This is a genomic window from Ensifer sp. Root31 (assembly GCF_001424825.1).
Classification (GTDB): Bacteria; Pseudomonadota; Alphaproteobacteria; order Rhizobiales; family Rhizobiaceae; genus Ensifer; species Ensifer canadensis.
This window is the reverse complement of record NZ_LMCO01000066.1, coordinates 505,049-550,223: the sequence shown is the minus strand read 5'-3', so window position 1 is coordinate 550,223 and position 45,175 is coordinate 505,049. Positions and strand designations below refer to the sequence as shown.

43 protein-coding genes and 3 pseudogenes (1 of these 46 only partly in view) are annotated in these 45,175 nt (G+C 62.4%); 27 read left to right on the top strand and 19 right to left on the bottom strand.

The features are described 5' to 3' along the window. A pseudogene (gene mcpU / locus ASD00_RS36945) lies at positions 1–1,014 on the top strand (methyl-accepting chemotaxis protein McpU); the annotation flags it as partial. Positions 1,015–1,198: 184 nt separating this feature from the next. On the opposite strand, the gene ASD00_RS36940 reads toward mcpU, so the two are convergent. After that, entirely contained in the window at positions 1,199–2,449 is a 1,251-nt protein-coding gene (locus ASD00_RS36940) for a class I SAM-dependent RNA methyltransferase (RefSeq protein WP_025426144.1), read from the bottom strand. Further along, a complete protein-coding gene (locus ASD00_RS36935; protein WP_025426145.1) occupies positions 2,446–3,216 on the bottom strand; it encodes a TlyA family RNA methyltransferase in 771 nt (256 codons plus the stop codon). Before ASD00_RS36935 ends, ASD00_RS36940 begins: the two co-directional genes overlap by 4 nt. Positions 3,217–3,331: 115 nt before the next feature. Between ASD00_RS36935 and ASD00_RS36930 the strand changes: the two are divergent. Continuing rightward, a pseudogene (locus ASD00_RS36930) lies at positions 3,332–4,279 on the top strand (methyl-accepting chemotaxis protein); the annotation flags it as partial. Between the two features lie 2 nt (positions 4,280–4,281). On the opposite strand, the gene dxs reads toward ASD00_RS36930, so the two are convergent. From dxs to ASD00_RS36905, 5 genes and pseudogenes are all read right to left on the bottom strand, one after another. Further along, the gene (gene dxs, locus ASD00_RS36925) at positions 4,282–6,195 is read right to left on the bottom strand and encodes a 1-deoxy-D-xylulose-5-phosphate synthase (protein WP_038575941.1); all 1,914 of its coding nucleotides are present in this window, start codon (positions 6,193–6,195) and stop codon (positions 4,282–4,284) included. Between the two features lie 236 nt (positions 6,196–6,431). Then, positions 6,432–7,353, bottom strand: a pseudogene (locus ASD00_RS36920) (pirin family protein). Between the two features lie 110 nt (positions 7,354–7,463). Beyond that, positions 7,464–7,715, bottom strand: coding sequence for an exodeoxyribonuclease VII small subunit (locus ASD00_RS36915; RefSeq protein ID WP_025426149.1), 252 nt, complete (start codon positions 7,713–7,715; stop codon positions 7,464–7,466). A 2-nt stretch (positions 7,716–7,717) separates the two neighbouring features. Further along, complete coding sequence (locus tag ASD00_RS36910) at positions 7,718–8,647, bottom strand: histone deacetylase family protein (protein WP_025426150.1); 930 nt, start codon at positions 8,645–8,647, stop codon at positions 7,718–7,720. Positions 8,648–8,710: 63 nt separating this feature from the next. Then, on the bottom strand, positions 8,711–9,685 hold the full coding sequence (locus tag ASD00_RS36905) for a zinc-dependent alcohol dehydrogenase family protein (RefSeq protein WP_025426151.1): 975 nt from the start codon (positions 9,683–9,685) through the stop codon (positions 8,711–8,713). Positions 9,686–9,701: 16 nt separating this feature from the next. Here ASD00_RS36905 and ASD00_RS36900 point away from each other — a divergent pair, with 16 nt between their 5' ends. Next, positions 9,702–10,103 (top strand): thioesterase family protein, encoded by a 402-nt coding sequence (locus ASD00_RS36900; RefSeq protein ID WP_025426152.1) that lies wholly within the window; start codon positions 9,702–9,704, stop codon positions 10,101–10,103. Positions 10,104–10,115: 12 nt separating this feature from the next. Here ASD00_RS36900 and ASD00_RS36895 read toward each other — a convergent pair whose 3' ends face one another. Genes ASD00_RS36895 through ASD00_RS36875 form a run of 5 tightly spaced genes read right to left on the bottom strand, consistent with a single transcriptional unit; the run spans position 10,116 to position 14,673 of the window. Further along, a complete protein-coding gene (locus ASD00_RS36895; protein WP_025426153.1) occupies positions 10,116–11,303 on the bottom strand; it encodes a thiolase family protein in 1,188 nt (395 codons plus the stop codon). Continuing rightward, positions 11,287–12,789 (bottom strand): class I adenylate-forming enzyme family protein, encoded by a 1,503-nt coding sequence (locus tag ASD00_RS36890; RefSeq protein WP_025426154.1) that lies wholly within the window; start codon positions 12,787–12,789, stop codon positions 11,287–11,289. The genes ASD00_RS36895 and ASD00_RS36890 overlap by 17 nt, the downstream gene beginning before the upstream one ends. Before the next feature lie 4 nt (positions 12,790–12,793). Beyond that, the gene (locus ASD00_RS36885; RefSeq protein WP_025426155.1) at positions 12,794–13,357 is read right to left on the bottom strand and encodes a biotin transporter BioY; all 564 of its coding nucleotides are present in this window, start codon (positions 13,355–13,357) and stop codon (positions 12,794–12,796) included. A 36-nt stretch (positions 13,358–13,393) separates the two neighbouring features. Beyond that, positions 13,394–13,999 carry an energy-coupling factor transporter transmembrane protein EcfT gene (locus tag ASD00_RS36880; protein WP_025426156.1) on the bottom strand — a complete coding sequence of 202 codons (606 nt, stop codon included), beginning with the start codon at positions 13,997–13,999 and terminating at the stop codon, positions 13,394–13,396. Beyond that, positions 13,993–14,673, bottom strand: coding sequence for an ABC transporter ATP-binding protein (locus tag ASD00_RS36875; RefSeq protein WP_025426157.1), 681 nt, complete (start codon positions 14,671–14,673; stop codon positions 13,993–13,995). Before ASD00_RS36875 ends, ASD00_RS36880 begins: the two co-directional genes overlap by 7 nt. A 113-nt stretch (positions 14,674–14,786) precedes the next feature. Between ASD00_RS36875 and ASD00_RS36870 the strand changes: the two genes are divergently transcribed. After that, positions 14,787–15,986, top strand: coding sequence for a winged helix-turn-helix domain-containing protein (locus tag ASD00_RS36870; RefSeq protein ID WP_025426158.1), 1,200 nt, complete (start codon positions 14,787–14,789; stop codon positions 15,984–15,986). Positions 15,987–16,063: 77 nt separating this feature from the next. Next, the gene (gene tldD, locus ASD00_RS36865) at positions 16,064–17,479 is read left to right on the top strand and encodes a metalloprotease TldD (protein WP_057211534.1); all 1,416 of its coding nucleotides are present in this window, start codon (positions 16,064–16,066) and stop codon (positions 17,477–17,479) included. A gap of 14 nt (positions 17,480–17,493) precedes the next feature. On the opposite strand, the gene ASD00_RS36860 is transcribed toward tldD, so the two are convergent. Continuing rightward, positions 17,494–18,759, bottom strand: a complete 1,266-nt coding sequence (locus ASD00_RS36860) for a D-alanyl-D-alanine carboxypeptidase family protein (protein WP_025426160.1) — start codon at positions 18,757–18,759, stop codon at positions 17,494–17,496. Between the two features lie 324 nt (positions 18,760–19,083). Here ASD00_RS36860 and ASD00_RS36855 point away from each other — a divergent pair, with 324 nt between their 5' ends. After that, positions 19,084–20,133, top strand: a complete 1,050-nt coding sequence (locus tag ASD00_RS36855; protein ID WP_025426161.1) for a polysaccharide deacetylase family protein — start codon at positions 19,084–19,086, stop codon at positions 20,131–20,133. Positions 20,134–20,251: 118 nt separating this feature from the next. Here ASD00_RS36855 and pdxH read toward each other — a convergent pair whose 3' ends face one another. Continuing rightward, positions 20,252–20,872: a pyridoxamine 5'-phosphate oxidase gene (pdxH, locus tag ASD00_RS36850; RefSeq protein WP_025426162.1), complete on the bottom strand. Its 621-nt coding sequence runs from the start codon at positions 20,870–20,872 to the stop codon at positions 20,252–20,254. Positions 20,873–21,012: 140 nt separating this feature from the next. Between pdxH and ASD00_RS36845 the strand changes: the two genes are divergently transcribed. The 4 genes from ASD00_RS36845 to ASD00_RS36830 all read left to right on the top strand — a co-directional run bounded on the left by ASD00_RS36845 (position 21,013) and on the right by ASD00_RS36830 (position 24,394). Next, on the top strand, positions 21,013–21,465 hold the full coding sequence (locus tag ASD00_RS36845) for an RT0821/Lpp0805 family surface protein (protein WP_025426163.1): 453 nt from the start codon (positions 21,013–21,015) through the stop codon (positions 21,463–21,465). Positions 21,466–21,677: 212 nt separating this feature from the next. Then, positions 21,678–22,736 (top strand): DnaJ C-terminal domain-containing protein, encoded by a 1,059-nt coding sequence (locus tag ASD00_RS36840; protein WP_025426164.1) that lies wholly within the window; start codon positions 21,678–21,680, stop codon positions 22,734–22,736. A gap of 205 nt (positions 22,737–22,941) precedes the next feature. Further along, positions 22,942–23,760, top strand: coding sequence for an enoyl-ACP reductase FabI (fabI, locus tag ASD00_RS36835; RefSeq protein WP_025426165.1), 819 nt, complete (start codon positions 22,942–22,944; stop codon positions 23,758–23,760). A gap of 49 nt (positions 23,761–23,809) precedes the next feature. Then, the gene (locus tag ASD00_RS36830; RefSeq protein WP_025426166.1) at positions 23,810–24,394 is read left to right on the top strand and encodes a histidine phosphatase family protein; all 585 of its coding nucleotides are present in this window, start codon (positions 23,810–23,812) and stop codon (positions 24,392–24,394) included. Positions 24,395–24,551: 157 nt separating this feature from the next. Here ASD00_RS36830 and ASD00_RS36825 read toward each other — a convergent pair whose 3' ends face one another. Further along, positions 24,552–24,812 (bottom strand): DUF1344 domain-containing protein, encoded by a 261-nt coding sequence (locus ASD00_RS36825; RefSeq protein WP_025426167.1) that lies wholly within the window; start codon positions 24,810–24,812, stop codon positions 24,552–24,554. Between the two features lie 297 nt (positions 24,813–25,109). Here ASD00_RS36825 and ASD00_RS36820 point away from each other — a divergent pair, with 297 nt between their 5' ends. The 3 genes from ASD00_RS36820 to ribB all read left to right on the top strand — a co-directional run bounded on the left by ASD00_RS36820 (position 25,110) and on the right by ribB (position 30,826). Further along, positions 25,110–28,289 carry an EAL domain-containing protein gene (locus ASD00_RS36820; protein WP_057211514.1) on the top strand — a complete coding sequence of 1,060 codons (3,180 nt, stop codon included), beginning with the start codon at positions 25,110–25,112 and terminating at the stop codon, positions 28,287–28,289. A gap of 222 nt (positions 28,290–28,511) precedes the next feature. Then, entirely contained in the window at positions 28,512–29,612 is a 1,101-nt protein-coding gene (gene aroC / locus ASD00_RS36815) for a chorismate synthase (RefSeq protein ID WP_025426168.1), read from the top strand. A gap of 113 nt (positions 29,613–29,725) precedes the next feature. Further along, complete coding sequence (gene ribB, locus ASD00_RS36810) at positions 29,726–30,826, top strand: 3,4-dihydroxy-2-butanone-4-phosphate synthase (protein ID WP_025426169.1); 1,101 nt, start codon at positions 29,726–29,728, stop codon at positions 30,824–30,826. A 142-nt stretch (positions 30,827–30,968) separates the two neighbouring features. On the opposite strand, the gene ASD00_RS36805 is transcribed toward ribB, so the two are convergent. Then, a complete protein-coding gene (locus tag ASD00_RS36805) occupies positions 30,969–31,499 on the bottom strand; it encodes an invasion associated locus B family protein (protein ID WP_025426170.1) in 531 nt (176 codons plus the stop codon). Between the two features lie 355 nt (positions 31,500–31,854). Here ASD00_RS36805 and coxB point away from each other — a divergent pair, with 355 nt between their 5' ends. The 13 genes from coxB (at position 31,855) to rnhA (ending at position 41,917) form a co-directional block, all read left to right on the top strand. Further along, positions 31,855–32,739, top strand: coding sequence for a cytochrome c oxidase subunit II (gene coxB, locus ASD00_RS36800; RefSeq protein ID WP_025426171.1), 885 nt, complete (start codon positions 31,855–31,857; stop codon positions 32,737–32,739). A gap of 20 nt (positions 32,740–32,759) precedes the next feature. Beyond that, positions 32,760–34,448: a cytochrome c oxidase subunit I gene (gene ctaD / locus ASD00_RS36795; RefSeq protein WP_025426172.1), complete on the top strand. Its 1,689-nt coding sequence runs from the start codon at positions 32,760–32,762 to the stop codon at positions 34,446–34,448. Between the two features lie 98 nt (positions 34,449–34,546). After that, positions 34,547–35,503 (top strand): heme o synthase, encoded by a 957-nt coding sequence (locus tag ASD00_RS36790; RefSeq protein WP_025426173.1) that lies wholly within the window; start codon positions 34,547–34,549, stop codon positions 35,501–35,503. After that, on the top strand, positions 35,503–35,643 hold the full coding sequence (locus ASD00_RS41105; protein WP_025426174.1) for a hypothetical protein: 141 nt from the start codon (positions 35,503–35,505) through the stop codon (positions 35,641–35,643). The genes ASD00_RS36790 and ASD00_RS41105 overlap by 1 nt, the downstream gene beginning before the upstream one ends. Before the next feature lie 12 nt (positions 35,644–35,655). Beyond that, on the top strand, positions 35,656–36,255 hold the full coding sequence (locus ASD00_RS36780; RefSeq protein ID WP_025426175.1) for a cytochrome c oxidase assembly protein: 600 nt from the start codon (positions 35,656–35,658) through the stop codon (positions 36,253–36,255). 64 nt (positions 36,256–36,319) lie between these two features. Then, positions 36,320–37,198 (top strand): cytochrome c oxidase subunit 3, encoded by an 879-nt coding sequence (locus tag ASD00_RS36775; RefSeq protein ID WP_025426176.1) that lies wholly within the window; start codon positions 36,320–36,322, stop codon positions 37,196–37,198. Positions 37,199–37,297: 99 nt separating this feature from the next. Then, positions 37,298–37,792, top strand: coding sequence for a L,D-transpeptidase family protein (locus ASD00_RS36770; RefSeq protein ID WP_057211512.1), 495 nt, complete (start codon positions 37,298–37,300; stop codon positions 37,790–37,792). After that, the gene (locus ASD00_RS36765) at positions 37,789–38,172 is read left to right on the top strand and encodes a DUF983 domain-containing protein (protein WP_025426178.1); all 384 of its coding nucleotides are present in this window, start codon (positions 37,789–37,791) and stop codon (positions 38,170–38,172) included. The genes ASD00_RS36770 and ASD00_RS36765 overlap by 4 nt, the downstream gene beginning before the upstream one ends. A 52-nt stretch (positions 38,173–38,224) precedes the next feature. Continuing rightward, complete coding sequence (locus tag ASD00_RS36760) at positions 38,225–38,908, top strand: SURF1 family protein (RefSeq protein WP_239637574.1); 684 nt, start codon at positions 38,225–38,227, stop codon at positions 38,906–38,908. A 154-nt stretch (positions 38,909–39,062) separates the two neighbouring features. Beyond that, positions 39,063–39,428 (top strand): DUF1304 domain-containing protein, encoded by a 366-nt coding sequence (locus ASD00_RS36755; protein ID WP_025426180.1) that lies wholly within the window; start codon positions 39,063–39,065, stop codon positions 39,426–39,428. A gap of 3 nt (positions 39,429–39,431) precedes the next feature. After that, the gene (gene ispH / locus ASD00_RS36750; RefSeq protein ID WP_025426181.1) at positions 39,432–40,439 is read left to right on the top strand and encodes a 4-hydroxy-3-methylbut-2-enyl diphosphate reductase; all 1,008 of its coding nucleotides are present in this window, start codon (positions 39,432–39,434) and stop codon (positions 40,437–40,439) included. 36 nt (positions 40,440–40,475) lie between these two features. Next, a complete protein-coding gene (locus tag ASD00_RS36745) occupies positions 40,476–41,456 on the top strand; it encodes a homoserine kinase (RefSeq protein WP_025426182.1) in 981 nt (326 codons plus the stop codon). After that, positions 41,453–41,917, top strand: coding sequence for a ribonuclease HI (gene rnhA / locus ASD00_RS36740; RefSeq protein ID WP_025426183.1), 465 nt, complete (start codon positions 41,453–41,455; stop codon positions 41,915–41,917). Before ASD00_RS36745 ends, rnhA begins: the two co-directional genes overlap by 4 nt. A gap of 46 nt (positions 41,918–41,963) precedes the next feature. On the opposite strand, the gene ASD00_RS36735 is transcribed toward rnhA, so the two are convergent. Continuing rightward, on the bottom strand, positions 41,964–42,449 hold the full coding sequence (locus ASD00_RS36735) for a peroxiredoxin (RefSeq protein WP_025426184.1): 486 nt from the start codon (positions 42,447–42,449) through the stop codon (positions 41,964–41,966). A gap of 139 nt (positions 42,450–42,588) precedes the next feature. Next, positions 42,589–43,437 (bottom strand): protein-disulfide reductase DsbD domain-containing protein, encoded by an 849-nt coding sequence (locus tag ASD00_RS36730; protein ID WP_025426185.1) that lies wholly within the window; start codon positions 43,435–43,437, stop codon positions 42,589–42,591. Between the two features lie 169 nt (positions 43,438–43,606). On the opposite strand from ASD00_RS36730, the gene ASD00_RS36725 reads away from it, so the two are divergent. After that, positions 43,607–44,212, top strand: coding sequence for a YqgE/AlgH family protein (locus tag ASD00_RS36725; RefSeq protein ID WP_025426186.1), 606 nt, complete (start codon positions 43,607–43,609; stop codon positions 44,210–44,212). A 119-nt stretch (positions 44,213–44,331) separates the two neighbouring features. Here the strand turns inward: ASD00_RS36725 and ASD00_RS36720 are convergent, their stop codons facing one another. After that, a protein-coding gene (locus ASD00_RS36720) for an EAL domain-containing protein (protein WP_025426187.1) crosses the window boundary here: on the bottom strand, positions 44,332–45,175 show its 3' portion. 2,063 nt of this gene lie beyond the right edge of the window; the window shows 844 of its 2,907 coding nt (coding positions 2,064–2,907); the start codon falls outside the window, past its right edge — the gene reads right to left on this strand; the stop codon is at positions 44,332–44,334.

The following is a 45,175-nucleotide window of genomic DNA, read 5'->3' as shown; positions in this document are numbered from 1 at the left end:
CTCGAAGACGAGGCCGACGCCAACCGTTCACTGTCGGAGCGCGAGCGCCTGGAACGCCAGGCTCGCGATGCCCGTGATGCTGCCGAAGTGCAGCAGGCCGTCGATGGCCTGGCAAGCGGTCTCGGCCGCCTGGCCGACGGCGATCTCGCCTACCGCATCGACAATCCGTTTGCCGATCGTCTCGATCGTCTGCGCGCCGACTTCAACAACTCGGTCGCCAAGCTGCACGACACGCTCTGCGCCGTTGGTGCCAATGCCCGCGGCATCGACGCCGGTGCGACGGAAATCCGTTCGGCCGCCGACGATCTGGCCCGCCGCACCGAGCAGCAGGCAGCCTCGGTCGAAGAGACGGCAGCTGCGCTTGAAGAGATCACCACCACGGTCAAGGATTCTGCCCGCCGGGCGGAGGAAGTCGGCGTGCTGGTCGCCCGCACCCGGGCCGGTGCCGAAAAGTCCGGCGAGGTCGTTGCCAACGCCGTCGAGGCGATGCATGCGATCGAAAAATCGTCGGGCGAAATCTCCAACATCATCGGCGTCATCGACGACATCGCCTTCCAGACCAACCTGCTGGCGCTGAATGCCGGCGTCGAGGCGGCCCGTGCCGGTGATGCCGGCAAGGGCTTTGCCGTCGTTGCCCAGGAAGTGCGTGAACTGGCACAGCGTTCGGCCAATGCCGCCAAGGAGATCAAGGCGCTGATCACCACCTCGGGCAACCAGGTGCGCAGCGGCGTGACGCTGGTCGGCGACACCGGCAAGGCGCTGGAGACGATCGTTGCCGAAGTGCAGGAGATCAACAAGCATGTGAGCGCGATCGTCACGGCGACGCGCGAACAGTCGACCGGCCTTCAGGAGATCAACACGGCAGTCAACACCATGGACCAGGGCACGCAGCAGAACGCGGCAATGGTGGAAGAGCAGACGGCGGCAAGCCATGGCCTGGCTTCGGAAGCCGCTTCGCTCAATGCGCTTCTGGCCCAGTTCAACCTCGGCAATACCCAGAGCGCCTATGCGCCGNCAGACGGCGGCAAGCCATGGCCTGGCTTCGGAAGCCGCTTCGCTCAATGCGCTTCTGGCCCAGTTCAACCTCGGCAATACCCAGAGCGCCTATGCGCCGACACCAACGTCGCGTCGGCGGGCGGCATAGGTCGGGTGCATCGGTCTGAACGATGAGAAAGGGCCCGGACATCCGGGCCTTTTTCTATTTCTCGAGCGTTGCGACTGCCTCGACATGGGCCGACCAGAGGAACTGGTCGATCGGCGTGACCGACGTGATGCGGTAGCCGGCAGCAACGAGGATCGCGAGATCGCGGGCAAGCGTTGTCGGATTGCAGGAGACGGCGACGATCTTCTTGACGCCGGAGCGGGCGATTTCCTGACACTGCACGTCCGCGCCCGCGCGTGGCGGGTCGAAGACGATGGCATCGTAAACCTTCAGTTCCTGCGCCATGAGCGGGCGGCGGAAGAGATCGCGCTTCTCGATCGTCACCGGCTTCAGCCCTTGCGTGTTGCGGGCGGAGAAGTCGAGCGCCTTCAGCGCCTTGTCCTCGCCTTCGACCGCGTGCACGCGGGCCTTGCGGGCGATGCGCAGGGCGAATGTGCCGCTGCCGGCAAAGAGGTCCGCAACCCGCTTTGCCTTGCCGATATGATCGAGCACCAGTGCTGCCATCGCCTCTTCAGCGGCAAGCGTTGCCTGGGTGAAGCCGCCGGGCGGCGGCGAGACGGAGACGCCGCCGAATTCGATCACCGGCTTCGTCGGCTCGACGATGATCTCACCATTGAGGCTGACGCGGGCAATGCCGCGTTCTCCGAGAACCGTCTCGACGGTGCGCCGGCGCTCGCGATCGCCAAATCCCTTGATGCCGTCGACCGAAAGGTCGAGACCGGAAAGCGTTTCGAGAACGGTGATGCGGAACGGTTCGGCGTTGACGGCCATGGCCGCGCCGATCTTGCCGATGGTGGCGAGCCGCGAGACGATGCCCGGGCTCGTGACGGGACATTCCGAAATCGCCACGATGTGGTGGCTTTCCGCCTGGTTGAAGCCGAGGAGCAGGTCTTTTTCGGTCTTGCGCGCCGTGAACACGGCGCGGCGGCGCTCGCCGGGTTGGGCTGTTATCAGCGGCGCGACATCAGGCTTCAATCCCTTCGACTTCAAGGCGTTGATCACCAGGTCGCGCTTGAAGGTCTGGTAGAGGCCGTCGGCCGCGTGCTGCAACGTGCAGCCGCCGCAGGTGCCGTTCTGACCGTCCGGGCCGAAGTGGCGACAGTGCGGTTCGACCCGGTCAGGCGATGCTTCGCGCAGCGAGATCAGCGTGCCCTGAGACTTGTTGACCGCAAGGGCCGCGCTCTCGCCCGGCAGCGTGAAGGGCGCATAGACCGGACCAGCCTCGGTTTCGGCAATGCCGTCGCCCTGCGCGCCGAGACGGGCGATGGTCAGGGTCTGCGTGCTCATGGCTTTTTCCCGGCCAGCAGGAACTCGACGTTGCCGTCGCCGCCTGATATCGGCGAGGGGATCAGCCCGAGGCTCTGCCAGCCCATGTCTTCGACCAGCCAGCGCTCGAGTTCGGCGGCAACCGCCGGCGCGCTGTCGGGATCCTTCAGCAGTCCGGCCTTGCTGATCGCATCGCGACCGGCCTCGAATTGCGGCTTGACCAGCAGGATGCAGTGCGCACCGCGAAGCGCCATCTCGAGTGCCGGCGGCAAGGCGAGCTTCAGCGAAATGAAGGAGACGTCGGAAACGATGAAGGTCACTTCACGGTTGTCGATGTCGTCCTCGGTCATCGCCCGGGCGTTGAGGCCCTCGATGCTGGTGACGCGCGGATCGCCCGAGATCCGCGGATGGATCTGGCCATGACCGACATCGATGGCAACCACGTGATCGGCACCGCGCTTCAACAGCACCTCGGTGAAACCGCCGGTGGAGGCGCCGATATCGACGCAGCTTTCACCGGTCGGATCGAGCGCGAAATGATCGAGCGCTGCGGCAAGCTTCAGCGCTGCGCGCGAAACATAGTCCTGCGCCGGGTCATCGATGGTGATGGTCACGCTCTCGGCAAAGGCCAACGACGGCTTGGTGACCGTGCGGCCGTCGACCTTGACGGTGCCGCGCTGGATCGCGTCGCGGGCACGGGCACGGCTAGCCACCAGTCCTGTGTTGAGCAGCAGCTGGTCCAGGCGGACTCTGTTCTTGTGTTCTTCATTCTGGCGTTCTTCTGACATGTGTTTCTCATGGAGGGTTGGCGGCCTATTGGCAAGCCCCCTCGCTGCACGGCTGCTCGGCAGAGCGGGTAAGACGTGGTGATAAAACCCCCAAGGAGACAGGGAAGTAATCACATCACGCGAAATAAGCGAAAGTGCTGACGACCTGTCGCGGCGCACGGAGCAGCAGGCCGCATCGCTGGAACAGACCGCGGCGGCCCTCGACGAGATCACCGCCAACGTCACGAGCTCGACGCGGCGGGCCGAAAAGGCGCGCATCGTGGCCGGAGAGGCGAATTCAAGCGCTGCCAAATCCGGCGTCGTGGTGGCGAGTGCCGTGGAAGCGATGCGCCGGATCGAAAGCTCCTCCGGCCAGATCTCCAACATCATCGGCGTTATCGACGAGATCGCCTTTCAGACCAACCTCCTGGCGCTCAATGCCGGTGTCGAAGCGGCGCGGGCGGGCGAGGCCGGCAAAGGCTTTGCGGTCGTTGCCCAGGAGGTGCGCGAGCTGGCCCAGCGCTCGGCAAAGGCCGCCAAGGAGATCAAGGAGCTTATCCGCAATTCCAGCGTCGAGGTCGAAGGCGGGGTCAAGCTGGTGCGCGATACCGGCGAGGCGCTGAAGGCGATTGGCGGCCATGTGGCCACCATCAACCAGCACATGGACGCGATCGCCATCTCGGCGCGCGAACAGTCGGTGGGGCTCAGCGAAGTCAACACCGCCGTCAACCAGATGGACCAGGTGACGCAGAAGAACGCGGCGATGGTCGAAGAGGCCAATGCCGCCAGCGCCCAGCTCGCCAGCGAGGCCGGCCGTCTGCGCGAGCTCATCGCCCGCTTCACGCTGCCGGGCCGCACGAACAGCATGACCGCCCCAAGCGATCTGCGCACCATGGCACCACTATGGCGGCGCCATCTGCACCGATACGCTCGGCGAGTGCCGCCCGCCCCGTGTCTTACGGCAATGCGGCGGTGGCGCAGGACGATTGGCAGGAATTCTGATCGTCGCCACGACACACAAGAAAGCAAAAGCCCCGGTTCATCGCCGGGGCTTTGGTGTTTCGGACTGCCTTCGATCGCGTAGCCTTAGCCGGCAGCGCCGATGCCGATATCCTGCTTCTGGCCGAGTGCCTTGAACACCGTAGAAACGATGCCGGCGCGGTCGAGGCCGGCCAAGGCATACATCGCTTCGGGCTTTGCCTGCTCCATCCAGATGTCAGGCATCACCATCGGGCGCACCTTCAGGCCACCGTCGAGCAGGCCGTCTTCTGCGAGGAACTGCAGCACGTGGCTGGCAAAACCGCCGACTGCGCCTTCCTCGATGGTCACAAGCACTTCGTGATGGCGGGCAAGCTGGCGGATGAGGTCGTGGTCGAGTGGCTTGGCAAAGCGCGCGTCGGCAACCGTCGTCGAAAGACCCGCCGCGTCGAGATCTTCGGCGGCCAACAAACAGTCGGCAAGGCGCGTGCCGAAGGAAAGCAGCGCCACCTTGGAGCCTTGCTTGACCACGCGGCCCTTGCCGATTTCAAGGATCTGGCCGCGCTCCGGCATTTCGACGCCCACGCCTTCGCCGCGCGGATAGCGGAACGAGATCGGGCCGGCATCATAGGCGACAGCGGTCCGCACCATGTGCTTCAGCTCTGCCTCGTCGGCGGCTGCCATGACGACGAAGCCGGGCAGGGTCGCGAGATAGGTCGTGTCGAAGGAGCCGGCATGGGTAGGCCCGTCGGCGCCGACGAAACCGGCGCGGTCGATCGGAAAACGCACAGGCAGGCCCTGGATCGCCACGTCGTGGACCACCTGGTCGTAGCCGCGCTGCAGGAAGGTGGAATAAAGTGCGGCAAACGGCTTGTAGCCTTCAGATGCCAGACCGGCCGCAAAGGTCACCGCGTGCTGTTCGGCGATTCCGACGTCGAAGCAGCGCTTGGGGTGGGCGAGGGCGAACTTGTCGAGCCCGGTGCCGGATGGCATGGCGGCGGTGACCGCAACGATCTTGTCGTCGAAACCGGCTTCCTGCGTCAGGGCTTCGGCGAAGACCGAGGTGTAGGCGGGCGCGTTCGGCTTTGCCTTGGCCTGCGCGCCGGTGATGACGTCGAACTTGTTGACGCCGTGATACTTGTCGGCAGCGGCTTCGGCGGGCGGATAGCCCTTGCCCTTCTGCGTCACCACATGGATCAGCACCGGCCCCTTGGCGTTGTCGCGAACGTTGCGCAGTACCGGCAGCAGGTGCTCGAACGAGTGACCGTCGATCGGGCCGATATGATAGAAGCCCATTTCCTCGAACAGCGTGCCGCCGGTGACGTAGCCGCGGGCATGCTCGACCGCGCGGGTGATCGCCCGGTCGACCGTCTTGCCGAGATAGGCCGTCAGTTTCTTGCCGACTTCGCGGATGCCCATGTAGGTGCGGCCGGAAGCGAGGCGCGCCAGATAGGCGCTCATCGCGCCGGTCGGTGGCGCGATCGACATGTCGTTGTCGTTGAGGATGACGATCAGGCGGGCATCGAGCGCGCCCGCATTGTTGAGCGCTTCATAGGCCATGCCGGCCGAAAGCGCACCGTCGCCGATGATGGCGATGACATTGCGGTTCTTGCCGTCGAGGTCGGCGGCGACAGCCATGCCGAGGCCGGCGGAAATCGACGTCGAGGAGTGCGCGGCACCGAAGGGGTCGTATTCGCTTTCGGCGCGACGGGTGAAGCCGGACAGGCCGCCTTCCTGGCGCAAGGTGCGGATGCGATCGCGACGGCCGGTCAGAATCTTGTGCGGGTAGCACTGATGGCCGACGTCGAAGATCAGCCGGTCATGCGGCGTGTTGAATATCTTGTGGATGGCGATCGTCAGCTCGACGACGCCGAGGCCCGCGCCGAGATGGCCACCGGTACGCGAGACCGCATCGATCATCTCTGCACGAACTTCGCCGGCAAGCTGCGGCAGATCCTTGTCGTCGATCTTCTTCAGATCGTCGGGAAAGGTCACCTTGTCGAGCAAGGGGGTTGCCGGCATCGGGTTCGTTGGCAGTTGTGTCACGCTGCATGCCTCATGCGCACCGCACGGATCGGGTGCGCGATAGTTGGTGGTACCGTTAAAGCGGCTCTTTAGACGCAATTGTTGCTGAATGCAAAATTAGGCTTTCCTGCGTCGTTGTCCTAGACACTACCGTATGATTCCCTGAATCGAAATCGATTTAAGGAAGCATGCGGCAACTGGAAGCGGCAAGCGGTCGCGGTTGTTCGATGCCCTCAACCGGTGGGAAGGGGCACGAATTCCTCCTCGTCGCCGGGCACGATGTCGAAGCGGCCGGTGCGCCATTCTTCCTTGGCCTTCTCGATGCGGTCCTTTGACGATGACACGAAATTCCACCAGATGTGGCGGGCCGAGCCGAGTGCTGCGCCGCCGAACAGCATGACATGACAGCCGAGCGGACCGGCGGTGACGGTGATTTCGTCGCCAGGCCGGAAGACCAGCAGCTGATTGTCGGCGAAGTGGTCGCCGGCGATGATCGCTTCGCCTGAGAGGATATAGATCGCACGCTCTTCCCAATTGGCGGCAAACGGCGCGCTTTTGCCGGGCGCGATGTTGGTCGACATAGATCGTGTCGGTAAAGACCGAGACCGGCGACTTCTGCCCTTCGAAGCTGCCGATCACCACCCGGGCATCTATGCCGCCGTCATTGAGCTGCGGCAGCATGTGCCGTTCGGTATGGTCGAAGATCGGGTCGATCTCTTCCTTGTGGTCGGGGAGCGCCAGCCAGGTCTGCAACCCGGAAACCGAGCGTTCATGCCCGCGCTGGTTTTCCGGTGAACGCTCGGAGTGAACGATGCCGCGGCCGGCGGTCATCAGGTTCACGTCGCCGGGGCGGATGACCATTTCGGTGCCGAGGCTGTCGCGATGCTTGATTTCGCCGTCGAACAGATAGGTCACGGTCGAAAGGCCGATATGCGGATGCGGCCGAACATCGATCGCCTCGCCGGCACGCAACAGCGCCGGTCCCATCCGGTCGAAGAAGATGAACGGCCCGACAAGCCGCCGCTTCGCTGTCGGTAGTGCGCGGCGAACCTGCAATCCGCCGATGTCGCTGGTGCGCGGGATGATCAGGTGTTCGATGGCGTCGCAGGCGGGCTTGTCGCCGGCGAGCGGGTCGGGGCCTGGAAAGAAGGACATGGTGCACGCTCCCGTTGTTCGTATGGTCTGAGCCTAGCGCCTAACGCACGTTGCGGGTAGGCGCTAGGCGAAGACGCAGCGTTTCCGGACGTTGACCAATCCCCCGTCGTTTACTCCGCGTCGAGCGGTTCCACGCCCTGCGGCTTGCCGGCACGGTCGAGCCTGATTTTTTCGATCCGGTCTTCGGCAGCCTTCAACAGCGCCTCGCAGTGCTTCTTCAGCGCTTCGCCGCGCTCATAGATCTCGATCGACTTGTCGAGCGCGACGTCGCCGCGTTCCAGTGCCGAGACGATGCGCTCCAGCTCTTCGACGGCTTGCTCGAAGGAGAGGGCCGAAACGTCCGGTTGCGTGGTGGTGGTCATGGTTACCCTCTCATCAATCTCAAAATATGCATGCCGGCCGACTCGGCCAGTCCCTGCAGGTCATAGCCGCCCTCGAGCAGGCTGACCATGCGGTTGCCGGCGCTGCGGTCGGCGATCTCGTGCAGGCGGCCCGTCGCCCAGTCGAAGTCCTCGGCGACAAGGTTGATCTGCGCCAGCGGATCGCGGTAGTGGGCATCGAAGCCGGCCGAGATCAGGATGAAATCCGGCCGGAAGTTCGTCAGCGCCGACAGCACACGAGAGCGGAACGCCTCGCGAAAATGCTCGCTGCCGGCATTGGGCGAGAGCGGCGCGTTGACGATGTTGCCTTTCACGCCGGTTTCGTCCTTGGCCCCGGTGCCGGGATAAAGCGGCATCTGATGAGTGGAGCAGAAAAGCACCGACGGATCGTCCCAGAAGATGTCCTGAGTGCCGTTGCCGTGGTGCACGTCCCAGTCGACGATCGCCACGCGCTCTGCCCCATGCGCCACCTGTGCGTGGCGGGCGGCAATCGCGACGGTGTTGAAGAAGCAGAAGCCCATGGCCTTGTTCTTCTCGGCGTGGTGGCCGGGCGGACGCGCCGCGACGAAAGCGTTGTCGGCCTTGCCCGTGAAAACTGCATCGACCGCCTCAACCGCACCGCCGATGCCGGTCAATGCCGCCTCGAGGCTGAACGGGCTGGCATAGGTGTCAGCTTCCAGATTGGCGATGCCCTCTTCGGGGATGGCGCGCTTGACGGTGCGCAGATGCTCCTCCGGATGGGCGAGCAGCACCAGGTCTTCGCTCGCCTTCGTCGCCTTTATGCGCTTGAGGTCGGCGAAATTCGGGTGCTCGAGCGCAAGGTTCAGCGCTTTCAGCCGGTCCGGCCTTTCAGGGTGACCTTCCGGAACCTCGTGTTCCAGGAAGATCGGATTTTCATAGAGCAGCGTGGTCATGCGCCGAAACTAGTGCTCCAACCTGCCAACGTCCATGGCGCGCCCAAGCGAAAGCACTGATTTTCAACAGCGCGTATCAAGCAGCAGCTTGCCGTCGCGGCGAGGATCCGCCTGATGCGCCAAGGCCTCATCCAGGCAACTGAGCGGGTAGGTTTGCGCAATCCGGCTTGAGAAAAGCCCGGTGCGCAGACCGGCAAAACTCTGCGCAAAAGCCGCTTCGATCGCTGGCCGACCGGCGGCGTGCACCCAGGTTCTCAGCCACAGAAAGGAGAAGCGTACATCCGGCCGAGCCTGGATTGCCGGTATCGGCACGGGCACACCGCTAAGCGCGCCATACTGGATGAATGCGGCGCCGAGCTGGAGCGTCTGGCCGATGAGCTCGCCGGCAAACGGGCCGCCGACCGCGTCGACAATGGCGTCGAAGGCAAGGCCCGAAGGGATATGCCCTTTATCGGCGATGACGATTTTGCCGGGTGTGTCGGACGCAAGCCGCTCGGCGCTGCGTTGGCTGCGCACGATCCCTATCGGTTTTGCGCCTTCGCCCGACATGAGCTTCAGCAGCATGCCGCCGATGGCCGAACCCGCTGCGGTCACGCCGATTCTCTGGCCGTTCACCGATCCGAAATGGGACTTGAGCGCTTCGATGAGCCGGATCGTCGTCAGCGGGTTGACGTAGCTGGTGGCCGCCTGGCGGTCGTCGATATCGTCAGGCACGGCAAAGCACCATTCGGCCGGCCGTACCAGATATTGCTGCCAAAGGCCGCTTGCGCCGATCGGGATCACGCGATCGCCGGGCTTCAAGGTCGTAACGCCAGCGCCGATGCGGCTGACGGTGCCGACGCCCTCGAAGCCGGGCACGAAGGGCAGGGTCGTCCGGGCACTATAGGCGCCGGTGACGGGAATGAGGTCGGAGGGATTGATGGCCGACAGGGAGAGCGCGATCTCGACCCCGCCGTGCCCCGGCGGGATTCGCTCGGCATCGACGAGCGCAATCACTTGTCGCGGATCGCCGAACTGGCTAACGAGGGTGGAGCGCATTCTAAGAGGACCTCGCATGGACGGCAGGGAGCGGGAAAACGTCACGGAAATCCGCATTCCGTTTCGCGATATAGACATGCATGGCCACATGCACAATGCCGCCTACTATGCCCATGCCGAAGCGGCACTTTCCCAACTCTGGCGGCACCGGCCGTCGGTCGTCCATGAGCCTGCCTATCTCGTTCGCCGCTCGGCCTGTGTCTTCCATCGCGGCCTGCGCTATGACGAGCCGGCGCGCTTCATCGTTACTGTCGCCAAGATCGGCGGAAGCTCGGTGAGCTTTGCCGTGCGCGTCGAGGCGGCCGGCCAGCTTGCGGCAGAACTCGAGATTGTCTGGGTTGCCGTCGATCGCGAACGGCACACGCCGCTGCCGGTGCCGGCCGCAACGCGCGAATGGCTCGGCAGCTACATTCTCTGAACCATCACGAACCTATTCGGTAGGCCGCAGGCTGCGGAACAGCGCGACGCCGCCCATGCCGCCGCCGATGCCCATCATCGCCAGTGCCTGCGTTTCGCGCGGGACTGCCAGCATCTGCGTGAACAGCCGCACCACGAGGATCGCGCCGGATGCGCCATAGGGATGGCCGAGGGCGATGGCACCGCCGTCGAGATTGACCCGTTCCGGCGAAATATCGAGTTGATCTAGGCTGCCGAGCACCTGCGAGGCGAAGGCCTCGTTGAATTCGATGAAATCAATCGCATCGACATCAAGCGCCGGATTGCGCGCTTTCAGTTTTTCCATCGCCGGCACCGGGCCGAGCCCGAGCAGATCGGGATGCACACCGGCGGTCGTCGCATCGATGAATTCGAGCGCAAAGGAAAGCCCCAGGCGTCGCGCTTCGGCAAGGCTGGTCACCAGAACCATCGCTGCGCCGTCGTTGATCGGGCAGGCATTTCCGGCGGTCACCGTGCCGTCCTGGACGAAGACGGGTTTCAGCCGCTGCAGGGTTTCGAGCGATGCATTGGCGCGCGGGCATTCGTCGGCCTCGACGATCCCCGCAGTCGTTTCGATCGGTACGATCTCGCGCGTAAACCGGCCCGCGCCCTGGGCGGCGACGGCGCGTCGCTGGCTTTCGAGCGCAAACGCATCCTGTCTTTCGCGGGAAATGCTGCAGGCTGTGGCGACGTTTTCGGCGGCAACGCCCATGTCAGGGTCACCGATCTCGTCCGGTGCCATGCGCGAACGCTTGATCGGTTGAGGCTCTTCGCCAGGGGTCGTCGGCGGCCTCAGGCGAATATGGGCGCGACTGGCGCTTTCGGTGCCGCCGGCAAGGTAGAAGCGACCGGCGCCCGACTGGATGAGACGGGCGGCAAGGGTGATGGCCTCGAGCCCGGCGCCGCACTGCCGGTCAATGGTCAGGCCGGGTGTCGATACCGGAAGTCCGGCCTCAAGTGCCGCCAGCCGTCCAAGGTTGCCGGCGCAGTTGGCGGCATTGCCGAGGATGACGTCATCGAGCGCCTCCGCCGCCAGGCCGACATCGGCGAGGATGCGGGTGATCAACGGCGCAGCGAGCCGTGCCGGCTCGACCTCCGCGAGCACGCCGCGCACGCGCCCAACAGGCGTACGCAGGGCCGCCACGATCACCGGTGTGCGCGATGGGTCAGACGAAGGGCTCAAGGGCGTCATGTCCGTCCACAATCCATTGCTTGAGAGTCCCGGCGGCCACCTTACCAGATTGCGTCATCGGTAAGGTATGGCAAAGCCAGATCCGTCGTGGATGTTTATAGCGCGGCAGATGGCTGTCGAGATGACGGTCGAGCGCCGCTCGGTCGATTGTTGCACCATTCGGCTCGATGACGGCGACGAGTTCGCTGCCGAGATCGGGATGGTCCAGTCCGAGAACGAACGCCGCATGCACATCGGCATGCCCGACAAGCGTCGCCTCGACCTCCTGCGGATAGATGTTGTTGCCGCCGGAAAGCACCATGCCGCCGGAGCGCCCGACGAGATGCAGCGTGCCGTCGGCACTAAGGAATCCGAGGTCGCCGACGGTTGCGAGCCTGCCGACACGCCTGAGGCCCGCACCATCTCCGGTGCCGATATAGCCGCTCGAAATCAGGTCGCTGTTGACGAAGATCGTGCCGGCTTCGCCTGACGGTAGCGGCTTTTCGCTCTCGTCGAGCACGATTAGGCCGACACCGGGAAAGGCGCGTCCGACGGCGGTCGCCGATGCTGTGTCGCCGGGACCGGCAACGCTGATGAAGCCGAGTTCGGATGCTCCGTAATACTCGACGATGTCAGCTTGCGAAAACGGTGTCGCAGCGGCTGCGCGATCGGCGGGTGTCAGCTTGGCGCCGGCAACGGTGATCTTCTGCACCGACGCCAATGCCGCATGGGAAGGCGATGCGCAGAGCCGCCTCAGCATCGTCGGTACCAGCACGAGCCGTCTGACATCCTGCGAGGCGATGGTCTCGGACGCACGCGCCGCATCGAAATGCGCCATGCCGACGAATTCGGCGCCGGCAACAAGCGTTTCGGCGAACGCATAGAGCGTCAGCCCATGGGCGAGCGGGCCGGGGGCGAAGGTGCGCGTGTCGCTGTTAATGCCAAAAAAATCCTGGCCCATCTTCAGGCTGCGCCGCCAGGACCCGCGATCGCGCACGATCGCTTTCGGCATGCCCGTGGTACCGGAAGTGAAGACGACGAGAAACGGCTCGTCATCGGCGCCGATGGCGATCGGCGTCATGTCTTCGTCTGAACCGGCGGCGAAAAGCAGGCTTTGACCGGAAGCGGTCGCATCGAGCCGCAGCCCCTCGCCGTCGGCGCGAACCGTGATGTCGGGGCGCAATTGCTCACGCATTGCCGCCCGCGTTGTCTCCGGCAGATGTGGGTCGATCAAAACAACGCAATGCCCGCCTGATGTTGCGGCGACGAATGCGGCAGCGAAAAGGGGATGGTTGCCGATCTCCAGTGCGATCAGCTTTGTGGTGGCGGGCAGGACGTTTTTATTCCCGGTGTCTGCCGTCAATCTCCCGAACGCGGAAACGAGCTGGCCGGCGCAAAGCGCAAGCTCCCGGAATGTGAAAACCCGGCCTTCCATGCGGAAGGCCGGGACTTGCGGGATTTGTTCCGCGTGGCGCGCAATGGCGGCGGCAAACGGCATCGGTTCAGGCGCGAACCGGCAGCAGCGGATAGCCGGCGAAGACGGCGCGTGCGGCAAGCGTCGCGATGGCGGCCTTCAGCAGGTCGCCGGGAAGGAATGCGAGCGAACCGGTGGCAACCGCGAGCAGCGGCGTGCCGGTGACGGCCGATACCCAGGGCATGCCGATCGCATAGAGCACGACGATGCCGCCGATTACCGAGGCGAGGAAGAAGCCGACGAACTGGTGCAGTTCAGCCTGGCCTTCCCGGACGAAGCGCTGCGCGATCAGGCCGGTGACGAAGGTGGCAACGACCCAGCCGAGAATGAAGCCGCCAGACGGGCCGGCAAAGACGGCGAGACCGCCACGACCGCCTGATAGCACCGGCAGACCAATGGCGACGAGCAGAATGAAGAGCAGGAAGGCGAAAGCGCCGCGCTTGGCGCCGAGAATGCAGCCGGCGAGCATCACGCCCATGGACTGCGCGGTGATCGGCACGGGAATGAAGCCGAGCGTGATCGGCGGAATGAGGCCGAGCACGACGACGATCGCGGCAAAGAGGGCGATAAGGACGAGATCTCTGGTGTTCATGCTGTTCCGGTTCCTTGCTTATTAGGATGCGCGAATTTATTGACGGCGAAAACCACGCGCGTCAATCGCCGCGGCGATCGTATCCGCATCTTTGAGCGTCAGGATGATCAGTGGTCCGATGATCGTCAACGGTCGCACCGGCAGCCCACGCGCCCGGTGTGCTTCGCGAATGGCCTGATAGCGCGTGAAAATGTCTGGCACAAAGCGCAGGACGAGCCCAAGCGCCAGGCTGACATCGGCAGCGCGCACCCAGCCCAGGCGTTCGAAGGGCGTCAGCAGCACCGTGATCTCGTCCATGAAGCCGCCGATCGTCGTCGTTGCGGTCACGGCAGCGGCGAAAAGCACCAGGGCCATCAGGCGCAGGGTCAAGACGGCGACTTCGTTCAAGGGGAGAAGGAAGAGGTTCACGGCCGCGAGAAAGAAGATCGTGAAGAAGACGAAGCCGACGCGTTTCAGCGCTTCGCGCCAGGAAAGGCCGACCGAGAGATAGAGCCCGCCGGAAATCACAAAGGCGATCAGCTGCACGACGAGCGAGCTGGTGAGGAAAAGCAGGATGCTGAGCGCCACCAGTGCCAAAAGCTTCGCACGCACCGGCAGCCGGTGCAGCCAGCTGTTGCCCTCGATGTGCAGGCTCGTCAGCATCCGGCGATCTCGTGGTAGTGGCGGATCGTTTCCTGCGGCGCGCCATCGGCGGCAAGCCGTCCTTCGTGGAAGAGCAGCAGGCGCTCGACATTTTCGACCAGCGGCAGGTCGTGGGTGATGACCAGCGTGTCTTCGTCAAGTGTCGCGATCGTGTCGGCGACGCGCCGCCGGTTGCGTAGGTCGAGCTGGTTGGTCGGCTCGTCGAGGATCAGGATTTTGGGATCGGTGACGACGACGCTGGCCATGGCGATCAGCTGGGTCTCGCCGCCGGAGAGTTCGTGAACCCGGCGCCGCGCCAGGTGCTCGACGCCGAAGCGCGACAGCACCGCTTGCGTCCGCTTGTCGATTTCCTCGCCTTTGAGGCCGCGGTTCTTCAGGCCGAAGCCGATGTCATCGGCAACGACGGGCATGATCAGCTGGTGCTGCGGATTCTGGAAGATGAAGCCGGCTTCGGAAAGCACGGCGCGCTCGTCCTTGACCGTATCGAGGCCATTGACGGTGACGCTGCCGGCAGAAGGTTTGACTAGACCGTTGATCAGCCGCGCGAAGGTTGTCTTACCGGAGCCATTGAGGCCGATAATGCCGACACGCCTTTCGGTGATCGTCAGCGTCAGCGGCTGCAGCGCCACCCGTTCGCCGAAGCGGACCGAGCAATCGGTAAAGCGGATGTCCATCCCGTCCCTCGCGGTTTGCGGTTGCTCTATAGGCCAAGTCGGCGGACAAGGGCAATGCGCTTTGCGCCAAGGTTCCGTTTGAAATATGGGAATAAAAGCCTACTCTTTCTCCCATGACGATTCGGCTCTCCAATAGCGATGCCCGGCGCATCTTCCTCGCAAAGCAGGGCCTTTCCGGCGCGCCGCACCGCGCGCTCGGCAAGGATGGCCTACTGAAGCTGATCCATGACATCGGCTTCGTTCAGGTTGACAGCATCGCGACGGTGGAACGCGCCCATCATCAGATCCTGTTCTCGCGCAACCAGACCTATCGCCGCGAACATTTGACATCGCTGCTTGAAGACGACCGCGAACTGTTCGAGCACTGGACCCATGACGCTTCGATCATCCCCAGCAGCTTCTACCGCTACTGGAAGCACCGCTTCAAATGGGAAGGCGAGACCATCGTCGACCGTTGGAGCAAGTGGCGCGGCGAGGGATTTGAAAAAGGCTGCGACGAAACCTACGAGCGCATCGCCAAGGGCGGTCCCGTGCTTGCCCGCGACCTCAAGGAGGCCGAACACGAGTCCGGCGGCTGGTGGAACTGGCATCCGTCGAAGACTGCGCTTGAGGTGCTGTGGCGCACCGGCAAGCTGGCGATCGCCAGGCGCGAGAATTTCCAGAAGGTCTACGACCTGACAGAGCGGGTGATCCCGCCGCACCACCAGGATGGCGAGGTGGAGCATCACGAGTTCATAGACTGGGCCTGCCGCAGCGCCCTTGAACGCTTGGGCTTTGCCACCCACGGCGAAATCGCCGCGTTCTGGGATCTGGTCTCTCCGGACGAAGCGAAGGCCTGGGTGGCGGAACATCGCGACGAACTGATCGACGTGTCGATCGAGCCGATCGACGGCGGCAAGCCACGGTCGTCCTATGCGCTTGCGGGTTTTCCTGACGAGCTTGGCGATATTCCCGACCCGCCGGGCCGCGTGCGCGTGCTGAGCCCGTTCGATCCGTTGCTGCGCGACCGCAATCGCACCGAGCGGCTGTTCGGCTTCTTCTATCGCATCGAGATCTTCGTGCCTGAGCCGAAGCGGGAATACGGCTACTATGTCTTCCCGCTGATCGAAGGCGATCGCCTGATCGGCCGCATCGACATGAAGGCCGACCGCAAGCGCGGCAGTCTCGATGTGCGCCGGCTCTGGCTGGAGCGTGGCGTCAAGCCGTCCTCTGGGCGCATGGAGCGCATAGATGCAGAACTCGAACGCGTCGCCCGCTTCGCCGGGGTCGAGCGCATCGAACGCCTCGATGGCTGGAACGCTTCGCTCTCCTGATCGATATTTTTCTTGGCTTGAACCGCTCGCCTTCCTAAATGGAGGCCATCGAACTTATGACGCGGGAGCGCACGACTATGAACACCGATCTGATGAGCCTCTTCGATGCCGACGAGGCAGCGATCCGCAAGGTTCTGTCGGAGACGCTTGCCGGCGCCGACGATGGTGAGCTGTTTCTCGAACATGCCCAGGCCGAAGTGCTCTCCTTCGACAACGGCCGGCTGAAGGGCGGCAGCTTCAACACCGACCAGGGTTTTGGTCTGCGTGCGGTCGCCGGCGAATCGGTCGGCTATGCCCATGCCGGTGAGCTGTCGCTGGCAGCACTTCGCCGTGCCGCCGATGCAGTCGGCCAGGTGACGCGCGGTTATGCCGGCTCCTATGCCGCAGCGCCGCAACGCACCAACACGAAGCTCTATGGCGACGAAAACCCGATCGGCGAGCCGAGCTTTGAGGCGAAGGTCGCGCTTCTGCAGGAAATCGACGCCTATCTGCGTGCACGCGATCCCAAGGTCAGGCAGGTGACGGCCTCGATCGCCGCAAGCTGGCAGCTGGTCGATATCCTGCGCGCCGATGGCCACCGGGTTCAGGACATCAGGCCGATGACGCGCATCAACATCTCCGTGGTTGCCGGCGATGGCGACCGTCAGGAAAGCGGCTCCTACGGCATCGGCGGACGCCGCGGCTTCGGCGACTTCATCACCGAGGAGAACTGGAAGAAGGGTGCCGACGAGGCACTACGCCAGGCGCTCGTCAATCTCGACGCGATCGATGCGCCGGCCGGTACCCTGGACGTGGTGTTGGCCTCGGGTTGGCCGGGTGTGATGCTGCACGAAGCCGTCGGCCACGGCCTTGAAGGCGACTTCAACCGCAAGAAGACCTCCGCTTTTGCCGGCCTGCTCGGCGAGCAGGTTGCTGCCAAGGGTGTGACAGTCGTCGATGACGGTACGATCGAGGCCCGGCGTGGCTCGATCTCGATCGATGATGAGGGCACGCCATCGGGCTACAACGTGTTGATCGAGGACGGCAAGCTCGTTGGCTACATGCAGGACCGGCAGAACGCCCGGCTGATGGGCATGCAGCCGACCGGCAACGGCCGGCGCCAGGGTTATGCCCATGTGCCGATGCCGCGCATGACCAACACCTACATGCTGTCCGGCGACCGGACGCCCGAGGAAATCATCGCCTCGGTGAAGAAGGGCATCTATGCCGTCTCCTTCGGTGGTGGCCAGGTGGACATCACCTCCGGCAAGTTCGTCTTCGGCTGCACCGAGGCCTACATGATCGAGAACGGCAAGATCGGCGCGCCGGTCAAGGGCGCGATGCTGATCGGCAATGGCCCCGACGCGATGAAGCGCGTGACGATGGTTGGCAACGACACCAAGCTCGACACCGGCATCGGCAACTGCGGCAAGGCCGGGCAATGGTTGCCGGTCGGCGTCGGCCAGCCGCATCTGCGCATGGACCAGATCACCGTCGGCGGCACGCAGGCCTAAGGCCGATGGCTCCCTTAGCCTCGCGAGGGCAGCAGCACGCAGTCGTAGGAGCGCTTCTTCAGCGCGCTGCAGGCGGAAGCGGCAGCATCACGGCTGCTGAAGCCGACGAAGCGGGCGCGATAGATGGTGCCGGCGCCTTCGCCCACCGCTTCCGTATAGGGAGACGCCTCCGCCAGCATGTCGCCTCCGGCTGCTTGCGCCTGTGCCAGAAGCGCGCGGGCCGCTTCAGCCGAAGGTGCCGCCGAGATCTGGATCTGCCAGCGGCCGGCGGCTGGAACGACAGCGGCGTTTTCCTCTTCGACCATGGCCGTCGGCCGTTCGGCCGGCACGACCGTCGTGGATGACGCGGCGATCAATGCCGCAACGCTGTCGCCCTTGGCACGATGGGCTGCCGTGAAGGGCAGCGGCACGTCCGACATCGTGGCGGCAGATGCGACCTCGACCTCAGCTGCAGCAGCACTCCGCGTCTTGGCAGCGGCCACCAACTGGCGGCCATTGGAGGCTTTGCCGACATGGCGGTTGAGCAATGCCGCCATCTTGTCGTCGCGGCTGCGCGCCGTGCGCCCGCCCATCACCACGCCGATGACGCGGCGGTTGCCGTCCCTGACGGCACTGACGAGATTGAAGCCGGAGGCATTGGTGTAGCCGGTCTTGATGCCGTCCATGCCGTCATAGCGGTACATCAGGTTGTTATGGCCGCGAATCTTGCGACCGCGAAACGTGAAGCTCGGCGTGGCAAACAGCCGGTATTCCCTGGGGTAATCGCGTATCAGCGCCACCGCGAGCGTCGACATATCGCGTGCGGTGGTCACCTGCCTGCTTGCGGGCAGGCCGGATGCGTTGATGAAGACGGTGCGGCTCATGCCCAGTTGGCGCGCCTTGGCCGTCATTTTCCTGGCGAAGTTCTGCTCCGAACCGCCGAGCCTTTCGCTCATCGCGGCGGCTGCGTCGTTCGCCGAGCGGACGATCATGGCATAGACTGCTTCGCGCACGGTGATCGTGCTACCCGGCTTCAGGCCCAGTTTCATCGGCGGCTGGGCCGCCGCCGCCCTCGATACCTTGATCTTGCTGTCCCAGTTCATGTCGCCGCGCCGGAGCGCCTCGAAGGTGAGGTACAGCGTCATCATCTTGGTGAGCGATGCCGGGTGGTTCAGCGTGTCCGCATTCTCCGACGACAGGACTTTGCCCGTGCGCGCATCGAGCACCAACGAAGCGCTGCCGGCAAACGCCGTCGCAGACCCCAGAGCGAGAGCGCACATCGCCAAAAGGAGGCGGCGGATAGCTTTCATGTCAGTCCCCATCGAAATGCGCCGTCGGACAGGCGCGCTGTGCCTTTTTGTGACAAGGCCGTGTCTTTGCTGCAACTTTGAGGCAGAATGCGATTTCTTCCTGCGACTTTCGTCGGGGTGGTAAACCAGAAATTAACGCCGACGTCCTTCAGCAAGGTTTAACGCTCCCGCCATTAACCTCCATGGTGGTGCACCAGGTCTGGCGCGCCAGGGACACTGTAACGCTTGAAACCCTCCAGACGATCTTCTCCGTAAATCGACCGAGGCGCAAGGAGTTCTGCAGTGATCGATACAGGCTGATTTGAATGGACTGATATGGCGGGTGGGATCACGGCAAGCATCAGGACGAGGGCGCGGCGCGCGGCAATCGCCGGTGGGCTTGAGTTGGCGCACGGTCTAAGCCGCGCTGGCCTGATGCCTGATGCCCGTCGGCGCGGCGCTATTTTCACCCTGCATCACGTCCGCCCGCGGGTTGCCCGGGCCTTTGATCCGAACGCCCATCTCGAAATCACCCCGGAGTTTCTCGATAGGGCCATCACCCGGCTGAAGCGGGACGGCTATCGCTTCATTGCGCTCGACGATTTGCCGACGGCGCTTGCCGACGAGGGTGCAGCGCCCTTCGCCTGCTTCACCCTCGACGACGGGTATCGCAACAATCTCGACCATGCCCAGCCGGTCTTTACGCGGCACGGCGTGCCGTTCACCGTTTTCGTGACCGGCGGGTTCGTCGACCGCACCCATACGCTCTGGTGGGAAACGCTGGCCGATCTGCTCTCGGCAACCACGCAGTTCCGGTTTGATTTCGGTAGCGGCGTGGAGGTACTCAAGGCTGAAAGTAGCGCCGACAAGCACGCGATATTTGGCCGTATGGCCGCCTACATCCACAGTCGCGAGGAAATTGTTTCGGTTGCCGAGCTCGACGCGGCGGCGCTGGAACATGGGATCGATGCGTTGGCTATCACCAAAACGCTGACGCTCGACGAAGCCGGTCTCCGTCTCCTGATTGAAAACCCGCTCGCCAGCCTCGGGGCGCACACCATAAGCCACCGCGCCGTCGCGCGGCTCGGTGATGAACAGGCAAGCCAGGAGATCGAGGCATCCGCCGCCCGCGTCGAAGCCATTGTCGGCCAAAGGCCGCGCAGCTTTGCCTATCCCTATGGGGATCGCCCGGCTGTCTCGCCGCGCGATCAAAGGCTTGCAGCCGATCTCGGCTTTACGGTTGCGGTCACCACCATGCCGGGCACGGTCGCGGCGGCGACGCCGCTAGACGCCTTGCCGCGCATTTCACTTAACGGCCATTTCCAGCGTGCCCGTTACGTTTCGGCGCTCGCCTCGGGCATTCCATTTCGGCTCGGTCGAAGCTAGAATCTTTCCGCTTTAGACGAAACGGAAGCGCTCAAGCTTCTCACTTTTGCGCATTTCCGGGCGGAAAACCGCTGCACACTTTTCCTGGAAATGCTCCAGCCGCCGCCTACCGCGTCCATCATGGGTACATCCGCACCTTTTCCCAGCCACCTTCCGGTGTCTCGCGACGGAACTCCAGGCGGTCGTGCAGTCGGAATGGCCGGTCGTGCCAGAACTCGATCGAGGTCGGGCGGATGCGAAAGCCGGACCAGTATTCCGGACGGGGGATTTCGCCAAGCGCATGGCGGGCCGTGTATTCGGCAACCGCTTTTTCCAACGCGAAGCGGCTTTCGAGCGGACGGGACTGTTTCGAAGCCCAGGCGCCGATGCGGCTGCCGCGCGGTCGCGACTTGAAATATTCGTCCGCCTCGGCCTCCGAGACGATTTCGACAGGCCCGCGCAGCCGTACCTGGCGCCGGAGCGATTTCCAGTGGAAACACATGGCGGCCTTGCGGGCGCCGAGAATTTCGCGGCCCTTCTGGCTTTCGAAATTGGTGTAGAAGACGAAGCCGCGCTCGTCGAAATCCTTGAGCAGAACCATGCGCACATTCGGCAACCCGTCGGGGTCGACGGTCGCCAGCGCCACGGCATTCGGGTCGTTGATCTCGCTGCCTTCCGCGTCTTTCAGCCATGTGCCGAAAAGGGAAAAGGGCTCATTTGCTTCCGTGAAGTCACCGCTTGTTAACTCATTCACCGCCATATTGCCTTCTAACGCCGTGATGTCTGGCGCGGAAACGCTTCGGGATGAGCCCGAGCGGTGTTTCCGCATCGAAAATGTCAGAGCCTGCTTGTTGACTTCCTCGGGAAACGTGCGGCTCTTGCGAGTCTGACAGGATTGCCGTGCAAGACATAGCAAAGTGGATCGATGGCAAGAAGGGGTATTCCTTCTCGGTGATGCGTGGCGCGGCAATTTGCCTGCCCGTGCTCATTATGTCCGGTTGCATGGGAGCCGGCCTCGACATGTTCGGCAGTGGTGTCGATCGCACCGTTTCAACCGGTACCGTTCCCGTTGCCAAAACCTCCGACGGCCTTTCCGATGCGGTCCTGATTCGCAACGCCGTGACCTCAGCCGAACTCGGGCAGGGGTCGCTCAACCCTATTCCCTGGGCAAACGCCACGTCCGGCAGCGCCGGCGTCATCAGCAGCATTCAGGAAGACAACGCCAGCGGCATGCTTTGCCGTCGTTTCACCACGACCCGCCATTCCTATGAGGGCATTGCCAAGTTCGACGGCAGCACCTGCAAGCTCAGCGATGGCGAGTGGTATCTCACCAGCTTCGGTCCGCGCTCCTGAAATCCTGCGTTAACCACGTTTCGGCAAACCGCGGCAGGAACGGTTCGATCGTCGTTTTGACCTGCTCCGTCGTCGCCCCGGCTAACCGATATTTAGCAAGTTCTGCCCATCCTCGCCGCTGAACGGGACGTGCCACAGCACTTGATCCCCGGTTTGAGGCATAAGGCGGGCATCCGGGAGAGGCCGCCGATCAGAGAAGATGGTAGCAAGCCATGCGTGATCCCTATGCAATTCTCGGCGTCCGGCGCACCGCCGGTCAGGACGAAATCAAGGCGGCGTGGCGCTCGGTCGCCAAGGCCATCCATCCCGACCACAATCAGGACGACCCGACTGCCGCCGAGCGCTTTGCCGAAGCAGGCAAGGCCTACGAGCTGCTGCGCGACCCGAAGCTGAGAAGCCGCTACGACTATGCCCGGCGCGAAGCCGAGCTGCGCCGCATGGAGGCGATGAAGGCGAAGATGCGCGGCCCCGAGCCGGAGGAGCAGCCGGTCGATGCGGAAACCGCCGAAGAGGCGGTCTCGCGGATCTTCGGCACAGAGAGCCGTACCAGCGCCGCCAGGCCCGCGCCGAAGCCGGCAGCGGCCAAAGCACCCGAAAGGCCAGCCGCTGCCCCCGAGCCGAAACCCGAGCCTGTCACTGAGCCGAAGCAGGAGGCGGTCGCCAAGACGGAGCCGCCGCTGATGCAGCGTGCCGCAGCACCCGCCGCCGAGCTGGTGGCCGCCATCGTCAGACGCATTCGCGGCCGGGCGGCCAAACCCGCCGACAAGGTTCCAGATCTCGCTGTCGATCTGACCGTCACCATCCAGGACTTGATCGATCGTCAACGCCTGTCCTTGGAATTGCCCGACGGTGAAACCTTCAAGGTCCAGATACCGCCGGGTGCCGTCGACGGACAGACGATCCGCCTGGCGGAGCAGGGCTATCGCGTCACCCGCATGACACGCGGCGACGTCGTCGTCACCCTGCGCGTCGACCAGAGCGGCGATTTCCGAACCAGTGGACTCGATCTGTTCACGACACTGTCCGTCGATCTGCAGAGCGCCGTGCTGGGCTGCGAGCATGTCATCGCTACGCCGATCGGTGAGGCGACCGTTGTCGTTCCGGCCTGGTCCGGGTCGGACAAGGTCATTCGCGTCGACGGCTTCGGGCTGCCGGGTGCCTATGGCGCGCGCGGCGATCTGCTGGTCGAGTTGCGGCTCATTTTGCGCGACACGCCTGATGACAAGGTCACCGACCTCATGAAATCGCTGCGCGACGGCTTTTATTTGTGACGGTTTGCTGACACACTGAACCAATATTACGGGGACTAACAGTTCCTGATCCCGGCCGCGCTTGAACCACCGGAGCGGCTATGCCATAGGCAATTCTCGACAATTTGCCGCACGCGCGCTGACAGCGCAGATCTGGCGTTTTTGAATTTTGTGAAGTCTGGCGTCGGCCATCGTCGATGCCGGCAGATAGTATTGGGGACAATGCATGGCTCAGGCATCGGGTTTGATGAAGGGCAAGCGTGGCGTCATCATGGGCGTCGCGAACAACCGTTCGATTGCATGGGGGATCGCGAAGTCCATCCATGGCCAGGGCGGCGAAGTTGCTCTGACCTATCAGGGTGATGCACTGAAGAAGCGCGTCGAGCCGCTCTTGGCGGAAATCGACGGTTTCATGGCCGGCCACTGCGATGTCAGCGACGAAGCCACCATCGACGAGGTTTTCTCGACGCTTGAAAAGCACTGGGGCAAGATCGACTTCGTCGTTCACGCGATCGGTTTCTCCGACAAGGACGAACTGACCGGGCGCTACGTCGACACGTCGCCGGAAAACTTCGCCAAGACGATGCAGATCTCGGTCTATTCCTTCACCTCGGTCGCCCGGCGCGCTGAAAAGCTGATGACGGACGGCGGCTCGATGCTGACGCTGACGTACTACGGCGCCGAAAAGGTCATGCCGAACTACAACGTCATGGGTGTCGCCAAGGCCGCGCTCGAAGCGAGCGTCAAATACCTGGCGGTCGACCTTGGCCCGAAGAACATCCGCGTCAATGCGATCTCTGCCGGCCCGATCAAGACACTGGCCGCCTCCGGTATCGGCGACTTCCGCTACATCCTGAAGTGGAACGAGTACAACGCACCGCTGCGTCGCACCGTCACCATCGAGGAAGTCGGCGATGTCGGCCTCTACATGCTGTCCGACCTGTCGCGCTCGGTCACGGGTGAGGTTCACCACGCCGACAGCGGCTACCATGTCGTCGGCATGAAGGCGGTAGACGCTCCGGATATCTCCGTCATCAAGGATTGATCGGCGCCGCCGACCGGCCCGAACAGCCTCCTGCCCGGAGCGAAATGTTGTGCTGATCTATGTGATCCGTCACGGACAAACGGACTGGAATGCGGAAAGCCGCCTCCAGGGGCAGAAGGACATCCCTCTCAACGATACCGGCCGCCAGCAGGCGACCGGAAACGGGCTTGCGCTTGGTGCCATCCTCGGCGCCGACGCCGCGCAGTTCGACTTCGTCGCGAGCCCCCTCGGTCGCACCCGCGAAACGATGGAGCGCCTTCGCCGGGCCATGGGTCTTGATCCCACCGCTTACCGCACCGACGACCGGCTGAAGGAAGTCTCCTTCGGCGATTGGGAAGGTTTTACGCTACCGGAGCTGAAACGGTCCGTGCCGGAGCGCATCGCCGAGCGACGCAAAGTGAAATGGGATTTCATCCCGCCCGGCAATGATGCCGAAAGCTACGAGATCCTGTCCTGGCGGATTGCCGCATGGCTCAAGGACGTGAGCAAGCCGACGGTCTGCGTCAGCCATGGCGGCGTCATCCGTGCGCTGTTCAAGCTTTTTGGTGAGATGGACGAAGATGAGGCGGCTTCTGCTGCCATCCCGCAGGATCGTCTGTTGCGGATTGCCGGAAATTCCATCGGCTGGATCTGAGGCTTCCGTCCTGAACGGACCGGTAGAAATGCTCTACCTTTTTGTTTCCACGCATTTCCTGACGGAAAACCGCTTCGCACCTTTCCTGGAAAGCTCTGACGAAGCCGGGTCAGCACACCCGCCCCTCAAGGGGCGGGACTTGGGTTCTTAAATAGTCTTACTGAACGATTTCCAGATCGTTGATCACGCGCTTGCCGTCGACCTCAGTGTAGAACACGAGAACTTTGACGCCGGCGGTGAGACCTTCAAAATTGAATTCTTCAGGCGCCTGATAGCTTTTGCCGTCGTCGAGCTGAAGGCTGAGGCGATCGGTATCGACCCCGGTAATAACGGCCTCTACATCGGCACTTTCGGCAACGGCCGACAAAGGCGCAAGCAAGCCGGCGGTAGCCATGAGCGCGGCAATGACAAAACGCATCTTTCTTGCCCTTTTCAATGTATCTGCGATTATTCTTGTCATCACCCTTTGATCCCCGATTGTGGCAAAAATTGCCTTGCACCGTAGCTTTTGACAGGCTTTCCCTCCATTTCGGGGATGCCCGGCCGGTTGATGGAGACTGAACGCCAAACGTGCAGTTTTCAAGCATTCCGCCGGCTGAGCCGGCGGTGCATCAGCACTGTATCCCCATGAATTGTAGGGTTTTCCAAAGAAATGTGACGAAAGCCAATCTTAAGACTCGATCGCTACCTTCGGTTGGGGATCGAGGGGAATAGAGTGAAGATTGTTGACGTTCTGCGCCAACGCATTCGGGCGGCAGCCAGATTTGCGAAACCGTCGCTGATACCGGCCGCCATCGCGGGCATCGTCGTCTTTAGCGGCGGCCATGTCTATGAGCGCCAAAACCGCGAAAACGCCCGCAGTGATCTCAGGATCGACGTCGAGAATGAACTGAACCTCATTGCCAATCGCCTCCAGTCGGAGGTCAATACCAATATTGCGGCCCTCAACGGTTTCGCCAACAGCATTGGTGTCCATCCCGAGATGACCGCCGATGATTTCACCATCATGTCGACCAAATTGCTGCTGCAGAATCCGCAAATGGTGCGTGCGTCGGCGGCCCCGGGCGGCGTTGTTCGCATCGCCTTTCCGCGCGAAAGCCAGCAATGGTTCGTCGGCACCGACTTCAACAAATTCGGGGCGACTCGCCGCGCCGTTGAGCGCGCATCGTCCACGGTAAAACCGGTCATGATCGGGCCGATCCGTTTGCCGAGCGGGCGCAACGGCTTTGAACTCTTCCTGCCGGTCTTCGCCAAGATCCAGGGGCGCATGGAGCGATGGGGCTACGTTGAAGCAATCCTCGATGAAAGGGCTCTCTACCGATCCGCCCGCCTGCTTGAGGAAGGTGTCGAAACGCCGGAATTCACCGGCGACCACCGTCATGTCGACGTGCATCTCGCAATCCGCGACGTGTCGGAACCGGAGCGTATCCAGGATGCCTTCTTCGGTGACGACAGTGTGTTTCGAATGGCACCGGCCAAACGCCAGCTCACTCTGCCTGGTGGTGTCTGGGAGTTGGCGGCGACACCGATCGGCGGCTGGGAAAAGTTGCCCCAAAACAGCAGGGACCTGCGCTTGGCGATCGCGGCGGCGGTCGCCGTCGTTGTCATTCCTATTCTGCTGGCCGGCGGGCTGGTCAACGAGCGCCAGCGCAACATCGCCAAGCTCCGGGCGCGCGAAGGCGAGGTGATGACGCTTTCGCATCGTCTCAACCTGGCGCTCGAAGCTTCCAAGATCGGCATATGGGAGATCGACCAGGCCACGCAGGAGCGCTCCTGGGACGATCGCATGTTCCATCTGCATGGGCTTACGGTCCATGATGACGAGCCGACCTACGATGAATGGCGCTCGACCGTGCACCCGGATGATGTCGGTATCGCCGCCAACGCGCTCTTCCGCAGCCTTGATGAGGGCCTGGAGTACCGCTGGCAGTATCGGGTCGTGCTGGCCGACGACAGCATACGCCATATCCGCAATGTCGGCTCCGGCCATCAGGGGGTTGATGGCCGGTCCAAGATCACCGGCATCAGCTGGGATGTCACCGATGACGTGCTCAAGAATGAAAGGCTTGGGGCTGCCAAGGCCCAGGTTGACCAGCAGAACCTGGAGCTCGAGCAGGCCCTCATGGGGCTTTACGAGCGCGAGCAGGATCTGGAAAAGCTGTCGCGTCGGCTCGATCTGGCGCTCGACAGCTATCGCTGCGGCATGTGGGAAGCGGATCTCGACAGCAACGTCACCTATTGGGACGAGCGCATGCACCAGCTCTACGGGTTGGTCTACACCGACGGCGCAACGAACGAAGCGACATGGCTCAACGCGCTGCATCCCGACGATCGCGGATCCGCGCTATCGGCGGTCAACACGGCGATCGGCGCGCGCGAAACCTATGTACACCAGGCCCGCGTGGTGCTGACGGAGGGCGCTGTCCGCCACATTCGTTCGGTCGGCAAATTGCATGTCTCGCCGGAGGGGCGCAGGAAACTGGTCGGCATCGCGCTTGATGTGACCGACGACGTGGTGATGACCGAGCAATTGCGCGCCGCCAAGGCGATGGCCGACGCCAAGAATGCCGAGCTCGAACAGGCACGCATCCGCATCGAGCACAATTCGCTGCACGATCCGCTGACGGGCCTGGGCAATCGCCGGATGCTGGACAAGGCGCTTGAGCGTCTGACCGGCCAGAACACCGATGCGCTCCAGAGCATTGCCATCCTTCACATCGACCTCGACCGTTTCAAGCAGATCAACGACACGCTCGGCCATGCGGCCGGCGATGCGATGCTGGTTCATGCGTCGGAGATCCTGCGTTCCAACATGGCGCCGGGTGACATGGTGGCGCGCATCGGGGGCGACGAATTCGTCGTCGTCGTCACCGGCGCGCCGGGCGCTGCCGAACTTGCGGCGCTCTGCGATCGGATCATCGCGGAAATGCGCCAGCCCGTCGATTACAACGGATTTCCCTGTCGCTTCGGCGTCAGCATCGGCGTCGCCGTGGCCCGCCAGGCGCATGCCGACGCACGCAAGCTGCTGGTCAATGCCGACATGGCGCTCTACCGGGCGAAGGAAAACGGCCGCAACCGCTATCAGTTCTTTACCCAGATGCTCCAGGCTGAAGTCGTCACCGCCAAGCGCGTCGCCGATGAAATCCTCGAAGGCATCGAGCGCGACGAGTTCGTGCCCTGGTACCAGCCGCAGTTCGACGCCTCGACATTGGCACTCTCCGGTGTGGAAGCGCTCATCCGCTGGCGCCATCCGCGCCAGGGCATTCTGACGCCGGACAAGTTCCTGGCGATCGCCGATGAACTGAACGTCACCGCGGCGCTTGACCGCCTCGTCCTGGAGAAATCGCTGGCCGACCAGATGCGATGGGTGGCTGCCGGTCTGCGGGTGCCGAAGATCTCCGTCAATGTCTCGGCCAAGCGCCTGCAGGACGAGCGGCTACTCGCCTCGCTCGAAGGCTTGAGCATCGTGCCGGGGCAGATTTCCTTCGAGCTGGTGGAGTCGATCTTCCTCGATGAAAGCGACGACATCGTCACCGCCAATATCGAGGGTATCAAGAAGCTCGGTATCGACATCGAGATCGACGATTTCGGCACGGGCCATACGTCTATCGTCAGCCTGCTCAAGATCAAGCCGAAGCGGTTGAAGATCGACCGGCAGCTCGTGGTCCCGGTTCTCGGCGCCCGCACCGAACAGGCGTTGATCCGGTCGATCATCGATATCGCTCGCTCGCTCGGCATCGAGACGGTGGCAGAAGGGGTCGAGACCATGGCACATGCCGAGATGCTCGGCATTCTCGGCTGCGATCTGCTGCAGGGCTATGCCTTCTCGAAGCCGCTGAGCGCAGAGAACTTCTTGGCATTTGCGACAGATCGGGGGTTGAGACTCGCTTCCTGAGGCGCTTGCAAATTCCCGATATATGTCCCGCAAAAATATGCCGCGGTTTCGCGCGACACGCCCAGGAACAAGAGAACTGAAGCGCAACGGGTTGATCTGAAAGATCGCGACGTGCCTAAGCGGTGGTCGGAAAGACTTCCCCCTGTCCCGGCTTTGCACTAAGAGAGGGGCGCCCGTACATGAAACATGTACGTCCGTTGCTTCTCAGAGTTCGGTTGCCTTATGTCGCACAATACCTTCGGTCACCTCTTCCGCGTCACCACCTGGGGCGAAAGCCACGGCCCGGCGCTTGGCTGTGTGGTGGACGGCTGCCCCCCCGGCATTCGTTTCACGCTCGGCGAACTTCAGGCCTGGCTCGACAAGCGCAAACCCGGCCAGTCACGCTTCGTCACGCAGCGCCGTGAGGACGATCTCGTCAAGGTTCTCTCCGGTGTGATGCTGGATGAGGACGGTGAGACGATGATTTCCACCGGCACACCGATCTCGATGCTGATCGAAAACACCGACCAGCGTTCGAAGGATTATTCGGAGATCTCCAAGCGTTATCGCCCGGGGCATGCCGACTACACCTACGACGTCAAATACGGTATTCGCGATTACCGCGGTGGCGGCCGTTCGTCGGCGCGCGAAACGGCGGCGCGCGTTGCTGCCGGCGGCATCGCCCGCAAGGTGGTGCCGGGGCTGGTCGTGCGCGCTGCACTCGTCCAGATCGGCAAGCACAAGATCGACCGCGCCAACTGGGATTGGGCCGAGGTCAACAACAATCCGTTCTTTGCGCCGGACCCGGCGATCGTGCCCGTCTGGGAGGCATATCTGGATGGCATCCGCAAGTCCGGCTCGTCCATCGGCGCCGTCGTCGAAGTGGTGGCCGAGGGCGTGCCGGCCGGCATCGGTGCGCCGATCTACGCCAAGCTCGACCAGGACATCGCTGCAAACCTGATGTCGATCAACGCCGTCAAGGGTGTCGAGATCGGCAACGGCTTTGGCGCCGCCGAAATTACCGGCGAGGAAAATGCCGACGAGATGCGCATCGGCGAAGACGGCAAGCCGGTCTTCCTGTCCAACAATGCCGGCGGCATCCTTGGCGGCATTTCGACCGGCCAGCCGGTCATCGCCCGCTTTGCGATCAAGCCGACTTCTTCTATCCTCACCGAGCGTCGTTCGATCGACAGTGACGGTAACGAGGTGGATGTGCGCACCAAGGGACGTCATGACCCCTGTGTCGGCATCCGCGCCGTGCCGATCGGCGAGGCAATGGTTGCCTGCACGATTGCGGATCACTACCTGCGTGACCGCGGCCAGACCGGCCGGCTTACTGCATAACTCCTTAAATCGGGATCGATTTAAGGGCAAAATTATGCAGCAACTCAAAGTGTTACGGCGACCCTTGCGCTCCTAGACAGGCGCGCCGCTGTAAGTAATTCGGGAAGAACAAGATGTCCTATGACCAGAAGCGTGTCGTTGATGCCATCCGTGCCTTCGAAGCCGGCGAGATTGTCGTCGTCACCGACGATGGCGGCCGTGAGAACGAAGGCGACCTGATCGTCGCCGCGGTCCATTGCACGCCGGAGAAAATGGCCTTCATCGTGCGCCACACCTCGGGCATCGTCTGCACGCCGATGCCGCGCGAAGAGGCAAAGCGCCTCAATCTCAATGCCATGGTGGCAGAGAACGACTCGGCGCACACCACCGCCTTTACCGTCTCGGTCGACTTCAAACACGGCACGACAACCGGCATCTCCGCTGACGATCGCACGCTGACGGTGCGCAACCTTGCCAACCCCAATGTCGGCCCGACCGATTTTGTGCGGCCGGGCCACATCTTCCCGCTGGTTGCCCGCGAAGGCGGCGTTCTGATGCGCTCGGGCCACACGGAGGCGGCCGTCGATCTCTGCAAGCTCGCAAGCCTGCCGCCGATCGGCGTCATCTGCGAACTGGTCAATGACGACGGTACCGTCACGCGCGGCCCGCAGGTCAGCGCGTTTGCCGAAAAGCACGGTTTGAAGCAGGTTTCCGTCGCCGACCTGATCGCCTACCGTCAGCGCAAGGAAACGCTGATCGAGCAGGGCGGTTCGTTCGACATCGAGACACCCTACGGCATGGCCAAGGGACATTCCTACTCGCTCCCCTGGGATCCGATGCAACACCTCGCCGTCGTCTTCGGCGACATCCGCGACGGCGTCGACATTCCGGTTCGCCTGCACCTTGAAAATGTCGGTGCCGACGTTTTCGGCAAGGACTGCCAGATCGACCGGATCATGAAGCGCATGGCCGAAGAGGGCAGGGGCGTCATCGTCTATCTGCGCGAAGGCTCGGTCGGCGTCGGCGTGTCGCAGACCGCCCGCAAGGGCAAGCATGAACGCGAAGCCCATGACGAGGCGCAGGCTCGTGAAAGCGAGTGGCTGGAGATCGGCCTCGGCGCACAGATTCTGAAGGATCTCGGCATCAGCTCCATCCGGCTCATCGCCTCACGCGAGCGCCACTATGTCGGCCTCGAAGGCTTCGGCATCAAGATCGCCGCGACAGACATCATCTGACGCTGAGCGATTGCACGTCTGCACACCTCGCAAGCCCGGACGAACATCCGGGCTTTTGCTTTTTTTGCGCGGTTCTTGGTGTTCGAAACGAAAAAGCCGCGCACGAGGCGCGGCTTTGAAAATCGGTCTGTGGCGAGTGCCATCACGGCAGGGCGTCGTAGCCTTCGCCGAAGCCTTTGAGGTCGACCGGAATGCCAATGCCTTCTTCCGGCGACTGGAAGACGATGAAGGTTGCCGTCGCGCCGGAACGGAAGGTCTTCAACAGTTCGTCTTCGAGCACGACCTCGGCATAGCAGCCGTCGGAGAAGCAGCGCACGAAATAGGCGCGGCCGATATCCTTGCCGTCGACGTTGAGGCCAAGGCCGTTCGGCAACAGCACGCCGAGCGGCGCCAGAACGCGCAGGATCTTCGCCTTGCGGTCGGCGGTCTTCAGCACGACGACCGAGAGGCCGACTTCCGGCCGGTCCTCGGCGATGACGTTCTGCATCAGGGCGCATTGGTCGGTTGACGCACCTGCCGGCTGATCGCAGACGATCGACCATGCGCCATGGTTGGACTTGACCGTTCCGGGCGCGCCAGCGGGTTGTTGGGCAGCACTCGCCGTAGGAAGGGCGAGGACGGCAAATCCGAGAGCGGCAAGAGCCGACAGTCGGGAGAAAAGGGGCAGGCCCATGTAAACCTCAAAACGTCGAATCATCAGGGCTATTCTTGAAGCGCGCGGGAGAAAATGAAAAGCCCTGTGGGGTACATTCCAGCGCCATATGGCGGAAATTGGGCTCGCGGAGCGCCATTGTCGCGCTGATGTGGCGTGATAGCGCCGTCAGTGGCGCAGACCGGGACATATAAGTCGATTCGCTGGGGGTTCCGAGGGGTGCCTGTGAGAAAAGTCGCATTTGTGCAAAAATGCCGCATGGGGTTGATTGCACAGATGTTGCGGCGTTGGGCAAACTGTGGTTTGAAGCGCTGCAGTATCGCAGGGATTCTGCGTTCCGGTTTGATCCTGATCAAGCGCATTGGGGAGACATATTGTGAAAAATAAGGCTTATGCAGTTATGGCAGCGCTTGCCTGTCTGCTTTTTGCTTCGAGCGCCTTCGCTGACAAGCCTGTCGATTGGCAGACGAACTTTCAGACGGCTGCGACGGGCATTATGGAAGAGATCACGTGGTTTGAGCACTATACCCTGTGGTTCATCATTCCGATCACTCTTTTTGTCCTCCTGCTGCTGATTGTCGTGGTGGTCAAATTCCGTGAGAGCGTCAACCCGGTTCCCTCCAAGACCAGCCACAACACCGCTATCGAAGTTGTCTGGACCGTTGGTCCGGTCATCATCCTGCTATTCCTGGCGATCCCGTCCTTCCAGCTTCTGACCGCGCAGCTGACGCCGCCGCAGAATCCGGACCTGACGGTCAAGGCGACGGGCAACCAGTGGTACTGGTCCTATGAATATGAAGTCGGCGAAAGCCCGCTCTCCTTCGACAGTCTGCTGATGAAGGAAGAAGATCGTGCGGGTCTCGGCAAGGAAGACAAGGCCGAATACCCGCGTCTGCTCGCCGTCGACAACGAAGTCGTCGTTCCGGTCGGCAAGACCGTTCGTGTGCTCGTCACGGCTGCCGACGTCATCCACGCTTTCGCAATGCCTGCCTTCGGCGTTAAGATCGATGCCGTTCCCGGCCGCCTGAACGAAACCTGGTTCAAGGCTGACCGCGAAGGCCTCTATTACGGCCAGTGTTCCGAGCTCTGCGGCAAGGACCACGCCTATATGCCGATCGCCATCCGCGTTGTTTCGCAGGAAAAATACGACGCCTGGCTCGCTGCCGCCGCAACCAATATCGGCGATGCGAACAAGGCGCTCATGGCGTCCATCGACGGCGCGGCCAAGGCCGTTGACGTCGCTGCCAACGCCGCACAGTAATCGGAAGGGGAGCTCGACCCATGGCTGGAACAGCCGCTCATCACGACCAACGCCATGATCACTCCGATCATGGTCACGCAGACCACGCGCACAAGCCGTTGACCTTCTTTCAGCGCTGGTTTCTGTCAACCAACCACAAGGACATCGGCACGCTCTACCTGATCTTCGCGATCATCGCGGGCATCATCGGCGGCACGCTGTCGGTGTTCATGCGCGCCGAGCTGCAGGAACCGGGCATCCAGATCTTCCACGGTCTGGCGCAGATGGTTTACGGCTTCGAGGGCGATGCTGCCATCGACGGCGGCAAGCACATGTTCAACGTGTTCACGACCGCGCACGCGCTCATCATGATCTTCTTCATGGTCATGCCGGCGCTGATCGGGGGCTTCGCCAACTGGATGGTTCCGATCATGATCGGCGCGCCGGACATGGCGTTCCCGCGCATGAACAACATCTCCTTCTGGCTGATCATTCCGGCCTTTCTGCTGGTTCTGCTTTCGATGTTCGTCGAAGGTCCGGCAGGCGCCTATGGTGCGGGGGGCGGATGGACGATCTATCCACCATTCTCGACATCAGGCATGCCCGGGCCGGCGATGGATCTTGTGATCCTTGGCCTGCACATCGCCGGTGCCTCGTCGATCCTCGGCGCGATCAACTTCATCACCACGATCCTGAACATGCGCGCTCCGGGCATGACGCTGCACAAGATGCCGCTGTTTGCCTGGTCGGTTCTGATCACCGCCTTCCTGCTTCTGCTCTCGCTGCCGGTTCTGGCAGGTGGCATCACCATGCTGCTGACCGACCGCAACTTCGGCACGGCCTTCTTCGCGCCTGAAGGCGGCGGCGACCCGATCCTGTTCCAGCACCTGTTCTGGTTCTTCGGTCACCCGGAAGTGTACATCCTGATCCTGCCGGGCTTCGGCATCGTCAGCCACATCGTTTCCACCTTCTCGCGTAAGCCGATCTTCGGCTACCTCGGCATGGCCTACGCCATGGTCGCGATCGGCGCCGTCGGCTTCATCGTGTGGGCGCACCACATGTACACCGTCGGCATGTCGCTCGACACGCAGCGTTACTTCGTCTTCGCGACGATGGTTATCGCTGTTCCGACCGGCGTGAAGATCTTCTCGTGGATCGCGACGATGTGGGGTGGTTCGATCCGCTTCACGACCCCGATGGTCTGGGCGATCGGCTTCATCTTCCTGTTCACCGTCGGTGGTGTCACGGGCGTTCAGCTCGCCAACGCCGGTCTCGACCGTTCGCTGCACGACACCTACTACGTGGTTGCTCACTTCCACTACGTTCTGTCGCTCGGCGCCGTGTTCGCGATCTTCGCTGCCTGGTACTACTGGTTCCCGAAGATGACCGGCTACATGTACTCCGAGTTCCTCGGCAAGCTGCACTTCTGGGTCATGTTCATCGGTGTGAACTTGATCTTCTTCCCGCAGCACTTCCTGGGTCTCGCCGGCATGCCGCGCCGCTACATCGACTATCCGGATGCCTATGCCGGCTGGAACATGGTGTCGTCCTACGGCTCGTACATCGCAGCCGTCGGCGTGCTGATCTTCCTCTTCTGTGTCGCTGAAGCCTTCGCAAAGAAGCGCGTCGCTGGCGACAATCCGTGGGGCGAGGGTGCGAACACGCTGGAATGGCAGCTGTCTTCGCCGCCGCCGTTCCACCAGTGGGAACAACTCCCGCGCATCAAGTGATGGGAAAGAAACAGAAGCCGCCGATCCCGGCGGCTTCACCCCGCCGGAGAACCGGCAAAAGACGGCCCGTATGGGCAAAAGACGATCAAGGACGAGACATGACGGTCATCGACAATCACGAAGCAGTTGGCAGGGGTGGTGCACCGCGCCTGTCCGAGGCCTCTGCACGCGATTATTTCGAGCTTCTGAAACCCCGCGTCATGTCGCTCGTTGTGTTCACTGCGCTTGCAGGCCTCGTGCTTGCACCCGGACATATCAATCCCTTCATTGGTTTCATCGCCATCCTGTGCATCGCTGTTGGCGCCGGCGCCTCAGGCGCGCTCAATATGTGGTATGACGCCGACATCGACGCGGTCATGACCCGCACGGCCAAGCGCCCGATCCCTGCAGGCAAGATCCTGCCCGAGGAAGCCCTCGCCTTCGGCCTGACGCTCTCCGCCTTTTCCGTGATCATCCTCGGGCTCGCCGTCAATTGGCTCGCAGCCGGGTTGCTCGCCTTCACCATCTTCTTCTACGCCGTCATCTATACGATGTGGCTCAAGCGCTCGACGCCGCAGAACATCGTCATCGGCGGTGCTGCCGGTGCCTTCCCGCCGATGATCGGCTGGGCGTGCGTGACCGGCGGCGTATCGGTGGAAAGCATCGTCCTGTTCCTCATCACCTTCCTGTGGACGCCAGCGCATTTCTGGGCGCTGGCGCTGTTCAAGATGGGCGACTACGGCGCCGTCGGCGTGCCGATGCTGCCCAACGTCTGCGGCCAGGCAACCACCAAGAAGCAGATCGTCATCTATGCAGTCCTGACGGCCCTGATCGGCATCTGTCCCACCTTGCTCGGTTTTGCGAGCATCGGGTATGGCGCGGTTGCAGCGGCACTAGGCCTGGGCTTCGTTTGGTATTCGATCGGCGTGCTGCGCATGCCTGAGGCGGATGAGCGCATGCTGCCCGCCAAGAAGCTTTTCGCCTTCTCGATCATGTATCTGTTCGTGATCTTCTCCGCCCTGATGGCGGATCACCTGATCGTCAATATCTGGCTGAATGCCGGGAGTGTTGCCTGATGGAAACCGTCAAGCTGAACGAAGCCCAGAAGAAGTCCCGCCGCGGCCGCAACATTGCGCTCGGTATCGTGCTGGCTGGCCTGGTCGTCCTCTTTTACGTCGTCACGCTGATCAAGTTCGGCAACGGCATGGTCAACTGAGGGAAGCGCGATATGACGACCTCTCAGGACCCTCAGCAGAAGCAGCGCTCCAACGGCGCTATCGTCGGTACTTGCATTGCCTTCGTCGTCGGCATGACCGGCATGGCCTATGCGGCCGTGCCGCTCTATGACATGTTCTGCCGCGTCACCGGCTATAACGGCACGACGCAGCGCGTCGAGCAGGCATCGGATGTCATTCTCGACGAAAAGGTCAAGGTGACCTTCGACGCCAATACCTCCGGCGGCCTGCCGTGGGAGTTCAGGCCGGTTCAACGCGACATCGATGTGCGGATCGGCGAGACGGTACAGGTGATGTACCGCGCCAAGAACCTTTCGTCGAAGCCGACGACCGGGCAGGCGACGTTCAACGTCACGCCGATGCAGGCCGGTGCCTATTTCAACAAGGTTCAATGCTTCTGCTTTACCGAGACAACACTGCAGCCGGGAGAGGAGATGGAGATGCCGGTGGTATTCTTCGTCGATCCGGACATGGTCAAGGCGGTAGAGACCAAGGACATCAAGACACTGACACTTTCCTACACCTTCTACCCACGCGAGCCGTCGAAGCCGGTCGCACAGGTGAAGACGGGCGAAACTGAGAACAAACTTTGACTGGAGGCCCGTTTCGGCTATGCCGAAAGGGCGACAAGAGAAAGACCTATCGGGGATTACTGACATGGCCGATGCACATCAGAAGAATCACGACTACCACATCATCGACCCGAGCCCCTGGCCGTTGCTTGCCTCGATCGGCGCATTCGTCATGGCGTTCGGCGGTGTCGGCTACATGCGCTATCTCTCGGGCGGCTCCTTCAAGCTGTTCGGCGCTGACCTTGCCAATCCGTGGGTCTTCTTCATCGGCCTCACAGTCGTTCTCTACACCATGTACGGCTGGTGGTCGGACACGGTGAAGGAAGCGCACGAGGGTCACCACACCCGCGTCGTCTCGCTGCACCTGCGCTACGGCATGATCATGTTCATCGCTTCGGAAGTGATGTTCTTCGTCGCCTGGTTCTGGGCCTACTTCGACGCCAGCCTGTTCCCGGGCGAAGCCATTCAGGCAACCCGCGCCGCCTTCACCGGTGGTGTCTGGCCGCCGAAGGGCATCGAGGTTCTCGACCCCTGGCATCTGCCGCTCTACAACACCGTCATCCTGCTGCTTTCCGGCACGACGGTCACCTGGGCGCACCACGCACTGCTCCACAACGACCGCAAGGGCCTCGTCTACGGCCTGTCGCTGACGGTCGTGCTCGGCGTGCTGTTTTCCTACGTCCAGGCCTACGAATACGCTCACGCTCCGTTCGCCTTCAAGGACTCGATCTACGGCGCGACCTTCTTCATGGCGACCGGCTTCCACGGCTTCCACGTTCTCGTTGGTACGATCTTCCTGCTCGTCTGCCTGCTGCGCGCGCTGCGTGGCGACTTCACGCCGAAGCAGCACTTCGGCTTCGAAGCGGCGGCCTGGTACTGGCACTTCGTTGACGTCGTCTGGCTGTTCCTCTTCTTCTCCATCTACATCTGGGGTGGTTGGGGCGCGCCGGTCGCTCACATGTAAGAAGATTTGAGCGCAAGCTCTTCTCGATAAGGCGGCTGCGACCATGCAGCCGCCTTATTTTTTGTTTGCATTACGGCGGAATCGATGGGGCGAGCCGACATGAATATTCGCGTGGCTGCGGTGACGACGGCCTGGCTTCTGGCAGGATGCTTTTCAGCCTCTGCCGGCGATCCGGCCGACCGCGTGGTGGTGCACAAGGAGAAGCGCATCCTGCAGCTCTACCGGGGTGGAGAGATGCTGCGCCAGTATTCGGTCGCTCTTGGCGGCAATCCCATCGGTCACAAGGAACGCGAAGGTGACCGGCGAACGCCGGAAGGCCTCTATGTCCTCGATTGGCGCAACGACAAGAGCGGCTATCACCTGTCGATGCACGTCTCCTATCCGAGACCCGAGGATATCAAGGCAGCGGCAGCTAAGGGCGTCGACCCCGGTGGCATGATCATGATCCACGGCCAGCGCAATTATTTCGGCTGGCTGGCGTTTATGACGCAGATGTTCGATTGGACGGACGGCTGCATTGCGGTTACGAATGCCGAAATGGATGAAATCTGGGACCTGGTTCCCAACAACACCCCGATCGAGATCAATCCGTGAGTGACGACAAAGCCCTCTATCCGCCGGTCGACCCGGTCATGGCAGGTATCAAAGGCCATTGCCCGCGATGCGGCCAGGGAAAGCTGTTCGATGGGTTCCTGACGGTAAAGCCCGCCTGCGCCAGCTGCGATCTCGACTATCGTTTCGCCGATTCCGGCGATGGTCCTGTCGTCTTCGTCATCCTGATTGTCGGCTTCATCGTCGTCGGTGCGGCACTGTGGATGGAGGTAAACCTCAATCCACCGCTCTGGCTGCATTTCCTGCTCTGGATACCGCTGGCGATCGTGCTCAGCCTCGGCCTGACGCGCATGCTGAAGGGCATCCTTATCAACCTGCAGTATCGCAACAACGCGCGGCCCGGCGAGATCGACCGTGGCTGAGATCGAGACCAGGAAGAAGGGCAGCCTTGTTGCGCGCCTCGGCGCATTCGCCGTGCTCGCTATCGTCTTCGCCATCCTCATTTCGCTCGGCACCTGGCAGATGCAGCGGCTGCACTGGAAAGAGGGCCTGCTTCAAGCGATCGCTGAACGGCGGTCGGCGCCGCCGGTGACGCTTGCCGAGGTCGAAAAGATTTCAGCCGAAGGCGGCGATATCGATTATCGCACCGTCAATGTTTCCGGCACCTTCGACCACAGCAAGGAGCGGCACTTCTTCGCGACCTACAACGGTCGCACCGGCTACTATGTCTTTACGCCGCTGAATATCGAGGACGGCCGTGCCTTGTTCGTCAACCGCGGTTTCGTTCCCTTCGAACTGAAGGATTCGTCGACCCGTCTCGCGGGCGAGCTTCCGGCGTCCGTGGCCATCCATGGCCTCGCAAGGCCGAAGCTCGCCGAAAAGCCGTCGTCGCTGGTCCCGGACAATGACCTCGCCAAGAATATCTTTTACTGGAAGGACCTCGACACGATGGCATCTTCGGTCGGGCTTCCCGCCGAGAAGGTCGTACCGTTCTTCGTCGACGCCGATGCTACGCCCAATCCGGGTGGGCTTCCGATCGGCGGCGTTACCCAGTTCGACCTGCCGAACAGCCATCTGCAATACGCGCTGACCTGGTACGGTCTTGCCGGAGCCCTGGTCGTCGTCAGCGGCGTTTTTCTGATGCGGCGCAAGCCATAGGCGGGCCTCTACAGCGCCGCGCGTCTTATTATCGCAAAGGTCGCTGTAGCACTTTGATTTGCTGCATGTTTTTATCCTTAAATCGAATAGGACTTAAGGAAACAGGCTGTAGCGCCGTGCTATCCCTGACCGACGCAGTTGGGGGACATGTGGAATGGGTTTGATATCGACGATCCTGATCGCGCTGACGGCGCTGTTGCATCTCGGTTTTCTCGTGCTGGAGATGTTTCTGTGGACGAGGCCTGAGGGACGTTCGGTGTTCCGCATGACGGTGGAGCAGGCGGAAGCGACCCGGGTGCTCGCCGCCAACCAGGGGCTTTACAACGGCTTTCTCGCAGCTGGTCTTTTCTGGTCTCTTCTGCAGCCGGAGGCGTCATTTGCCTTCGAGTTGAAGGTGTTCTTCCTTGTGTGCGTGATCGTTGCCGCTATATATGGCGCGTGGTCCGTCAAGCCGCGCATCCTGTTGATCCAGGGCGGCCCGGCGATTGCAGCCCTTGTTTTCGTTCTACTGGCATCCTGATCCATGGCATCATCCGCGGCAAAATCCCCGATCACCATTCGCCTTTGCGGGCCGCGCGGTTTCTGCGCCGGCGTCGACCGGGCGATCCAGATCGTCGTCCTGGCGCTGAAGGAATTCGGCGCGCCGGTCTATGTTCGCCACGAGATCGTGCATAATCGTTATGTGGTCGAAGGGCTGGAAGCCAAGGGTGCCATTTTCGTCGAGGAACTCGACGAGATCCCGCCGGAGCATCGCAAGCAGCCGGTGGTGTTTTCCGCCCATGGCGTGCCGAAATCGGTGCCTGCGGATGCCGATACACGCAATCTCTTCTATCTCGACGCCACATGTCCGCTGGTCTCTAAGGTGCACAAGCAGGCGATGCGCCACAACCGGCTGGGCCGCCACGTGGTGCTGATCGGCCATGCCGGTCACCCCGAAGTCATCGGCACCATGGGGCAACTGCCGGAAGGCGCGGTATCGCTCGTCGAGACGATCGAGGATGCGGACGTCTATATGCCGCCGGATCCGGAAAATCTCGGTTTTGTTACCCAGACCACACTCTCCGTCGACGACACTGCCGGGGTCATCAAGCGGCTGCATGAGCGCTTCCCCAATCTGACTGCGCCGGCTGCGGACTCGATCTGCTATGCCACCACCAACCGCCAGGAAGCGGTCAAGCAGGCGGCACCCGGCTGCGATCTGTTCCTGGTTGTCGGTGCGCCGAACTCGTCGAACTCCAAGCGCCTGGTCGAAGTGGCGCTGAAAGCCGGCGCGAAAAAGTCCGTTCTCGTGCAGCGGGCAGCGGAAATCGACTGGGATTCGATCGGCGAAATCTCGACCGTCGGCCTGTCTGCCGGCGCATCGGCGCCTGAGGTCATCGTCAACGAGATCATCGAGGCGTTCCGCGAGCGCTACGACGCCGTCGTTGAACTTGCCGACACCGTCGAGGAAAATGAGAACTTCCTCGTCAACCGCGAGATCCGGCACGTGCCGCTGACCGCCGCCGACATGGCCTTCGTCAACGGCGAATAACCCGCATATCTTGCCCGCATTTGAAAGTGAACGACCGTGGCAGTTTACACCGATATCACGGAAGACGACCTGAGCGCCTTTCTCGAGGCCTATGACGTCGGCCAGCTGACGTCCTACAAGGGCATCGCCGAGGGGGTCGAAAACTCCAACTTCCTGCTGCACACGACAAAGGGCGCCTATATCCTCACGCTCTACGAGAAGCGGGTGAACGCAGGTGACCTGCCGTTCTTCCTGGGGCTGATGCATCATCTGGCCGATCGCGGGCTTTCCTGTCCGCTGCCCCTGCCGCGCTCCGACGGCGAACTGCTGGGCGAATTGTCCGGCCGTCCGGCCGCCATGATTTCGTTCCTCGAAGGCATGTGGCTTCGCAAGCCGGAGGCCAAGCATTGCCGCGAGGTCGGCAGGGCGTTGGCTGAGATGCATGTCGCTAGCCAGGGCTTCGACCTGAGGCGCACCAATGCGCTTTCGGTCGGCGGTTGGCGGCCGCTATGGGTCAATTCCGAGGCGCGCGCCGACGAGGTGCAGACCGGCCTTAAGGACGAGATTTCCGCCGAGCTTGCGCATCTCGAGAGCCATTGGCCGAAATCGCTGCCGGATGGTGTCATCCATGCCGATCTGTTCCCCGACAATGTCTTCTTCCTCGGCGACCAGCTTTCCGGCCTGATCGACTTCTATTTCGCCTGCAACGATTATCTCGCCTACGATGTGGCGGTCTGCCTCAACTCGTGGTGCTTCGAAAAGAACGGCTCCTACAATATCACCAAGGGCATGGCGCTGCTTTCGGGTTATGAGAGCGTGCGCAAGCTGACGGCGGATGAGGTCGAAGCCCTGCCGCTGCTCTGCCGCGGTTCGGCACTGCGCTTCTTCCTGACGCGCCTCTACGACTGGCTGATGACGCCGGCCGGCGCCTTGGTGGTGAAGAAGGATCCGCTCGAATATTTGACGAAGATCCGGTTCCACCGGGCGATCGTTTCCAGCGCCGAATACGGCCTCCGGATCGAAGAGACCTCTGCATGAAACACGTTGATATTTTTACGGACGGCGCCTGCTCGGGCAACCCCGGGCCGGGCGGCTGGGGCGCGGTGCTGCGCTACGGCGAGGTGGAAAAGGATATGTGCGGGGGCGAGGCGGAAACGACCAACAACCGCATGGAGCTTCTGGCGGCGATCTCGGCGCTGGATGCGCTGAAGAACGCCTGCGAGGTCGACCTGCATACCGACAGCAAATATGTGATGGACGGCATCTCCAAGTGGATCCACGGCTGGAAGAAAAACGGCTGGAAGACCGCGGACAAGAAGCCGGTGAAGAACGGCGAACTCTGGCAGGCGCTGGACGAGGCCAACCGCCGCCATAAAGTCACCTGGCACTGGGTTAAGGGCCATGCCGGCCATCCGGAAAACGAGCGCGCCGACGAACTCGCCCGCAAGGGCATGGAGCCCTACAAGAAGGGGCGCCGTCCGGATCCTCTCGCAAAATGAAAAACGGGCCGCATGGCCCGTTTTTCATTCGCAGTGACGTCTAAGCCTAGAGCTGCTCCAGCATCGCGGCGGCGCCCGATACGGTCGCCTGGCCCGGGCTTTCCTCAAGATTGAGCGTCTTCACCACGCCGTCTTCGACAAGCATCGAATAACGCTTGGAGCGGACGCCGAGCGTGCCGGCGGACAGATCGATATCCATGCCGAGTGCCTTGGTGAACGCGGCATTCCAGTCCGAGAGAAAGTGGATCTTGCCCATGCCGCCCGACGATGTCGCCCAGGCACCCATGACATGCAGGTCGTTGACGGCAACCACGGCGATATCATCGATACCGCGCGACAGGATCGCGTCACGGTTTTCGAGATAGCCGGGCAGATGGTTGAGCGAGCAGGTGGGGGTAAAGGCGCCCGGCACGGCAAAGAGCACGACGCGCTTGCCCTTGAAAAGCTGTTCGGTCGTCACTTCCACCGGACCATCGGCGGTCTTTTCCTTGAAGGTAGCAGCGGGCAGCTTGTCTCCGACGGCAATGGTCACGGCATTCTCCTTGCGTTGCGCGCATGGCCAGACCGGCGTTCCGGCAGGGCGTTGTCGCGGCTTGAGTTGTGCGTCCGGGTGTCTCCGGCGATTGTTTTTGGACCCAACCGCCTGAAACCGGCAAGACTATAGAGGCGCATCAATCAAAGGCAAGGGTCGTTTCCATGCTGCGCCCGCCGGCGCGCACGGTGAGGATGACCGGCTTTCCCTTCAGCGTCTTATCCTTGCCGGAGAGCCGAACGGGGATCTCGGCCTTTAGCTCCGCACCTTCCGCCTGAGTGATTGCCGGCTTGCCGAAGGAGACGCCTGAGGCGCCGGCAAGAAACAGTTCGCGGTGCTCCTTGCCGGTGTCCGGCGGTAGCTTCAACGAGAGGCGCACCGCTGCCTTGTGCTCGTCATAAACGGCGGTTGTCACCTTGAAATCCTCGGAGGGCGGTTCCGGCAGGGCGGCGACTGCACCGTCGATGCGGGCGGCATCGAGCGGGTTGTCGAAGTCGTCATGCTTGAGCGTCAGATTCAGTTCGCCCTGCACCGGGATGCAGATGTCCTCGCAGATCCCGAGGAACACCGAGGCGCGGATCTTCACGTCTCCCTTGCCGTGCAGGCGCTTCAGCGTCAAGGGGAAGGCGACTGACTTGTCGTAGCCGACATAGCGCACCACCCCGTCGTCGAAGGTCTTGGGCACGGGAAAGCCGATCTTTTCAAGAACGACTCCTTCGGCCGGATCAAGCGTGATCTGCGGGGGAATGCCGCTAGCGCCGGGCTCGCGCCAATAGGTCTTCCAGCCGGGGTTCAGCTTGACCTCGAGCGTCGCCGGGATCGTGCCATCCTTTTGCAATGGCGCGGCAACAATGCGGATCATGCCGCCGGTTGATGTCATCCATTCGCTGGTCGCCGCCTGGGCGCTGGCAGGCAGAAAAAATGCGAGGAGAAGGCTTGCCGTGCCGATGCGCTGGACCATGTTCTGATATGTGGGACGTTTGATCATGGCCAAAGCAATATCGCTTTTGCCGGCAACGCTCCAGACGCCCCTTTGGGCGCGGAGATCATAAATGTTTGATCAAGCAGAACAGGGTAAACGCGGTACGTGCATTATTTGGCGGTCGCGACGTTGAAGCGCTTTTCATTTCGCGACGAATTGGTAGGCTGTCCGCATTATGGCGATACCCATGGCACAGAAGAAACGGGAACGCGGTTTCCTTGACGGTCAGTTCCTGATCGCCATGCCTGGGATGTTTGACACGAATTTTGCCCGCACCGTCATCTTCATCTGCGCCCATTCGGACGACGGCGCCATGGGCTTCATCCTCAACCGGCCGCAGCAGCTGACCTTCCCCGATGTGCTGATGCACCTCGAAATCCTCGACGAGGACGAGGCAATCCGTCTGCCGGCGATGACCCGCGATTTCCAGATTCAGGCGGGCGGCCCGGTCGAGACCGGGCGTGGTTTCGTGCTGCACTCTGACGATTATTTAAGCGATTCCAGCATTCCGGTCAGCGACGATATCTGCCTGACCGCCACGCTCGACATCGTCCGTGCGATCTCGCGCGGGGAGGGGCCGCACCGGGCGACGATGATGCTGGGTTATGCCGGCTGGGGTCCCGGCCAGCTTGAGGCGGAGATCACCCAGAACGGCTGGCTGACCTGCCCGGCGCGCGAAGAGCTGATCTTCGACAAGGCGCTCGGCGACAAATACGATCGCGCTCTGGCATTGATGGGCGTCAGCCCGGCGATGCTGTCGATCGAGGCCGGCCACGCCTGATACCCGGCGCCGAAGATCCGGCCATGAACTGTAATCCAGATTGCCTCAATCAGATTCGTCCATGAGACATCCGAGGCTGCGTGTATCCGCAGCCTTGCAGTGGCGCACCCTTGTGGAGCTTAAGCCCGTTTCATCAGCGGAAATCGCTCTTTCAACAGCCGCAGGATCGACTCCGAACCGATCGGCGGGCCGAACAGGAAGCTCTGGCCGTAGTCGCAGCCCATCTGTGAAAGCTGGATAGCGTCTTCCTCGGACTCGATGCCTTCGGCCACAACCTGCATGTCGAGTTCGCGTGCCATGGTGATCACCGAGCGCAGCAGAATGCCGCGCTTATCGCTCGGGTCTCGCACCAGCGCCTTGTCGATCTTGATCGTATCGAAGGGGAAGCGGGTGAGATAGGAGAGCGACGAGTGGCCCGTGCCGAAGTCGTCGAGCGCCAGCTTCAAGCCGGCTTCCTTCAGCTTCTCAAGCACCAACCGCGCCTGCTCCGGATTCTCCATGACAAGAGATTCGGTCAGCTCCATCTTCACCTTGGCCGGGTCGCAACGGTTCTTGTTCAGCACGGCACGAACGTCGTCATAGAGCTCGTTGTTGAGCAGCTGCGCGCTGGAGAGATTGATCGACACGAAGATCGGCAGATCGCCGGTCTGGATCTGCCATTCCGTGAGGTCGCTGGTCGCCTTGTCGAATGCGAACATGCCGAGCTGGTTGATCAGGTCGGAATTCTCGGCGATCGGGATGAACTCGGTCGGCGAGACATTGCCGCGCTTGGGGTGATCCCAGCGCATCAGCGCCTCGAAACCGGCAATCTCGGCGTCGCTGAGCCGCACGATCGGTTGGTAGACCAGCGACAGTTCCTTGCGCTCGATCGCTCGCTTGAGATCGGCTTCGAGCTGCATGCGATCCGAGCCGGAGGTTCTAAAGGCTGGACGGAAAGGCTCGACGCGGTTGCCGCCTTCCTTC

Bases quoted from the DNA above. Each gene is read 5' to 3' on its own strand.
- ASD00_RS36900 (WP_025426152.1), top strand. From the start codon at position 9,702: ATGGACGGCAGGGAGCGGGAAAACGTCACGGAAATCCGCATTCCGTTT.
- fabI (WP_025426165.1), top strand. From the start codon at position 22,942: ATGGCTCAGGCATCGGGTTTGATGAAGGGCAAGCGTGGCGTCATCATG.
- ASD00_RS36935 (WP_025426145.1), bottom strand. From the start codon at position 3,216: ATGTCAGAAGAACGCCAGAATGAAGAACACAAGAACAGAGTCCGCCTG.
- ASD00_RS36875 (WP_025426157.1), bottom strand. From the start codon at position 14,673: ATGGACATCCGCTTTACCGATTGCTCGGTCCGCTTCGGCGAACGGGTG.
- ASD00_RS36725 (WP_025426186.1), top strand. From the start codon at position 43,607: ATGGCGATACCCATGGCACAGAAGAAACGGGAACGCGGTTTCCTTGAC.
- ASD00_RS36790 (WP_025426173.1), top strand. From the start codon at position 34,547: ATGACGGTCATCGACAATCACGAAGCAGTTGGCAGGGGTGGTGCACCG.
- ctaD (WP_025426172.1), top strand. From the start codon at position 32,760: ATGGCTGGAACAGCCGCTCATCACGACCAACGCCATGATCACTCCGAT.
- ASD00_RS41105 (WP_025426174.1), top strand. From the start codon at position 35,503: ATGGAAACCGTCAAGCTGAACGAAGCCCAGAAGAAGTCCCGCCGCGGC.
- ASD00_RS36880 (WP_025426156.1), bottom strand. From the start codon at position 13,999: ATGCTGACGAGCCTGCACATCGAGGGCAACAGCTGGCTGCACCGGCTG.
- ASD00_RS36885 (WP_025426155.1), bottom strand. From the start codon at position 13,357: ATGAACACCAGAGATCTCGTCCTTATCGCCCTCTTTGCCGCGATCGTC.
- ASD00_RS36910 (WP_025426150.1), bottom strand. From the start codon at position 8,647: ATGACCACGCTGCTCTATGAAAATCCGATCTTCCTGGAACACGAGGTT.
- ASD00_RS36775 (WP_025426176.1), top strand. From the start codon at position 36,320: ATGGCCGATGCACATCAGAAGAATCACGACTACCACATCATCGACCCG.
- rnhA (WP_025426183.1), top strand. From the start codon at position 41,453: ATGAAACACGTTGATATTTTTACGGACGGCGCCTGCTCGGGCAACCCC.
- ASD00_RS36855 (WP_025426161.1), top strand. From the start codon at position 19,084: ATGGCGGGTGGGATCACGGCAAGCATCAGGACGAGGGCGCGGCGCGCG.
- aroC (WP_025426168.1), top strand. From the start codon at position 28,512: ATGTCGCACAATACCTTCGGTCACCTCTTCCGCGTCACCACCTGGGGC.
- ASD00_RS36825 (WP_025426167.1), bottom strand. From the start codon at position 24,812: ATGCGTTTTGTCATTGCCGCGCTCATGGCTACCGCCGGCTTGCTTGCG.
- ASD00_RS36870 (WP_025426158.1), top strand. From the start codon at position 14,787: ATGACGATTCGGCTCTCCAATAGCGATGCCCGGCGCATCTTCCTCGCA.
- ASD00_RS36890 (WP_025426154.1), bottom strand. From the start codon at position 12,789: ATGCCGTTTGCCGCCGCCATTGCGCGCCACGCGGAACAAATCCCGCAA.
- ASD00_RS36940 (WP_025426144.1), bottom strand. From the start codon at position 2,449: ATGAGCACGCAGACCCTGACCATCGCCCGTCTCGGCGCGCAGGGCGAC.
- ASD00_RS36805 (WP_025426170.1), bottom strand. From the start codon at position 31,499: ATGGGCCTGCCCCTTTTCTCCCGACTGTCGGCTCTTGCCGCTCTCGGA.
- ASD00_RS36840 (WP_025426164.1), top strand. From the start codon at position 21,678: ATGCGTGATCCCTATGCAATTCTCGGCGTCCGGCGCACCGCCGGTCAG.
- ASD00_RS36770 (WP_057211512.1), top strand. From the start codon at position 37,298: ATGAATATTCGCGTGGCTGCGGTGACGACGGCCTGGCTTCTGGCAGGA.
- tldD (WP_057211534.1), top strand. From the start codon at position 16,064: ATGAACACCGATCTGATGAGCCTCTTCGATGCCGACGAGGCAGCGATC.
- dxs (WP_038575941.1), bottom strand. From the start codon at position 6,195: ATGCCGGCAACCCCCTTGCTCGACAAGGTGACCTTTCCCGACGATCTG.
- pdxH (WP_025426162.1), bottom strand. From the start codon at position 20,872: ATGGCGGTGAATGAGTTAACAAGCGGTGACTTCACGGAAGCAAATGAG.
- ribB (WP_025426169.1), top strand. From the start codon at position 29,726: ATGTCCTATGACCAGAAGCGTGTCGTTGATGCCATCCGTGCCTTCGAA.
- ASD00_RS36915 (WP_025426149.1), bottom strand. From the start codon at position 7,715: ATGACCACCACCACGCAACCGGACGTTTCGGCCCTCTCCTTCGAGCAA.
- ASD00_RS36730 (WP_025426185.1), bottom strand. From the start codon at position 43,437: ATGATCAAACGTCCCACATATCAGAACATGGTCCAGCGCATCGGCACG.
- ASD00_RS36905 (WP_025426151.1), bottom strand. From the start codon at position 9,685: ATGCGCTCCACCCTCGTTAGCCAGTTCGGCGATCCGCGACAAGTGATT.
- ispH (WP_025426181.1), top strand. From the start codon at position 39,432: ATGGCATCATCCGCGGCAAAATCCCCGATCACCATTCGCCTTTGCGGG.
- ASD00_RS36780 (WP_025426175.1), top strand. From the start codon at position 35,656: ATGACGACCTCTCAGGACCCTCAGCAGAAGCAGCGCTCCAACGGCGCT.
- ASD00_RS36755 (WP_025426180.1), top strand. From the start codon at position 39,063: ATGGGTTTGATATCGACGATCCTGATCGCGCTGACGGCGCTGTTGCAT.